We start from the raw sequence: 57,671 nt of genomic DNA on the forward strand, positions 1-57,671 counted from the left end.
GGGCTCGCGGTGGGGCGCGCCGGGGGCGGAGCCCTCCGCCGGACGGTCGACGCCGAGGAGCCTCAGCGCGGGACCGGTCATCGCGGTCGTCACCAGCGCCATGACCACCATCAGCCCGTACAGGTCCCGGTCGAGGACGCCCATGCTCAGGCCGACGCCCAGCGCGACCAACTCGGTCAGCCCCCGCGTGTTCATCAGCACCGCCAGCAGCGCGGACGTCCGCGTCGGCAGCCCCTGGAGCCGCGCGCCGACGAACGCGCCGCCGAACTTGGCGACCACGGCGGTCAGCAGGATCAGGCCGAAGTCGAGCACGTCCTTCATCGTCGTGTCCGCCAGGTTCACCTTCAGCCCGACGAGGACGAAGTAGGCGGGCAGGAGCAGGACCGTGCCGAACTGCACGCTGCCGAGCAGGGCGGAGCGCGCCTCGTCCGTCCTCCCGCGCGGCAGGACCAGGCCGAACAGGAACGCGCCGAAGATGAAGTGCAGGCCGAGCGCCTGCGTGGCCGCCGCCGACAGCAGCAGCCCGATGAGCACCACCGCGAGCGCCGAGGGCGAGCGCGCGGACAGGGCGTCCGCCAGGCCCGACCGGCCCAGCAGCGGCCCCACGACGAGGAACATCACCGCGACGTAGGGCACGAGCAGCGCGATCTGCCAGGCCGACGCGTCCCCGACCATCGCCTGGACGGCCGCGAGCAGCGTCCAGGCCACCACGTCGCAGACGGCGGCCGTGCTCAGCGCGACCGTGCCGAGGAGCGTCCCGCCGAGCCCGCGGTCGCCGATGATCCGCGCGAGGACCGGGAACGCGGTCACCGCCATCGCCACCGCCATGAACAGCACGAACCCGGTCTCGTGCCCGGCCGCGTGCCGGGGCGCGAGGTACAGGCCGAGCAGCGCGCCGAGGGCGAGCGGCGCCAGCGTCGAGCCGAGCGCCGCGCCCGCCGTGGCCCGGCCGACCTCCCGGACCGTCCGGCGGTCCAGCTCCAGCCCGACGACGAACATGAACACGACCAGGCCGAGGTTCGCGACGGCGTTGAGGAACGGGCGGACGGTTCCGGGGAAGAGCAGATCGGCGACCCGCCCGTGCAGCAGCGTCGGGCCGACGACGATGCCGATGGCGAGCTCTCCGATGACGTCGGGCTGGCCGAACCGGCGCGCCACCCGGCCGGCGACCCGCGCCAGCACGACGACGAAGGCCAGGGCCAGCAGAAACTTCAGGATCTGGGTGTCGGTCACGTTCCCGCCTCTCCCACCTGACGACGAAGACCGCGGCTCACCCCGTCCCGCGGGACCGGCACAGGCCGGCGGCGTCATTGTCAAACGGAACACGCGCCGCGTCCATCCTCTGTCTTGCCGCCCCACGGGAACCGCCGCGGCGCAGGGGTCCGCGACGCGGTCGGACGGGACGGGACTCGGCGCAATCCAGAAGGTGCCGGGGTGCGCGCGGGCTGCGACGGTGAATGCCAGTGCGGACGCGACTGAAGGAGATGATCGGGTGGGCGCCAAGATCGGCAAGCGCGCGGTACTGCTCGGTGGAAGCATCGCGGCCCTGTTCGCGGCGCGGGCACTGGCCGAGGGGTACGAGGAGGTCGTCCTGGTCGACCGGGACGAGCTGGTCGGCGTCCGGGAGGCGCGCCGGGGAGCGCCCCAGGGCCGCCACATCAACGGACTGCTGGCCGCCGGGTCCCGGACGATGGAGGAGCTGTTCCCCGAGATCACGGCGGAGATGGTCCGGGACGGCTGCCCGCTGACGGACCTCGCGGGCACGGTGCGCTGGTACTTCAACGGGATCCCCCTCGCGCAGACCCGCGCCGGGCTGACCAACGTGGCGGCCCGGCGTCCGCTGATGGAGTACCACGTCCGGGAACGGGTGCAGGCGTACGACAACGTCACCTTCATGGAGAAGTACGACGTCCTCGGCCTGGTGGCCAACGACGACAACTCCCGCATCGTCGGGGCCCGGATCCAGCCGCACGGCCGCGAGGGCGAGGAGATCGTCCTGGACGCCGACCTCGTCGTCGACGTCACCGGGCGCGGCTCGCGCGCGGCGGGCTGGCTGACCGAGCTCGGATACGGGCGGGTCGAGGAGGACGCGACGAAGATCGGCCTCGGTTACGCCAGCCGCCACTACGTCCTGAAGTCCGACCCGTTCGGCAAGGACCACTCGATCATCGCCGTGGCGTCGCCGGACCGTCCGCGCGGCTGCATCTTCACCAAGACCGACCACGGCACGGTCGAGCTGACCATCTACGGCATCCTCGGCGACCACCCGCCGACCGACCCCGAGGGCTTCACCGCCTTCGCCAAGACCCTCGCCGCGCCCGAGGTCTACGAGGCCATCGTGGACGCGGAGCCGATCGACGACCCCGTCCTCTACAAGTTCCCGACCACGCTGCGGCGACGGTACGAGAAGCTCGGCCGCTTCCCCGAGGGCTTCCTCATCATCGGCGACGCCGTCTGCACCCCCAACCCCGTCTTCGCGCAGGCCCAGACGCTGGCCGTGCTGGAGGCCAAGGCACTGCTGGCGCACGTCCGCGCCGGGAGGCTGCCGTCCTCGCTGGACTTCCAGCGCGAGGTCGGACGGATCATCGACCCGGCCTGGGAGATGACCCACGCCATCGACCTCAGCTTCCCCGGGGTCGAGGGGCACCGCGGGGCGAAGCTCAAGATGATGCAGGCGTACATGCAGCGGGTCATCATCGCCGCCACCGCGGACCCCGGCGTCACCGAGGCGTTCATGCGGTCGGCGGGACTCGTCGACATGCCTCAGGCGCTCATGAGGCCCGCCTTCATGATGCGCGTGCTCCGCACCTCGAGCCGCGTCCTGGCCGCGGCCAAGGGGTGATCCGGCGCGGCGGCCGCCCCGCGCCCGCCCCCGCCCGCCGGCCGGCCCCGGGCGAGCCCCCGGGCCCGGCCGGCGCATGTCCGGGCCCGGCCACGGACGCGAACGTTCGGGACCGGGTCGGACGCGCACATCTGGGACCGGGTCGGACGCACGCTTCCGGGGCGGGACCCGGTCGCGCACGTCCGGGAGCCGTCGGACGCGGGACGAGGACTCGGGTGTCGGGGTTCCGGGGGCGGGCATGCGTCGGCGCGGCGTCCGGCCGATGGCCCCCGATGGGCACCGACCGGGCGCCGCGCCCGCCTCAGGACGGCGACGGCCCGCCGCGGGATCAGACCGGCGGCTTGGCCGGGTAGAAGAAGCCCTTGCCCGCGACGGCGTCGAAACCGGGGATGGGCCTGCCCGGGTTGAACATCGACACCTGCGGGAACGGCGACCAGGTCAGGAAGACGTGGAGGTCCCAGAAGCGGGGGTGGGCCTCGCCGATCTGGCAGTGGCACTCCTCCGCCGTCGGCGCGGTCGAGCCGGCGGCCTCGCCCTTCCAGTCCTCGGCCGGCGGCACCGGGATGTTCTGCCACGTGTCGGCCGGGTGGACGCTGCGCTCGTGGACGAACCAGTCGGTCGGCTTGACGCACCGCAGGCCCGCGTCCGTGGGGTAGGACGGCGCCTTGCCCGGGGTGTACGGCCAGACGTAGCCCCAGCCCGCGAGCCGGTAGGGGAAGTTGGGCACGTAGGGCTGCGTGACGTTCGTGGCCTTCGGGTCGGGACGGTAGAACAGCAGCGTCGGCATGCCCGCTCCCTGCATGCCGACGTTGACGATCGTCATGCCGACGCCCTTCATGCTGTTGTACATGTGGGCCAGGGCGGCGAACTGCGTGCCCGTCGCGGAGTTCGGCTGCGCCAGGCGGTCGACGTCGGCCTGGTTCCGCAGCACGGTGAAGCCCTTCAACAGCTTCAACACCCGCCGCTGTTCCGCGGCGAGGGTCACGTACCGCTCCACTGGGGTGCAGGACGTCCCGGTGTGCGGGGTCCCGCCGGGGCGCGTTCCGGCGTCGGCGGCGGTGGCGGCGGTGGGGATCGCCAGCGCGGCGGCGCCGACGGCCGCCGCGACCATGTGGCGCCGCTTCAGGTGCTTGAGTGCCACGGAGCTTCCTTCCTGGGAGTGGTGGATCCGCACACGACGCGGGGATCCGCACACGACGTTAGGAAGCCGGGGTCGGCGGCACATCCGCCAACGTGCGATCTTCGTCCGCCCTGGTCGGCGGGCCGTGGGACCCGGGATCCGCAATCGGGAGGATGTGGCCGGAACGTCCTGGTGTGACCCTGCTGCTGTGGCCGGAACGGCCAGGCGAACCCTTCTTTCTTTCCGTGGAGGTGGTGGCCGATGAGCGGCGCTCTCGGTGAACGCGCGGTCGTCCTCGGGGGGAGCATGGCGGGCCTGCTGGCCGCCCGGGTGCTCTCGGAGTCCTACGAGCAGGTGGTGGTCGTCGACCGGGACGAGGTGCTCGGCGTGCGGGAGTCGCGGCGGGGAGCGCCGCACACCGTCCACGCGCACGGGCTGCACGCCCGGGGCCACCTCATCATGGAGGAGCTGTTCCCCGGCTTCACCGACGAGCTGACGGCCGCCGGCGTGCCGACGGGCGACCTGGGCGAGATGCGCTGGTACTTCAACGCGCGGCGGCTGCGCCCGGCGCACACCGGCCTGGTGTCGGTGACCGCGCCGCGTCCCGTCCTGGAGTTCCACGTGCGGGAACGGGTCGCGGCCCTGCCGAACGTGGTGTTCATGCAGCGGCACGACATCGAGGGCCTGGTGGCCGACACGGCGCGCGGCCGGGTGGCCGGGGTGCGCGTGCGGTCGCGCGACGAGGGCGCCGACGAGGAGCTCCTGGACGCCGACCTGGTGGTGGACGCCACCGGACGCGGCTCCCGCACCCCCGCGTGGCTCGCCGAGATGGGCTACGACCGTCCGCCGGAGGAGAAGGTGAAGGTCGGGCTGGCCTACACCACCCGGCACTACCGGACGAAGCCCGAGTGGTTCGACGGGGTGCAGTCCATCAACCCGGTGGCGTCGCCCGCGCACCCGCGCGGCGCGTTCTTCGGCCAGGTCGGCCCGGACACCTGCATCCTGTCGCTGACCGGCCTGCTCGGCGACTACCCGCCCACCGAGGACGAGGCCTTCCTGGAGTTCGCGCGGTCGCTGCCGGTGCCCGACGTGTACGAGGCGGTCCGCGACGCGGTGCCCCTGGACGACGCCGTCTCCTTCCGCTTCCCGGCGAGCGTGCGCCGCCGCTACGAGCGGCTGACCCGCCTGCCCGACCGGCTCTTGGTCATGGGCGACGCGGTGTGCAGCTTCAACCCGGTGTACGGCCAGGGGATGAGCGTCGCCTCGCTGGAGGCGATGACGCTGCGCGAGCACCTGCGCCGCGGGACGCCGTCCCCGGTGCCGTTCCAGGCCGACATCGCGAAGGTCATCGACGTGCCGTGGGAGATCTCGGCGGGCGGGGACCTCGACTTCCCCGGCGTCGAGGGGCGCCGCACCCTCAAGGTGAAGGTGGGCAACGCCTACATGGCGCGGCTCCAGTACGCGGCGTCGAAGGACCCGAAGGTCACCGAGGGGTTCATGCGGGTGGCGGGGCTCATCGACCCGCCGCAGGCGCTCATGAGGCCCGCGATGCTGGCCCGCGTGCTGCGCCACGCCGTCCGGCGTCCGGCCGCCGGGCCGTCCTGGCAGGGCGGCGGAGGGCCGTCCGGCACGACCGGCTGACGGGCCCGCCGGCCGGCCGGGACTCCGGGCAACGGAAAGGGGGCGGGCGCCGCGGCGCCCGCCCCCTTCTCGCATGCCCGGGACGTCAGGTGGCGGGCTGCTCCACGGTCTCGCTCACGTCGGCCTCGGCCGCGGCCTGGTTCGCGCCGAACGGCGCCTGGTTCCGCAGGCCGACGAACGCGATGACGCCGAGCACCACGTACAGGCCCATCGTGACCAGGGCGACCGTGTGCAGGCCGCTGGTGAACGCGTCCTTGGCGGACGCCAGCAGGTCGGTTCCCGCCTTTCCGGGCACGCCGGGCGCGCCGTAGACGGCCCCGGCGACGCCGTTCTTCGCCGCGTCCGCGACCGGGCCGGGCGTCCCGGCCGGGATCGTCAGGTCGTGGCGGTAGACGGTGGTGCCGACGACGCCGAGGACGGCGACGCCGAGCGCCGCGCCCAGCTCACCGGACGTCGAGGAGACCGACCCGGCCGACCCGGCCTTCTCCGGCGGGGCCGCCGACATGACCAGCAGGCTGTTCATCATGCCGACGGGGCTGCCGCCGATGTAGACCAGGATCAGGCCCGTCATCAGCGTCGCCATGCCGCCGTCCACGCCCACCTGCGTGATGACGACGAGGCCGATGATCGCGATCACCGAGCCGACGAGCAGGATGAGGGCGGGCTTGACCTTCTGGGCGAGGCCGAGCGACATGTTCCCGAACACGACCATGGCGATGGACGGGGCGATCAGCCACAGCGCCACGTGCGTCGGGCTGATCCCCCGGACGAGCTGCATGAACAGCGTGACGGTGAGGCCCATGCCGCCCATCACCATGGCGACCACCAGGCCGAGCGCGACGCCGGTGCTCAGCGAGCGGATCCGGAACAGGCCGAGGTCCAGGAGCGGGTTCTCGATCGTCCGCTGCCGCCGGATGAACAGGGCGCCGAGCGTCAGGCCCACCACGACGGCGAGGATCGGCACCACGGCCCAGCCGTTGCGGCCGAGCTCCTTGATGCCGTACACGGTCGGCATGACGGTGCCGAGCGACAGGACCACGCTGATCAGGTCGAGCGAGCCCGCGCGGGGGTTGCGCGACTCGGGGATGAGGAACGGCCCGGTGACCAGCAGCAGCGCCATGACGGGGATCGCGATGAGGAAGACCGATCCCCAGTAGAACGCGCCGAGGAGCAGGCCGCCGATGATCGGGCCGCCGATGAGGCCCAGCATGATCGACGAGCCCCAGGCCCCCATGGCGGCGGCCAGTTCCTTGGGGTTGCGGAACATGTCGGTGATGATCGCCAGCACCGACGGCATGATCGTCGCCCCGGCGAGGCCGATGACGGCGCGCGCGGCGATGAGCGTCGCGGTCGAGTCGGCGGTGGCCGCCAGCACGGACGCGACGATGAACAGCACCGCGCCCGCGAACAGGACGGTGCGGCGTCCGATCCGGTCGCCGAGGGTCCCCATCGTGATGAGGAAGCTCGCGATGACGAACCCGTAGATGTCGGTGATCCAGAGCTGCTGGATGCTGCTGGACCCCAGGTCCTTCGCGATGTGCGGGAGCGCCAGGATCGTCACGTTGATGTCGACGGTCGCCAGCATCGTGGGCAGGCAGAGCATCGCCAGCGCCAGCCATTGGCGCGCGCCCGCCCGGGGCGCGGATTCCACCTCTGCGGTCATGCTCGTCCTCTCGTCGTCGGGGCCGCGAAGGCGGCACTGCTCGTTGGTCGTACGGCTCGGTTATGTGACGACGGTGCGGGACGAAACTCATCGGGGATCGCGATCCGAACCTCGCGACCCGCGCGGCGCGCGGTACGGACCACACCGCGCCGCGCGGTACGAACCACACCGCGGTGCGCGGTACGGACCACACCGCGGTGCGGGCCCGTCGCGGCGCGCGGTGCGGCGGGTTCCCTCCGGCCGTCGCGTCAGGACCTCAGCTCGACGCGGGCGTGGTCGCCCACGACGATCTCGTGCGCGTCCCGGCCCCGGACGCCGGGTCCGATCACCGCCGACCGCCCGATGACCGAGCGGCGGAACGCGCCGGTGAACTCGATGGACGCGCCGTCCAGGACGATCGAGTCCGCCAGGGACGCCGACCGCAGCAGGCAGCCCGCGCCGACGGCGGTGCCGGGGCCGACCACGCTGTCCTCGACCCGCGTGCCCGCGCCGATGAAGGCCGGGCCGCGGATCCGGGAGCGCACCACGCTGGCGCCCTCCTCCACCACGACCGGGCCGTGCAGCTCGCTGGCCGCGTCGACCGCGCCCGCGACGCGCGGGACCAGGTCCTCCAGCAGGCGGCGGTTGCAGTCCAGGACGTGCTCGATCTCGCCGACGTCCCGCCAGAAGCCGCCGTACTCCTTCGCGCGGACGTCCGCGCCCGCGTCCACGAGCCACTGCACCGCGTCGGTGATCTCCAGCTCGCCGCGGGCGCTCGGCACGATCGCGGCGACGGCGTCGTGGATCGCCGGGGTGAAGAAGTACACCCCGACCACCGCGAGGTCGCCGGCCGGGTGCTCGGGCTTCTCCACCAGGCGCAGGACGGCGCCGTCCGCGTCCACCTCGGCGACCCCGTACGCGCGCGGGTCGGCCACCTTGCGCACCACGAGCTGCGCCGCCGGACGCGTCCGGCGGAACTCCCCGGCGATCTCGGCGACGCCCTCCCGCAGGACGTTGTCGCCGAGGTACATGACGAAGTCGTCCTCACCGAGGAAGGACCGGCCCAGGCGCAGCGCGTGGGCGAGGCCGAGCGGACGGTCCTGCCGCAGGTAGGTGAGGCGCACGCCGAGCCGGGACCCGTCGCCGAGGACGCGCTGGATCTGCGTCGCCCACGTCCCCACGACGACGGCGACGTCCGTCACGCCGAGGTTCGCGATGTCGGCGATCACGTGTTCCAGCACCGGACGCCCGGCGACGGGGATCAGCTGCTTGGGCATGGAGTGGCTGAGGGGCCTGAGGCGGGAGCCGGAGCCGCCCGCCAGGACCAGGGCCTTCACGAGGGGTGCCTTTCGGTAGAGGACAGGTGCCAGTCCCACAGCCGCGCGCCGAGGCGGCGGGCCGCGGTCATGCTCGCCCAGGCCGCGGCCTCGACGAGCGCCCGGTCGTCCGGGCGGATCTCGCGGAAGGCCGCGACGTCCGACGGGGCGACCTGGTAGGAGGCCATCGCGGTCGTCAGGGTGAGGACGGCGACGGGGGCCAGGTCCGCGCCGAGTCCGGCGGTGGCCTCCCGGACCCAGGCGCGCCCCATGGGGGGCGGGGTGCCGTCCCAGGCGTCCAGGGCGTCCTCGACGAGGTCGCGGACCGGGCGGGGCACGACGCGGCGGCCCGCCGCGTCGACCGCCGAGGCCGCCCGCGCGTACGCGTCGGCGACCGTCGGGCTGCCCGCCGCCCACGCCATGTCCGCGGGCAGGACGGCCTCGGGCAGCAGCCCCAGCGACCGTCCGGGCTCCACGTGGGCGTTCGGGCGCAGGAACCGGCCGATCCGGCCGGACAGCGGTCCGCGCAGGGCGGCGGGCACCTCGCTCGGCAGCACCGAGTCCTCGAGGAAGACGTTCACCATCCGGTTGAGGTACTGGAAGGTGACCGCGACCCCGGCCAGCTCGGCGGCCTCCTCGGCCGTGTACCGCGCGGGTCGTTCCTGGAGCGCCCACGCGGCGGACGGGAGCCGGGCCGGGCCGTCCGCCCGGCCGTTCCCGTCCGGCGCGGGCGCGGGGGCGTCCCGTCCCGGGGACAGGGCGCGCAGGGTCGACGTGTGCACCTCCACGCAGTACGGGCAGGAGTTGGACGCCGAGATCGCGGCGGCCACCGCCTCCCGGTCGGCCCGGCGGGTCGTCCCGGCGAGCAGGGTCTCGCGCAGGGTCGTCCACGAGGCGGCGAGCACCCGCGGCGCCGGGGAGTGCAGCGCGACGGGCGGGGCCAGCATGCCGAAGTCCCCTTCGAGCTGGTCGTAGACCTCCGCGACCAGCCCCTGCGCCGATCCGGCGGGGACCGGCCGCACGTGCCGGACCTGCCGCACCGACCTGCGAAGCAGCCTCCTCATCGGCTATCCCGCGGCGAGGTCGCGGGCGAGCCGGACCGTGCCGCGCCGCGCGCTGGTCTCGCCCTCGGGCGACGGCGCGCCGTAGCGGACGTCGATCCCCCGCTCCCGCGCCGCGCCGACGATGCCGGGGACGGCCCGCTCGGCGAGCGCCGCGATGGTCATGGCCGGGTTGACGGTCAGGGCGCACGGCACCGCCGAGCCGTCGGTGACGAAGATGCCCGGGTGGTCGCGGAGCTCGTGCCGGTCGTCCAGGGCCGACGTCGACGGGTCGTCGCCGATCCGGCACGACGCGAGCGGGTGGACGGTGTAGGCGCCGACGACGTCGTTGGTCCAGGCCGCGACCTCGGCGAGGCCGTCGCGCTCCACGATGTCCCGGACCTCGGCGTCCGCCATGGCCCAGGCGCGCAGCGTGTTGGCGGTGGGGTGGTAGCTGAGGGCGCCGCGTCCGAGCATCTGCTGGGAGATCCGGGTCGCGTTGCCCGTCGGGGGCGGCGGGCCGAAGACGCCCTCGTTGTCGTCCTCGATCATCTGGAAGATCGTCAGCCAGGACGACCACTTGGCGAGCAGGTCCTTCTTCTCCGCGCCGAACCAGGTCGGGTCGGCGCCGCCCGGGACCTGCGCGAGGATCGTCCCCAGGCCGGGCGGGAAGTACAGCTGCTCCAGCGAGAAGCGGGAGTACTCGGGCAGGGACCCGTCCAGGCGGTCCCAGTTGGCCACGCACGGGCCCTTGCCGATCTGGTTCGAACCGTAGGGAAGCCCGTCCTGGCGGCCGAGGCCCAGCACCTCCCGGACGCGGTCCTCGTCGATGACGGCGGTGTTGAGCCGCTCCCCGTTGCCGGAGAAGTACCGTCCGACGGCGTGCGGCATCCTGCCCAGGTGCGGCTCGCTGCGCTGGAGGATCACCGGGGTGGCCCCGGCGCCCGCGGCGAGGATCACCATCTTCGCGGCGATCGTCCCGCTGCCGGTCTGGATCCGGTAGTCCTCGTCGTCGACGAGGTTGTAGTGCACCACGTAGCCGCCGTCGTCGGTGCGCGTGAGGTGCTGCACCTCGTGCAGCGGCCGGATCTCGGCGCCGTGGGCGAGCGCGGCGGGCAGGTAGTTCAGCAGCAGCGACCGCTTCGCGTCGAACCGGCAGCCGGCCATCATCCAGTTGCAGTTGGTGCACTTGTCGTTGTCGATGGCGACGGGGACGGGGTTCGCGGTGCGGCCCGAGTGCGAGCACATGGCGCCCCACAGGCCGCCCGCGTAGGTCACGTCGTTCCAGTCCTGCGTGTGGACGGGCAGCGCCTCGGCGACCCGGTCGTACCAGGGGTCGAGGGTGTCGCGATTGATCGCCCCCGGCCACATGCGGCGTCCGATGCTGCCGTGCCGCTCGAAGATGAAGCGGGGCGCGCGGGGCATCGCCGCGAAGTAGACGACGCTCCCGCCGCCGACGCAGTTGCCGCCGAGCAGGCTCATGCCGTCGCCGACGACGAAGTCGAAGGCCCGCGTGTAGGACGAGCCGAGCTTGAAGTCGTGCTCGAAGTCGTCGGTGCCGAGCCACGGCCCGCGCTCCAGCACCACGACCTTCGCGCCCCCGGCGGCGAGGTGGTAGGCGGTGATGGCACCGCCGAAGCCGCTGCCGATGACCAGGACGTCGATCTGTTCCATGGCGCTCATGCCGGGCTCCCCGAGGGCGTCGTGGCGGGATGCAGGCGGGCCAGCGGCCTGCCGTAGGAGTAGCGGGGGAACCGCCACAGGCCGTCGGGGTCGGGCGTCGCGAACCCCATGGCCAGCAGCCCCGGGTGGCCGTCGGCCATCGCCTCCGCGGTGCTGGTGTGGGCGGCCGAGTCGTAGGCCATGTTGCTGAACAGCGTCAGCAGGACCCAGAACTCCTTCTCCGGGTGACCGGGCGCGACCAGCCGCCGCACCAGCGCCGTCCGCTGCGCGAAGGAGAGCCCGACGAACGGCGGGACGGACGGGTCGAGCGCCAGCCCCTCCTCGGCGGCGTACGCCTCCGCGTGCTCGCCGAGCCGAGAGACCAGGTCGCCGAGCATCGGGGTGATGCCGGTCGCCGACCAGTCCAGCAGCTCCAGGGCTCCCGCGGCGACGGCCCCGGGGCCCTCGGCGGCCCCCGCGATCGCATGGTCGTCGGGGAACCTCTTCTCGCCGGGGACGATGGTGTCCGCGAACGCCTCGAGCGTCATCGTCGCCTCTGGTGACCGGTCTGCCGTGACCTCTGCCATGCGCATCGCCTCCCTCGTGGGCCGGCGGACCGGGCCGTCCCGCGCGCCGGTGCCGCACGGAACCCATCGTCCGGGGACGCCTCCCCGGGCCACATCCTCGGAATTGCCGTGCGGGGGCGGGCCCCGGCCGCGCGCCCCGGCGACACCGGTGGGTTCCGGTGAGTTCCGGTCGCCGGACGGGTCACATGGCTGTAAGAGGGACCGGACGGAGGGAGCGTGCCGGATGAGAAAACCCTTGAAGCTCGACGCGGCCCGCCCCGCGGATGTGATCATTTCTGGACGATGACAGGGTGAGTCGGTCCGCCCTGGAACGACGCGACGGAACGGCGGGGATCTCGTGCAGGCGTTCGTGCTGGTCCCGGGGACCTGGATGGGTCCCTGGATCTGGAAGAGGGTCGCCGACGGGCTGCGTGCCCGCGGCCACTCGGTCCATCTCGTCACGCTGTCAGGACTGGGCCGGGACGGAGACGACGTCTCCGGCATCGGCCTGGACACCCACATCGAGGACGTGCACGCGGTCCTGCGCGACCTCGCCCCCGAGCGGGTCGTCCTGGTGAGCCACGGCACCTCCGGGATCGTCGCGGGGGCGGTCGCCGACCGCGAGCCGTGCCGCGTGGACCGCTCGGTCTACGTGGAGGCGTCACTCCCGCACGACGGGAGGTCGGCGATCGACGCGTTCGGCGAGCCGCTGCGCGGCGCCGAGCTCCGGCTGATCGAGGAGAACGGCGGGCGCTGGCCGGTCCCGGACGTCGACGTGGTGGCCGACGAGCAGGGCCTCACCGACGAGCAGGCGACGTGGCTGGCCGGACGCCTCCGGGACCATCCGGGACGGCCGCTCACCGAGCCCGTCCGCCTGACCCGCCCGCTCGCGGAGCAGCGCGCCACCTATGTCGTGTGCGCGCTGGAGCACTTCCACGGACGGCTCGCCCCCGACGTGGAACGGATGCGGACCGTTCCCACGTGGCGGTTCCGCACGCTCGACACCGGCCTGTGGCCGATGGTGTCGGCCCCGGACGAGCTGGTGGCGCTGCTGGACGAGATCGCCGCCGAGGTCGCCGCGGAATCCGGTTCCGGCGCCGGTGTCGAGGGGCCCTCCGGGGGCGTCCGGCCGCGGGCGGCGTGGGACACGCCCGGGGATGAGGTGGGTCCGCAGCTCGGAAAGGGCTAATCTCCCCGGGAGGAATCCCGACTTTCCGTGATCAGGGAGGTACGCGGTCCCATGGCCGGGGAAGCGTGTCCACGTCAACGTTCCGGTGGCCGTGTCTCCGCGGCGGGCTGACCCCGAACTGCGTCTCGCGCTGATCGACATCGGCGCGCGGCTGCTGGCCGAGGGCGGCCCGCGCGCCCTGTCCACCCGGCGCCTGGCCGCCGAGGCGGGGTGCTCGACGCAGGCCGTCTACACCCACTTCGGCGGTATGAGCGGGCTCGTCCGCGAGATGGTCCACGAGGGGTTCGACCGGCTCCAGACGCACTTCGCGCACGTCGCCGACTCCGACGACCCCGTCGCCGACATCGCCCTGCTCGGCATCGCCTACCGCCGCAACGGCGGCCGCAACCCGCACCTCTACGCGATCATGTTCGGCACGACGACCCACACCGGGTACCGCCTGAACGAGCCGGACCGCCAGTACGGCCGGTACACGCTCGGCCGGGTCTCCCGGACGGCCGCCCGCTGCATCGACTCCGGGCGCTTCACCGCCGCCGACCCCGAACTCGTCGCCCACCACATGTGGACGGCCGTCCACGGCATCGTCAGCCTCGAGCTCGGCGACTACCTGATCCCGCCGTACGACGCCGACACCTGTTTCGAGACGCAGCTCGTCAACCTCATGGTCGCCCAGGGCGACGGACGCGCCCGGGCGACGCGGTCGATCGCGGCCGCGCGCCTGCGCGCCGTCGGCCTGGAGGAGAGGGCGGGCGGTCTTGAGGAGAGGGCGGGCGGTCTGCCCGCCCCCTCCTGAACCCCGCGCGGCGGCCGCTCAGTCACCCGGGCGGTAGGTGAGGGAGACGACGCCGTTGGCGAACGTGTGGGAGTCCACGAGCCGCAGCGGGACGTGCGAGGCGAACAGCGGGATGCCCGCGCCGAGCGCGACCGGGTAGACCATCAGGCGGTACAGGTCGACGAGCCCCTGCTCGGCGACGTGGCGGGCGAACCGCGCGCCGCCGGGGACGAGGATGTCCCGGCCCGGCAGCGTCCTCAGCCGGTCGACCTCGGTGCGGACGTCGTGCCGGGCGATCCGCGAGTTGGCCCAGCCCACCTCCGTGAGCGTGGAGGAGAAGACGACCTTCTCGGCCCGGTTGAGCAGCGGGGCCTGCGCGTCGGGGGCGTCCGGCCAGTACCGCTCCTGCTCCAGGAAGTTGACCCGCCCGATCAGCTGGACGTCCGTCCGCGACACGTAGTCGATGATCCACCGCTCCACCTCCCCGTCCAGGTGGGGGAAGATCCAGTCGATCGCGCCGTCCTCGGTGGCGACGAAGCCGTCGACGGAGACGGCCATCGCCAGCACGACCCGCCTCATGATCCCTCCGGGAGGACGGTCGGCAGCCCGAACCGCGGGAACAGCGTCGGGTCGAACGCGGTGATCTCGACGATCGTGCCCTCCGCGACCCACAGCACGTCCAGGACCTGCGCCTCGAACGCCGGATGGCCCGGCGGCCGGACGTAGTGCGCGACGGCGGGCTGGAGGTTGGCGCGGGTCGGCACGCTGCGCCACTCGCCGGCGTAGATGGGCGAGGCCGGGTCGAGGTAGGCGCTGACGCCGGTGAAGAAGTCGTGGCGGCCGGCGTAGAAGAGCGGGAGCGGAGGCATCGACACGCGGATGTCCTCGGCCATCAGGTCGGCCATGGCCTCCGCCATCGTGCTGAGGTCGCCGCGCTCCATGACGTCGATGTACCGCTTGACCAGGCGGCGTTCGGCGACGGTCGGGTCCTCCCCGGCCTGCCATTCGGCGCGGCGCGAGGGCAGCCGCTGCTTCAGCGTGGCGCGGGCGCGCTGGAGCGCGCTGTTCACCGAGATGACGCTGGTGCCGAGGATGTCGGAGGCGTCCTTGGCGGGGTACCCGAGGACGTCGCGCAGGAGCAGCACCGAGCGCTGCTTGGGCGGCAGGTACTGGATGGCGGCGATGAACGCCAGCTCGATGGTCTCCTTGGCGACGACGACGGCGTCCGGCTCGGCGGAGACCTCCGTCAGGGGTTCGATCAGGTGGCCGGGGATGGGCTGGAGCCAGGGGATCTCGTCGGGCAGGTTGCGCCGGTCCGTCTCGCCGATCCGGCGCGGGACCGGACGGCGCGGGTTGGCGGAGAGGAAGTCCAGGCAGGCGTTGGTGGCGATGCGGTACAGCCAGGCGCGGAAGGTCGAGCGTCCCTGGAAGGTGTCGCGCTTCTTCCAGGCGCGCAGGAACGTCTCCTGCACCAGGTCCTCGGAGTCTTCGATCGAGCCGAGCATCCGGTAGCAGTGCACCTGGAGCTCGCGGCGGTGCTTCTCAGCCAGGTCCGTGAACGCGGCCTCGTCGACGACGAGGGACTGATCTTCACTCATAGCGACGATTGTCATCGAAAAGCTGAGCACTTGGCGAGATGTCGCCATCTCACGACATGCTGAATTCTGGCCCTGGGCGGTTCCTCCGCGCCCCGACCGCCGAGCGAGAGAAGGGCTCCGACGATGCCCGAACCCAGGCCCGATCCACGCCCCGGCCCGCCCCGCGACGCGTCCCGTGCCTCGTCCCCCGCCCCGTCCCCCGCCGGCGCGTCCCGCGACGCGTCCCCGGAGACACGGCCCTACACGGGAGCGGAGTACACCGAGAGCCTGCGCGACGACCGCGAGGTCTACCTGGACGGCGAGCGCATCAAGGACGTCACCGTCCACCCCGCCTTCCGGAACCCGGTCGCCATGACGGCGCGGCTCTACGACTCGCTGCACAACGAGGCGAGCCGCCCGGTGCTGACCGTCCCGACCGAGGACGGCGCGGGCTACACCCACCGGTTCTTCACCACCCCGCACAGCGCCGAGGACCTGGTCGCCGACCAGGCCGCCATCGCCCACTGGGCGCGGATGAGCTACGGGTGGATGGGCCGCGGCCCCGACTACAAGGGGTCGTTCCTCGGCACCCTCGGCGCCAACGCCGACTTCTACGGGGAGTACGCCGGCAACGCCCGCGCCTGGTACCGGCGGGCGCAGGAGCGCGTCCTGTACTGGAACCACGCGATCGTGCACCCGCCCGTCGACCGGAGCAGGCCGCCGGACGAGGTCGCCGACGTCTACGTCCACGTCGAGCGCGAGACCGACGCGGGCCTGGTGGTCAGCGGCGCCAAGGTCGTCGCCACCGGCTCGGCGCTGACCCACCACACCTTCGTCGCGCACTACGGGGTCCCGGTCAAGCGCAAGGAGTTCGCGCTGATCGCGACCATCCCCACCGGCGCGCCCGGGGTGAAGCTGATCTGCCGTCCCTCCTACACCGCGACGGCCGCCGTGGCGGGCAGCCCCTTCGACTACCCGCTGTCGGCCCGCATGGACGAGAACGACTCCATCCTCGTCCTCGACAAGGTCCTCATCCCCTGGGAGAACGTGTTCGTCTACGGCGACCTCGCCAAGGCGCAGACCTTCACCGGCCAGTCGGGGTTCGTCGAGCGGTTCACCTTCCACGGGTGCACGCGCCTGGCGGTCAAGCTGGAGTTCATCGCCGGGCTGCTGGCCAAGGCGCTGGAGCTCACGGGCACCGCCGACTTCCGCGGCGTCCAGACCCGGCTCGGCGAGGTCCTGGCCTGGCGGAACCTGTTCTGGGGCCTGTCGGACGCCGCCGCCCGCAACCCCGTCCCGTGGCGGAACGGGGCCGTCCTGCCCAACCCCGAGTACGGGATGGCCTACCGCTGGTTCATGCAGATCGGCTACCCGCGCATCCGCGAGATCGTCCTCCAGGACGTCGCCAGCGGGCTCATCTTCGTCAACTCCAGCGCGGCGGACTTCTCCAGCCCCGCGATCCGCCCGTACCTGGACCGGTACCTGCGCGGCTCGGGCGGCGCGGACTCCGTCGAGCGGGTCAAGGTGATGAAGCTGCTCTGGGACGCCGTCGGCACGGAGTTCGGCGGACGCCACGAGCTGTACGAGCGCAACTACGCGGGCAACCACGAGAACACCCGCGTGGAGCTGCTCGCGGCGCAGACGCTCGGCGGGCAGCTCTCGTCCTACAAGGACCTCGTCGACCAGTGCCTCGCCGAGTACGACCTGGACGGCTGGACCGTCCCCGACCTGGAGAACTTCTCCGCCCCGCGCGGCCGCTGACCGCCCGTCCCCCCACCGGACGCCTGGAGGCCCCTCGCCCAGAGGGCCTCCAGGCGTCCTTCGCGTCCGCGGGCGAAGCGGGTGGCGCTTCGCCCGCGGACGAGGCGGCGGGAGCACGGCGAGGCCGCACGCCGGGTGACGTGCGGCCTCAGCGTTTCCTTCCGGTCAGGACTCGCGGGGGACGGGCGGGGCCCAGTGCATCCCGTCGGCGGACGGCACCAGGCCGCCCTCGCGCACCGGGACGTACTCGTCGGCGTTCTCGCCGAGCGCCGCCTGGACCTGGATGCGGACGCCCTCGCGCGACACCGAGCGGGCCAGCGAGGTCCGCAGCAGGTCGCGGTCCTCGCCCGACTCGTCCACCGGGCGGTGCACGAAGTCGGCCAGCTCCTGGAACGCGGCGGTCCGGTCACTGGAGACCAGCGCGCCCTCACCGGACGAGCCGCCGCCCACCAGCTCCACGAAGGACTCCAGGTCCGAGCCCAGCCCGGCGGTGACCTTCTTGGCGCGCCAGAAGTACGACTGCTCGTCCTGGTGCATGTCGTAGAACGCGACGAGGAAGTCGTGGAACCTGGCGTACTCCTGCCGGTACCGCGCCTCGAACTCCTCGAAGCAGCGCTGCTCGGGCAGGTCCCCGCGCAGCGTCGTGTTGATCGACCGGGCGGCGAGCAGCCCGGAGTAGGTGGCCAGGTGCACGCCGGAGGAGAAGACCGGGTCGATGAAGCACGCCGCGTCCCCGGCGAGGACGAGGCCCGGCTTGAAGAACGCGTCCTGGATGTAGGAGTAGTCCTTGCGGACCCGGACCTTCCCGTACGGGCCCTCGGTGACCCGCTCGGCGTCCGCCAGGAACTCCGCGATCATCGGGCATTCCTGGACGAGGCTCAGCAGCGCCTCCGCGCGGTCGCCGCGCACCCGGTCCAGGGCCTCCGGCATCAGCACCACGCCGACGCTGGTGAGCTCGTCGGTGAGCGGGATGTACCAGAACCACCCCGAGGAGAACGCGACGGCCAGGATGTTGCCGCGGTTGGGCGCGGGCAGCCGCTTGCCGCCGCGGAAGTACCCGAAGAGCGCCACGTTGCGGAAGAACTCCGAGTACTGGCGGCTGCCGCCGGTCCGGGTGTGGATGCGGCTGCCGTTGCCCGAGGCGTCCACGACGATGCGGGCGGACGTCTCGTGCCGCACCCCCTTGGCGTCCTGCCAGACCACGCCGGTGACCCGGCCGCCGGCGTCCTCGACGACGTCGGAGACGGGCGACTCCTCGCGGACGTCCACGCCGTTGGCGCGGGCGTTGTCGAGCAGGATCTTGTCGAACCGCATCCGCTCCACCTGGTAGGCGGTGGACGACGGCCCGGCGAACTGCGGCGAGGAGGAGAAGGCGAACGTCCACGGCTCCGGATTGCTGCCCCAGCGGAAGGTGCCACCGCGTTTGACCATGAACGCCGCCTTCTCCAGCTCCTCGGTCACCCCCAGCAGGCGGCAGACTCCGTGGACGGTCGCCGGCAGCAGCGACTCGCCGATCTGGTAGCGGGGGAAGCTCTCGCGCTCCAGCAGGAGCACGCGGTGGCCCTGCTTGGCGACGAGGGTCGAGACGGTCGACCCGCAGGGGCCGCCGCCGACGACCACGACGTCGTAATCGTTCTCGCTGGTCTCGCTCATGTTCCGAAGCCCCCTCAGCTCAGGACGGTGCCAGCGCCCGCGACCGCGGTCAGGAAGTCGCCGCGGGCGACCATCCCGGCGACCTCCTCGATCTCGTCGGCCATGTAGCGGTCGTGGTCGAGCGGCGGGACGGCGCCCCGGATCAGCTCGTAGGCGGCGCGGCTCGCGCTGCCGAGTCCGTCGCGGCGTCCGGCGACGTCGACGGCCTGCGCGGCGGCGAGGAGCTCCACGGCCAGGATGGTCTCGTTGTTGCGCAGGACGCGGCGGGCGTTGCGCGCGGCGATCAGGCCCATGCTGACGATGTCCTGGTTGTCGCCGTTGGACGGGATGCTCTGCGTGCTGGCCGGGCCGATCGTCCGGTTCTCGGCCACCAGCGCCGTCGCCGGGTACTGCGCGCCCGCGAACCCGCTGTTCAGGCCGGGGTCGCCGGTGACGAGGAACTCGGGCAGGCCGTAGCTGAGGTGCCGGTTGAGCATCCGGTTGGTGCGGCGCTCGGACAGCACGCCCAGCTGGGTGAGGGCGATCGTCACGAAGTCCATCGCGAACGCGACGGGCTGGCCGTGGAAGTTGGCCCCGTGGAAGATCTCCATGCCCTCGAAGAAGAGCGGGTTGTCGTTCGCCGAGTTCAGCTCGGTCTCGACCTTGGTGCGGGCGTGGTAGAGGGTGTCCCGGACGGCGCCGAGCACCTGCGGGATGGCCCGCATCGAGTACGCCTTCTGCATGTAGACGTCGGTGCGCTGGACGCTCGTCCCCGCCTCCTTGACGGCCTGGACCTGGCCGCGCAGCTCGGAGTGCGCGACGGTCAGCCCGCTGTCGGCCATCAGCCGGCGCAGGTTCGCGGCGGTGTCGATCTGCCCCGGGTGCGGGCGGGCGATGTCGTGCCCCTCCGGCATGAACGGGCCGGTGGAGCCGCGCAGCGCCTCCACGACCAGCGCGGTCGCGATCTCGGCCTGCCGGACCTGCTCCAGCGCCCGTCCGACGACGAGCGCGCCGAGCCCCGTCATGCCGGACGTGCCGTTGATGAGCGCCAGGCCCTCCTTGAAGCGCAGCTCCAGCGGCTCGATGCCGTGCTCGCGCAGGACGGTCCCGGTCGGGACCTTGCCGCCGCCCTCACGGAGCACGTAGCCCTCGCCGATGACGGTCGTGGCGATGTGGGACAGCGGCGCGAGGTCGCCGCTGGCGCCCAGGGAGCCCTGCTCGGGGATGGCCGGGACGATGCCCAGGTTCAGGTAGAGCGCGAGGCGCTCGACGATGTCCGGCCGCACGGCCGAGTGCCCCTTGGCGAGGGCGTTGAGCCGGGCGGACACGATCGCCCGCGCCTCGTCCTCGGCGAACAGGGGCCCCACGCCCGCGCTGTGGCTGCGGACCAGGTTGGTCTGGAGTTCGACCTCGTTGGACGGGTCGACCAGCATGTAGATCATCTCGCCGTAGCCGGTGGTGACCCCGTAGACCGGGGTTCCGGCGTTGACCATGGCCTCGAACTGGGCCCGGCTCTTGGCGACGCGCTCCAGGGCGGCCGGCGCCACCTCGCACCGCGCCCGGTCCTCGGCGACACGCCGCACGTCCGGGATGCTCAGGTTGTCGCCGTCGAAGGCGACGGTCGCTGTGGTGTCCAACCGGCTCAACCTCTCACTCGTTTCGTTGGGCTGCCGCGGGCGGGATCCGGCTCGAGGAGAGCCGCCATCCCGGCCAGCGAGGAATGCGTCAGGCAGTCCCGCAGGGAGACCGCCACGCCGAAGCGGTCACGGATCCGCTCGGCGAGCACGGGGAGGAGCAGCGAGTGGCCGCCCATGGCGAGGAAGCCGTCCTCGGCGGTGGCCGGGGCGGCGCCCAGCAGGTCCCGCCAGAGGCCGGCCAGCTCGCGCTCGGCGGCCGTCCGCGGCGCGCGGCCCCGGCGGGCGCGTGCCCGGGCCGGGTCCGGCAGGCGGAGGCGGTCCACCTTCCCCGCGATGTTCCGCGGCAGGGCCGCCCCCAGGGTGTGGAAGGCGATCAGCCGCATCGACGCCCCGAACCTCCGGTGGAGGTGCGCGCGCCACGTGTCGGGGTCGGCCGCGGCGGGGTCCACCGGGACGACGTGGGCCAGCAGGTGGGTGACCAGGCCGTGGGCGCCGGTCACGGGGACGACCGCGCACTCGCGCACCGACGGGTGCGCGGCGAGCTCGGTCTCGACGTCGGCGAGCTCGACCCGGTTGCCGCCGACCTTGACCTGGTGGTCGCGGCGTCCGCGGAACTCCAGCACGCCGTCCCAGCGCCACCGGCCGAGGTCGCCGGTCCGGTAGCAGCGGGTCCCGGCGTCCGTGCCGGGCGGGGGGCGGAAGGCGCTCGCGTCGTCGCCGCCGACGTACCCGGCGGCGGCGTACGGGCCGAGGATCACGATCTCGCCGGTGACCCCGGCGGGGCAGGGACGGTCCCGCCCGTCGAGGACGAGGATCCGGCGGCCCGGGATGGGACGGCCGATCGGGACGGTCGCCGGGACGGGCCCGGCGACCTCGTACCAGGTGGCCGCGATGGTCTCGGTGGGGCCGTAGACGTTGAGGATCCGCGCGTGCGGGGCCGCCTCGCGCAGGCCGTTCACCAGCGCGCCGGACAGCGCCTCGCCCATGAGGACGACGCGGTCCAGCGTCCGGGGCCATCCGCCCTCGCGGTCACGCGCCGCGCGCAGCAGCTCGGCGGCGAAGCTCGGGACGGTCTGGAGGAAGGTGACGCCCTCGTCCGCGAGCCAGCCGAGCAGCGCCTCCGGGTTCAGCCTGATCCGGTCGGGGACCACGCACAGGGTGCCGCCCGCGGCGAGGGTCGCGAAGACCTCGCACAGGCTCGGGTCGTGCTCCGGGGTCACCCACAGGGCGACCCGCGAGCCGCGGCCGATGCCCCACGCGCGGGCCATCCACGTGGCGAACTGGGCGAGGGCGCCGTGGGTGTGCGCGATGCCCTTGGGCTTGCCGGTCGATCCCGACGTGTACGCGACGTAGGCGGTCCGGTCCAGGTCGAGAACGGGGGGCGGCGCGATGGGCTCGGCCCCGTCACCGTGTCCGGGGTGGACGAGGGTGCCGCCGAGGTGGTCCTGGAACCAGCGTTCCAGGGGGTCGTCGGGGGTCTCGGTGACCAGGCACGCGGGCTTGAGTTCGGCGAGCACCGTGCGGCCCCGCTCCCCCGCGTCCCCGGATCCGAACCAGAGCACGTGGCCGCCCGCGAGGTGGGCGGCGATGGACGCGGTGAGCTGCGCGGGCCCGTGCGGCATCCGGATGGCGACGGGGGCCCCGTCGGCGGGGGCTCCGCCGGCGCCGGCGGCCCGGAGGCGGGCGGCGAGCGCCGTGGCGTCCGCCAGCAGGTCGCGGTAGGTGAGGCGTCCGCCCGGCCAGGTCATCGCGTCCGCGTCGGGGTGGCGGCCGAGCATCGCGTGCACCGGTTCCCGGGGGGCGTCCGGGTCGGCGGTGCCGCCCGAGCGGGCGACGATCTCGGTCCGGTCCCGGTCCTCGAAGGGCAGGTCGGCGACGAGGGCGCCGGGGCGTCCGGCCGCCGCGCGCAGGAAGGTCCGCAGGTGGCCGGGCAGGGCCGCCGGGGCGGGCGAGGACGGGTCGGCGCGGTGGCCGAGCCGTCCGCGCACCGACGCGTCCAGGTCGTCGAGGCTCAGGCACAGGTCGGCGGGTTCGGCGTCGGCCACCGGGTCGGGTTCGACCAGCGCGTCGCCGAGGACCAGCCGGGCCTCGGGCCCCGGGGGGACGAGTGTGGCGTCGCTCCACGGGATCCGGTCGCGGTCCGCGCCGGTGACGCGGACGACCTCGGTGAACGGGACGAGCCGGTGCTCGCGGGCCTCGGCGTACGACCGGGCGGCCGCGGCGACCATCGCGGCGAAGGTCGGCTCGTCCTCCGGACGGCCGCACACCACCACCGGGTTCGTCAGCGGGCCGACCGTGCGCTCGAACCCCGCAGGGCGGGCGTCCATCGGCACCATGACCGGGACGGCGCCGCCGCCGTTGTAGCGGAGCAGCAGGCTCTGGAAGGCCGCGAGGACGACGACCACGGGGGTCGTGCCGTGCTCGCGGGCGAGCGAGGCGACCATCGCGGCGGTCTCGGGCCCCCAGTCGAAGGGCACCGCGGACGGCGGCACGTCCGTTCCCGGGTCGCGGTCGAACGGCGGCGCGGGCGGCGGCACGGTGAGCTCACGGCTCCAGTACCGGCGCGCGCCGCGCCACCACGACGCGTCCCGCGCCTCCCGCTCCCACGCCACGTAGTCGGCGAACGGCCGCGCCGCGCGGCCCGGCGCGCCGGGGCGGGCGTAGGTCGCGGAGAGGTCCTCGGCCAGGAAGGCCAGGGAGTCCGCGTCGGCGACCGCGCGGTGGGCCGTCAGGGTGACCCGGTGCTCGCGCGGGCCGGTCCGCGTGACGGTCAGGGCGACGACCGGGCCGGTGGCCAGGTCGACCGGGCCGTCCGCGAGGACCGGGACGGCGTGCGGGATCGGAACCCCGTCCTCCGGGACGATGCCCGTCCGGAGCACCTGGTGCCGGACCAGGACGGCCCGCCACGCGTCGCGCAGGGCGGCGGCGTCGAGGCCGCCGGTCACCCGGTACCCGCGGCGCAGGACGAGCGCGGAAGCGCCCGATCCGAGCCGGTCGAGGAACCAGATCCCCTCCTGGGCGAGGGAGACGGCCGGTCGCCCCTGCGCCGGGAATTTCGCTGCGGCCATTCACACCTCCTTCGACAGCTCCGAATCCTCACACGGCCCGAAGCGGCGGTGCTTCTCGTGAATTGCGCGGCGATTTCCCAGGTGACCGGGGTAATGGACGACGCCGGAAACGCAATCGCCAGGATGCGCGGCCCTTTCCCCGGACCGCACGATGGACGCCACCGAACAGGCCCCGAAAACGGAGGACGCCGAATGAAGGCCGACTGGAGTCCGCAGGAGATCGAGGATCGGGTCAGGGAGATCTGGGCCGGCGTGCTGAACGCGGGGGAAGGCGAGGAGGGCGCCACGTTCTTCGAGCTGCACGGGCAGTCGATCTCCGCGGCCCGCATCATCGCCCGGATCGAGGACGAGTTCGGGGTCGCCGTGGACATCGGCGTCCTCTTCCGGGACTGCGACGTCGCCATGCTGGCCCGTGAGGTGATGGCCACCGCGCGTCCGGCCTGACCGGACGTTCCCCGGGCACGCGAAACGGGCGGTCCGGATCCCGGGTGACCGGTGCCTTACCGGTGCCGAGCGAGCGGTGAGGGATCCGGACCGCCCGTGTCCATGAGGTCCTCCCCGGGCCTCGGCCCGGGGAGGGACGGTCAGCGCCTGCGGGCGATCGTCAGACCGTCGGCGATGGGGAGCATCACCGTGTCGAGCCGGTCGTCGGCCGCGAGCGCCGCGTTGAAGTCGCGGACCTGGCGGGCGCTGGCGCGCATCAGGGGGTCGCCCGCGAGGTCGGGGTCCAGGACGTACCCGTCGAGCAGGACGTTGTCGGCGATGAGCAGTCCCCCCGGCCGCAGCAGCGGCACGGCCAGGGGCAGGTAGTTCGGGTAGTTCATCTTGTCGGCGTCGATGAACACGATGTCGGCGCCCGCGCGGGGGAAGGACGGGTCGGCGAGCAGCGCGGCCAGCGTCCGCCCCGCCGCCCCGAGGCGGAAGTCGACGCGGTCCGCGACGCCCGCCTTCTCCCAGTGCTCGCGCGCCAGGTCCAGGTGCGCGTCGGACACGTCGCAGGTGATGACCGTGCCGCCCGGGTCGAGTCCCCGGGCGAACGCCAGCGCCGACAAGCCGGTGAACGTTCCCACGTCCACGACCGTGCGGGCGCCGACGGTCCTGGCGAGCAGGGTGAGCAGGGCGGCCTGTTCGAGCGGGACCATCATGCCCGCCTCGGCGCCGAGCGCGGCCGTCCGCCCGGCCAGGCCGGTCAGCACCGGGTCGGCCGGGCTGCACGACCGCACGAGATAGGTCCCCATGGCCTCGCTCACCGGCACGTGCTTGACCGCGGGGGGTGGCGTGCTGCCGTTCACGGTGTCTCCCTCCTCGCCGCGCCCGGACCTCCCGGACGCGGCGTCCTGCCCGCCAGAGGCCGGCCGTGCGTCAGATGTACAGCGAGTCGGGCTGCTGGCCGGCGAGGATCCGGCCGTGGAGCTCGGCGTTGGTGTCGGGGTTCATCAGCGCGTGCAGGTTGATCGACTGGACGTCGGAGAGGATCCGGCCGAGCGGGACGTCGCGGTAGATCGACGAGCCGCCGCTCGCCCGCGCGTAGACCTCGACGGTCTCGCGGGCCCGGCGGCAGGCGGCGCCCAGCTCGGCGCGGGCGGACACGCGGTCGGCGACCGTCCACTCGGCGCCGGTGGCGGCCTTGCCGTCGACCAGCGAGGCCAGCCGCTCGACATGGAACTCCGCCTCGTCCGCGAGCTGCGCGGCGTGCGCGGCCTGGAGGTGGGTGACGGGGGCCTCGTCCTGCCGGTCGTACCCGGTGTAGGTGATCTTCCGGTCGGGCAGCCGGCCGTAGAAGGCGTCCCGGGCGGCGCGGGCGAGCCCGAGGGTGACGCCCACCGACGACGCGGACGCCACCGGCACCAGCGGCGCCCGGTACATCGGGCGCTCGGCGCTGTGCGCGGACGCGGGCTGCCCGTTGAGGACGGCGCCCAGCGGCATCACCCGGGCGGCCGGAACGAACAGGTCCGTGGCCGCCGTGCTGACGCTGCCGGTGCCCCGCAGCCCGTGCGTGTCCCAGTCGTCGATGACCGTCAGGTCCGACATCGGGACGAGCGCCATGACCGGCTGCGGCTCGGCGTTCGCGCTCAGCACCACCGCGATGATCTCCTGCCAGTGCGCGTGGTGCGCGCCGGTGATGAAGCCCCACTTGCCGTTGACGACGATGCCGCCGTCCACCTCGGTCGCCATGCCCGAGGGGCTGAGCGTCCCGCAGACGCGGACGTCGGGCGTCGCGAACACCTCGTCCTGCACCTCGTCGGGGAACATCCCGGCCATCCAGGTCGGGATCCAGTACACCTGGGCCGTCCAGCCGAGCGACCCGTCGGCGGCGCCGAGCTCCGCCGCGACCCGCACCAGCGTCCGCGTCCCGGCCTCGTAGCCGCCGTAGCGGACCGGGGTGCGGAGCTTGAAGACGCCCGCGTCGGCGAGCGCCTCGATCTGCCCGTCCGCGAGCCGCCGGTTCTCCTCGGACCACGCCACCTGGTCGCGGGCGGCCTTCGCCGCCCCCGCCGCGCGCTCCACGAGTTCCTCGTGCGTCGGAACGTCGGTCGTCACCATCGCGTCCACCTCCGGAAGCCGATCAGGACCGTCACCTGCCCGACGCTCCCACCGCGGGCCGCGGCCCGGCATCTTCCCGAATGCTCACGGGCACCACGCCGCACGTGCCGAGGGCCGCGCACGCTGGAAGAAGTTCCGGCCCGCGGGCGGGTGCGATCGTTTCGGGGAACCCACCGAGACCGGGAGTGAACGTGACGATCTCCTCGACCCCCTCGACCCGTCCGGCCGCGCTGCTCGAAGACCTGGACCGGCGTCATGTCCTCCACCCGCACGAACGCGGGCACCGAAGCCAGCGGCGCGTCATGGTGCGCGGCCAGGGCAGCACGGTGTGGGACGCGTCGGGCCGCGAGTTCCTGGACGCCCTCGGCGGCGGCATCTGGGTGGCCCAGGTCGGCCACGGCCGCCAGGAGCTGGCCGACGCCGCCGCCCGCCAGATCTCCGAGCTGGCCCACTTCACCAGCTTCTTCGAGTACGGCACCGACAAGAGCGCCCTGCTCGCCGAGCGCCTGACGACGCTCGCGCCCGCCGGGATGGACCGGGTGTTCTTCACCTGCTCCGGCTCGGAGGCCGTCGACACGGCGCTGAAGCTGGCCCGCCTCCACCACCACCACCGCGGCGAGCCCGACCGCAACTGGATCATCGCCCGGCACTACGGCTACCACGGCACGACGTACGGCAGCGGCACCGCGACCGGCATCCCCAACATGCAGGTCGCCGTCGGCCCGAACCTCCCGCACGTCGAGAAGGTCATGCCGCCCTACCCGTACCGCCCGGAGATGTACGGCGGCCAGGGCACCACCGAGTTCCTGCTGAACGAGCTGTCGGAGACCATCGAGCGGCTGGGCGCCGGGAACATCGCCGCGATGATCGGCGAGCCGGTGCTGGGCGGCGGCGGCGTCATCGCTCCCCCGGCCGACTACTGGCCGCGGGTGCGGGAGCTGCTGCGCTCGCACGGCATCCTGCTCATCGCCGACGAGGTCATCACCGGCTACGGCCGGATCGGCAGCTGGTTCGACTCCGCGCCGCGCGGCATGGACGCCGACATCATCACCACTGCCAAGGGCCTGACCAGCGGTTACGTCCCGATGGGCGCGGTGCTGATGCGGGAGGAGATCGCCGCGTCCGTGGCGGGCGGGGAGCGCGACTTCTTCCACGGCCACACCTACTCCGGCCACCCGGTCGCGGCCGCCGTGGCGCTGGCCAACCTCGACATCATCGAGAAGGAGAGCCTGCTGGCCCGGTCGCTGGCGATCTCCGAGTGGTTCCGCACGGGCCTCGCGGGCGCCGCGGAGCTGCCCTCGGTCGGCGACGTCCGGGTCGAGGGCGCGATGGCCGGGATCGAGCTGGTCGCGGACAAGGCGACGCGCGAGCCGGTCACCGACACGCTCGCCCTGGCCGTGGCCGACGAGCTCTACGAGACGCACGGCGTCATCACCCGTAACTACGGGCCCACGCTGGTGCTGTCCCCGCCGCTGGTGTTCGAGCGCGCCGAGGCGGAGCGGACGACCTCCGCGATCACCGAGGTCCTCGGCCGGCTGGACGTCGCGTCCGGCCGCATCGCCCCCCGCTGAGGCCCGGATCCCACGGATGGATTCCACGGAGGTGTCCATATGAAGGCAGCCGTCATTCCCGAGGTCAACGCCGCGTGGCGGATCCAGGAGGTGCCCACGCCGGAGCCGGGTCCCGGCGAGGTGCTGGTCCGGGTCCACGCCTCGGGCATCTGTCACAACGACGTGCTCACCACGCGGGGCATCATCCCGTTCCCGCCGTTCTCCCCCGCCGTCCTCGGCCACGAGGCCGTCGGCGAGGTCGTGCGGGTCGGCGCGGGGGTGACCGCGCGGCAGGCGGGCGACCGCGTCGGCGTGCCCTGGATCCAGGGCACCTGCGGACGCTGCGACTACTGCGCGCGGAACCTGCCGCTGTCCGGGGAGGCGGCATTCGAGTGCCGGATGCCCCGGATGACCGGCATCACCGTCCCCGGAGGCCAGGCCGAGTACATGGTGGCGTCGGCCGCCGGGACCGTGCTCCTGCCGTCCGGGCTGGACTACGAGCTGGCCGCGCCCGTCCTCTGCGCGGGCAACACCGCCTGGGGCGCGCTCCGCAACGCCGCGCCCCAGCCGTACGAGCGGGTCGCGGTGCTCGGCATCGGCGGCCTCGGCCACATGGCGCTCCAGTTCGCGTCCGCCGCGGGCCACGAGACCATCGCCGTCACCCGGTCGCCCGACAAGCACGCCGCCGCCCGGGAGCTCGGCGCGGACACGGTCGTCGCGGACGGCGAGGCCCTCCAGGCGGCGGGCGGCGCCGACGTGATCCTGGTGACCGCGCCGTCCCACGCCGCCGCGTCCGACGCGATGCGCGGGCTGCGGACCGGCGGGCGGCTCGTCCTCGCCGGCATCGACGGGATGGAGCCGTTCACCATCGCGCCCGACATGGCCAAGCCGTTCTTCGCGCGCGGTCAGCGGGTGCTCGGCGCCACCCACGAGGGCCCGGACGCGCTCCACGAGGCCCTCGCGGTCGTGGCGTCCGGCAAGGTCACCCCGCGCGTCGAGGTGTACGGGCACACCCGGGTCGCCGACGCCTTCGACCGGGTGGCGAAGGGCGAGGCGCGCTTCCGCGCGGTCGTGACCTACTGACGGCGGGAGGACCGGATGATGTACGGAAAGTGCAGGGTGTGCGGCGGCGCGGTCAGGGAGTTCATCGACCTCGGACGGCAGCCGTCGGCGAACGCGTTCCTCCTCCCGGACGAGGTGGACGGGGAGTTCCTGTTCCGGCTCGCCGCGGGCTCCTGCGAGAAGTGCTCGATGGTGCAGCTGCTGGAGGAGGTGCCGCAGACCGTCCGCTACCACGAGGGCTACCGGTACCGGGCGTCCGGCTCGGCGGGGCACCGGCGGCACTTCGAGGAGAACGCCCGCCGGTTCCTGCGGGACGAGCTCACCGGGAGGGACGCGTTCATCGTCGAGATCGGCTGCAACGACGGCGTCATGCTCGCGACCGTCGCGGACGCGGGCGTCCGGCACCTGGGGGTCGAGCCGTCCGCGAACGTGGCGGAGGAGGCCCGGGCCAAGGGCGTCGAGGTCCGGGAGGACTTCTTCGACGAGACGACCGCGGCGGAGATCCGCGACGAGCACGGGCCCGCGCGGGTCGTGTTCGGCGCGAACACGATCTGCCACATCGCCCACATCGACTCGGTGCTGCGCGGCGTGGACGCGCTGCTCGGGCCGGGCGGGATCTTCGTGTTCGAGGAGCCCTACCTCGGCACGGTCCTGGAGCAGGGCGCGTTCGACCAGATCTACGACGAGCACGTCTTCTACTTCAGCGTGACGTCGGTGCGGGAGATGGCCGCCCGGTTCGGCTTCGACCTGGTCGACGCCGAGCGCATCCCGCTGCACGGCGGGGAGATCCGCTACACGCTGGCGCGGACCGGGGAGCGCCCGGTCGCCGCGTCCGTGGGGCGCATGGTCGCCGAGGAGCGGACCCGCGGGCTGTCCTCGCCGGACGCCCTGGCGCGTTTCGGGGACAACGTCCGGCGCGTCCGGGACGACCTGGTGACCCTGCTCCAGGGCCTGCGGGACGACGGCAGGCGGGTCGTCGGGTACGGCGCGCCCGGCAAGGCCACCACCGTCACCAACCTCTGCGGGATCGGCACCGACCTGGTGCCCTTCGTGTGCGACTCCACGCCGGACAAGCAGGGGCGGCTGGTGCCCGGGTCGCACCTGCCGGTCCGTCCGCCCGAGGAGTTCGCGCGGCCGTACCCGGACTACGCGCTGCTGTTCGCGTGGAACCACGCCGAGGAGATCATGGCGAAGGAGGAGGAGTTCCGGCGCGCGGGCGGGCGCTGGATCCGCTACGTCCCGACGGTCACCGTCACCTGACGCGAGAAGACCCGCGGCGGGCGCCCACCGGTTCTCCGGGGCGCCCGCCGCGAGTCTTCGTCCTGTGCCGCGTCCTGTGCCGCGTCCTGTGCCGCGGCTTGTGCCGCGTCCTGTGCCGCCGCGCGATCAGCCGAGCACGTGGCGGACCTTCCGGATCGCGGCCACGAGCGCGTCGATCTCCTCGCCCGTCGTGTACAGGTGGAACGAGGCGCGGATCATCGACGGCACGCCGTACCGCGTGCAGACGGGCGTCGCGCAGTGCCGTCCCACCCGGACCTGCACGCCCTCGGCGTCGAGCACCTTGCCCGCGTCGTCGTGGCCGATCCCGTCGAGCGCGAAGGAGACCAGCCCGCCCCGCCGGCGCGCGTCCGGCGGGCCGAACAGGCGCAGGCCCGGGACGGACGCCAGCCCGTCGAGCGCCCGCTCCGTCAGGTCCCGGCCGTGCTCGCGGACGGCGTCCATCCCGGCCGCGTCCAGGTAGTCCACCGCGGCGCCGAGCCCCACGGCCTGGACGATCGGCGGGGTCCCGGCCTCGAAGCGGGCGGGCGGCGGCGCGTACGTCGCCCCGGTCATCGACACCGCGTCGATCATCGAGCCGCCGCCGAGGAAGGGCGGCATGGCCCGCAGCAGCTCGCGGCGGCCCCACAGCGCCCCGATGCCCGTCGGCCCGCACATCTTGTGCCCGGTGAACGCCATGAGGTCCACGCCGAGGGCGGCGACGTCGACCGGCATGTGCGGGACGGACTGCGAGGCGTCCAGCAGCACCAGCGCGCCCACCTCGCGGGCGCGGCGGACGATCGGCTCGACCGGGTTGACCGTGCCGAGGATGTTCGACACGTGGACGAACGTCACCAGCCTGGTGCGCTCGTTGAGGAGCCGGTCCAGGTCCGACAGGTCGAGCAGGCCGTCCCCGGTGAGCGGGATCCACCGCAACCGGGCGCCCGTGCGCTCGCAGAGCAGCAGCCACGGGATGAGGTTGGAGTGGTGCTCCATCTCCGTGACGAGCACCTCGTCGCCCGGCCCGAGCCGCAGGCGCGGGTCGTCGAACCCGCCCGTGCCGCCGGGCCCGAACGCGTGCGCGACCAGGTTGATCGCCTCGGTGGAGTTCTTGGCGAACACGATCTCGCCGGACGCGGCGCCGACGAAGTCGGCCACCCGGGCGCGGGCCGCCTCGTAGGCCGCGGTCGCCTCGAGCGCGAGCGTGTTCACCGACCGGCCCACGTTGGAGGTGTGGCGCCGGTGGTGCCGTCCCATCGCCGCCACGACCTGGTCGGGCGTCTGGGAGGTGTTCGCCGAGTCGAGGTAGACCAGCCGGCGTCCGTTGACCCGGCGCCGCAGGTTCGGGAAGTCGGCCCGCAGCCGCTCCACGTCGAGGCCGCGCCCGGCGGCCGGTGCTGCTTGTGCCACGAGTTCCTCACAGGGGATGAAGGAGGGCGGGCGGAAAGGGGTGGAGACGGGAGGACCGGCCGCCGGTGTCGATGGCCGGTCCTCCGGGGGACGGCGGGCGTGGGCCCGGTGCTCCCGTGGCGGGTGCGCCCTGGCGGGTGCTCCCGTGGTGGGTGCTCCCGTGGCGGGTGCTCCCGCTCAGTCCCCGAGGGGGGTGTTCTGGTAGGCGGTGATGAGCCACTGCCCGTTCTGCTCGACCAGCAGCCAGGTCGCCCGGATCGCCTCCTCCGGCGACGGCTCCTTCGCGCCCGCGGCGACCACGCCGCCCTGCGTGATGAGCACGACGGCGGTGTCGGACAGCGGCTTGATCATCTGCGGCGTGCCGGTGACGGTCGTCCCCTTGTAGTGGCCCGCGTACAGCTCGGCCATGTGGGCCCGGATCTCCTCGTGGCCCTTGAGGAAGACGCCGCCGGGGAGGATGAGGGTGCCGTCCTCGGTGAAGACCTTCGCGAAACTGTCGGCGTCGTTCTTGGCCCACGCCGCCACGATGCGGTTGGGCACCTGCTGAACCTTCATGAGGTCGATCGACATGATCCGCCTTCCCGTGCGGTATTTCCGAGGCGGCTCCGGAATGGTTCCCCGCCCGCTCTCAGTATTGGCCGGTGCCCCCTTTCCCCCTTCTCTGGAATTGCGCTCGACCACGCGCGGGCGCGGGGCATTCGGGAGGATGTGGGGGCGCGTTCCGCGGACCTACCCTGCGGCTGAACCGCCGCCTCGTCCGGCGGCGGGACACGACGGAAAGGGCGGGAACGTGCTCAGGCGCACACCTGTGACCGGAATCCTGGGCGTCCCGGGCGCCCACCTCTACTACGAGGTCAGGGGCAGCGGCCCGGCCCTGCTCGTGATCGCCACGGGCAACGGGGACGCGGCCCCCTTCGGCTTCATGGCCGACCTGCTCGCCGACCGCTACACGGTCATCACCTACGACCGGCGCGGCTTCTCCCGGAGCCCGCAGCACGAGGAGGTGCCGGACGAGCGGCGGGTCGAGGTCGACGTCCAGGACGCCGAGGCGCTGCTCGACCACCTCGCCGACGGGCCCGCCCACGTGCTGGGCACCTGCTCGGGGGGCGTCACCGCGCTCGCGCTCCTCGCCGCGTCGCCGGACCGGGTCCGGACGCTCGTCTCGCACGAGCCGCCGCTGACCGTCCTGCTCCCCGACGCGGACGAGTGGACGGCCTTCTACGACGAGCTGTACGACGTCTACCGCACGCAGGGCGTGGACCCGGCGAAGGAGCTCTTCAAGAACACGATGGGCCTCGGCGACACGCGGCCGCCGAAGGGCGCCGAGCTGCCGCCCGACCGGCTCGCCGAGATGCTGGACCGGCTCCGGGTGAACCAGGTGTTCTGGTTCGAGCACGAGCTGCGCACCTTCACCAACCACGACCTGGACGTGGACGCGCTCGCGGCCGCCGCCGACCGGCTCGTCCTCGGCGGGGGGACGGCGTCCCGGGAGGACGTGAACTACCGGCCCAACGCGGCCCTCGCCGAGCGGCTCGGCCTGGAGGTCGTCGACTTCCCCGGCGGGCACCTCGGCTACGTGACCCACCCGCACGAGTTCGCCGAGGTGCTCGCCGGCGTGCTGCGCCGCCCGGACGCCTGACCCGGCCCTCCCGGCCCTTCCGGCTCTCCCGGCCGTCCCGGACGTCCCGGAACGCACCCGGGAAAGGGGCCGCGGCACCCCCTCCGCACAATCGGAGTAGCCCGAGGCATAACACCTGTCTAGTTTTATCAACGATTGCCGCATGACCGCGGACATGCCGACAGGTGGCGCGATACGGCGCAGGCCCGGCATGGCGGAACGACAGTTTCCTCCGGTCGAATTCTTCCGGCCGTCAGATACGGGTCCCACCCAGCTCAGAGGGAAGCGGAGATCATGTCCTCCTCCATCAGTTGGCAGAGAAGAGCGATCCCGGGAGTCGCGGCGCTCGCGCTGATCCTGGTGATGTTCTTCGTCGCCAGAATCCCGGCGGCCTCGGGCACGCAGCTCGCCGACCGCTACCGGTTCACCGAGATGCCGATCGCCATGCCGCCCGGGTACCAGCCCACGCACACCGTGCGCCAGGTGAATCCGAAGTACTACCACCTGCGTTCGTGGATCTCCTCGGTCGGCGCGGGCATCGCGCTCAACGACCTGGCCGGGAAGGGCCGGGACGACGGGATGTGCATCGTCGACCCGAGGTCCGACCAGGTCGTGGTCACCTACGCGCCGACCGCCCCGGCGTCCGACCGGTTCACGCCGTTCACGCTGAACGCCGCGCCGCTGCCCATGGACGCGCAGATGGCGCCCATGGGCTGCGTCCCGGGCGACCTCAACGGGGACGGGCGCATGGACCTGCTCGTCTACTACTGGGGCCGCACGCCCGTGGCGTTCATGGCCAAGGCCAACGCGACGACGCTGTCCGCGTCCGCCTACCAGCCGGTCGAGGTCGTCCCCCAGGCGGCCACCGACGGTGGCTACCACGGGCCGCGCTGGAACACCAACGCGGTGAACGTCGCGGACCTGCGCGGGACCGGGCACCCGGACATCCTGCTGGCCAACTACTTCCCGGACTCCGACGTCCTGGACCCGCACGGGCAGCCGAACGTCGTCATGAACTCGTCGATGTCCGACGCCCGGAACGCCGGCGGGACGCACGCGCTGCGATGGGTCGGAGCGTCCTCGGGGGCGCAGCCGACCGTCCGCTACACCGAGGACGCGAACGCCGTGCCGTTCCACTCCGGGAGCGGCTGGACGCTGGCCATGTCCAGCGCCGACCTCACCGGCGACGGCAAGCCGGAGGCGTACGTCGCCAACGACTTCGGCAAGGACCACCTGTTCTACAACCGGTCCACGCCCGACCGGATCCGCTTCACCGAGGCGACCGGTGAACGGTCGTCCACCACGCCCAAGTCCTTCGTCCTCGGCCACGACTCGTTCAAGGGCATGGGCGTGGACTTCAGCGACCTCCAGAACCACGGGAAGTTCGACATCCTCGTCAGCAACATCACGGTCGCGTGGGGCCTGGAGGAGAGCAACTTCGCCTTCATGAACACCTCGTCCGGCAACGCCGACATGGCGAAGAAGCTGGCCGACGGGACGGCGCCGTTCGACCAGAAGGCCCAGCAGCTCGGCTTCGCCTGGCGCGGCTGGGGCTGGGACGTCAAGACCGGCGACTTCCTCAACAGCGGGCGGCTGGACGTCGTCCAGGCCGAGGGCTTCGTCAAGGGGAAGATCAACCGCTGGCCGTGGCTCCAGGAGATGGCCATGACCAACGACATGGTCTACACCAACCCCGCGATGTGGCCGAACATGCAGCCGGGCGACGACATCGACGGCAGCCAGCCGATCGCGTTCTACGGGAAGAAGTCCGACACCGGCAGCTACGTGAACCTCAGCAAGGAGCTCGGCCTCGACGAGCCGGTCCCCTCGCGCGGCATCGCCACCGCCGACACGCGCGGCAGCGGCGCCCTGGACTTCGCCATCGCCCGGCAGTGGGGCGCCCCGAACTTCTACGCCAACAACGCGCCGTCCCTGGGCAACCACCTCGGCCTGCGCCTCTACCGCCCCGCGACCGGCGGCGGCAAGCCGGGCACCGGGCTCACCGGGCCGGGCGTCCCGGCGTACGGCGCGACCGTGCAGATCCGCCTGCCGGACGGCCACACCCAGATCCAGCAGCTCGACGGCGGCGGCGGGCACAGCGGCAAGCGCAGCTTCGAGGTCCACTTCGGCCTCGGCACCTACAACGGCCCCGTCGCGGCGACCGTGCAGTGGTCGGACGAGCAGGGGCAGCTCCACCACCAGAACCTCCAGCTCACGCCGGGGGACCACAACGTCTTCCTGACCAGCACCGCATCGGAGGCCGCGGGCCAATGACCACAGTCGTCGAGCAAGTCAACGCGCCGGTCCCGGCGGATCCCGCGAAGCCGGCCAAGAAGGCCCCGGACGTCCGCTACCTGGCGCTGCGCAACTTCGCGATCTCCCTCACGGTCTTCAACATCCTCGGCTACACGGTGCTCGGGTTCGAGCAGCCCTGGCTGTGGCCCTTCTTCGCCCTGGCCACCGGGTACACGACCGAGATCGTCTTCGAGATGATCAGCGCCTGGGCGCACCGCACCACGCCGCGCTTCGCCGGCCGGGGACCGCGCGGGTTCATGGAGTTCCTGCTCCCCTCGCACATCACCGCGCTCGCCGTCAACATGCTGCTGTACGCCAACAACCAATGGTGGCCGATCATGTTCGGCGTCATCGTGGCCGTGTCGCAGAAGCACTTTCTCAAGGCGCCGGTGAACGGCCGCTGGCGGCACTTCATGAACCCGTCGAACTTCGGCATCACGGTGACGCTCCTGCTCTTCGGGACCTGGGTCAGCATCGCGCCTCCCTACCAGTTCACCGAATACGCCAACAGCTTCTTCCGGATCAGCATCCCGATGCTCATCCTCATGGCGGGAACCGTCATCAACGCGGTCCTCACCAAGCGGGTGATGCTCATCATGGGCTGGGTCGGCGGATTCGCGATCCAGGCGCTCATCCGTCACTGGATCTGGGACGTCGCCCTCTTCACCGCCTTCGGCGCGATGAGCGGAGTGGCGTTCGTCCTCTACACCAACTACATGGTCACCGACCCCGGGACCACGCCGTCCAAGGGCCGCGCCCAGTTCCTCTTCGGCAGCTCGATCGCCGTGGTCTACGCGGTGCTGATGGTCGGCAACGTGGTCTACACGCTGTTCTACGCGACCACCATCGTGTGCGGCCTCCGCGGCCTGGGCTGGTGGGTGGCGCACCTGAGGAACTCCCGCAAGGCCGCCGCCGAGACCGGCGCGCAAACCGCCCCCGCCGGGGCCTGAACAACCACCCACAAAGAGCGGCCCGACGCGGTCGTTCGCCAAGGAAAGGAAACGCCATGGGCTCTACCGAAGCGATCGAGCCGGTCAAGAGGAGCAGGAGGAAGCGCCGTGCGGCGCTGATGCTGCTCGCCCTGGGCATGCTCATGACGGCCTTCCGGGTTCTGCGGCAGCAGGCCCACTGATCCCAGGCCGGTGAAGGTGGCCGGAGGTCTCCGCGGGGACTTCCGGCCACCTTCGCATGTTCCTCTCCCCGCCATTGGACGGGCCGTGCCGCGCCATGACCGCCCGGCGAATATTCGGTGACAGGTCCGGTGACTTTCTCCGCGTTGGACCGTCACAACTACTGAGGCCTCGCGGAGGGCGTGGCCCGCGTGTTGAAGGAGGAACCCCCTGATGTCCGAGCAGACCCGAACCCCCGCCGGCAGGAAGTTCGCCACCAAGGTGGGCCTGGTCGGAGCTCTCACCCTCGGCCTGACCGCCGCGATCGGCAGTGTGGCCGCCGGCGCGTCCACCCCCTCGGTCACGGCCGCCACGGCGACCGTGACGCCGTCCACGGGCCTCGCGGACGGCCAGACCGTCGCGGTGGCCGCCACGGGCCTGACCCCCAACTCCACCCAGAACCTCGGGGAGTGCACGCTCACCCCGGCCAACGAGGCGGCGTGCGTCTCCCTGGGCAGCACCACGTCCGCGGCCGACGGCACCGCGAGCGCGTCGGCGGTCGTGCACAAGACCTTCACCGCCTATGTGGGCGGCACGCTCTACGGCAACGTGGACTGTGGCGCCGTGCAGTGCTTCATCGGCATCTCCGACACCGGCACCAGCGGCGGCACCGGCGCCGGCGCGTTGATCTCCTTCAGCTGACTCCTGACCACTAAGACCGACTGACCGTCGCGGCCGGGCCGTCCAACGGCCCGGCCGCGCGCATGTCCGGCGGGCGGATCACAAGGAACGGAGCACGGGGAGCGAGGCAGGGGGCCGGGGCGGGGGCGAAAGGCGGGGGGCGGATCGCGGGGAGCGGGGTGGGACCTCGGGGACGGGGACGGAGGCTTCGGGGGCGGGAACGGGCGCTTCGGGGGCGGGAGCGGCGGCGACAGGAGCGGGGACGGGGCACGGAGGGTCAGCCGTCCAGGGCCTCGACGCGCACGTCGTACAGCGCCATCAGGACCGGGGGGTCCAGGACGCGCATCGGACGCAGGCGGAGGTCGGCCCGGCGCAGCCCGGTGCCCGACCGGATGGTGATCGGGCCGTTGGCGCCGACGATGAGCGGCTCCTCGCCCGGGTCCGTCATCCGCTCCAGGCCCGGCGGCATCGCGTGGGCGAGGACGTGCCAGGTCCCCGGCGGGACCCGGTCCAGCTCGTACGGCCCGGGGGTCCGCAGCACGGTGCAGCTGACCGGCGATCCCTGGGGGATCCAGTCCGGGAACAGGCCGACGAAGACCGGGCCGACGGAGCCGGAGTCGGGTGGCCGCACGTGGCCCGCGACCGTCGCGCTCGGCACGTCCGGCCCCCTCCGGCGGCGGTCGCGGGGGATCTCGCTGGTGAACCCGTCCAGCCTGCGGTACTCGGTCGGGGACAGGCCGACGGCCTCCTTGAAGCGGGTGCTGAACGTGCCGACGCTCGAGTAGCCGACCAGGTAGGTGATCTCGGTGATGCTGAGCGAGGTGGTCAGCAGCAGGCGCTTGGCCTCCTGGAGCCGCATGGCGGACAGGAATCTTCCCGGCGACAGCCCGGTGATGCGCTGGAAGACCCTGGAGAAATGGAACTTGCTGAACATGGCGGCCCGCGCCATGTCGTCGACGGTCAGGCGTTCACCGAGCTTCTCCCGCATGGTCTCGATGACGCGGACGACGGCCTCTTCCAGCGCGGCGTCAACAGGATCGTCACCCATCTGGACCCAGCGCGGATCCATCACGTTTTCCAGCGCGTCTTCCACACCTCTCCCCTTCGCCGATCAAGCGAACCCGAACTGTCCGCACGACGAACACCCGGAACCCGGGATGGTCAATGCGACTGATACGCGGACGGTTCACATGCATCCGGAACCGAACTCTCCGGGCGCCGGGCCGCGCCTTCCACGCGGCCCGGCGCCCCGGGCCTACGAGGGCGGGGGGCCGGACGCCCCGTCCGACACGGCCCGGCGGACACGGGCGAAACCCCTGCCCAGGGACGTGTTCGACCGCGGCGCACCGGCATTCGAACGCCGCCGGACGCCGCCTCGCGCGAGCACGCCGATGACGGGGGAGAAAGGTGATCGGCAATCAATGGCACGGAACACCGGTAATCTCCACCTCACTATTCGTAACATCACATCGTAATATTACAGTGTGATATATAGAGCTTATTCACGAACAGGGCACGGCTGTGGCGGACACTCTCTCAGGCCATTTTTCGATCACAAGATACATCGATGTCTCTGCCCTTCCGCAAGCACAACTGATCGCCATTCTCCGGGAAACAAAAAGCTTCTGGCCCGAGGGTGACAGTCCGCTGGCCCGGCCTTGACAGAGCGGGACACGTATGTCGCGTCACGTCCCGCGGCCCCCGCCGCCGGCGTGGCGGGCGGCCCTCAGGGCGCCCCTCGGGGCGGCCCTGCGGACGGCACCGCGGACGGCACCGCGGGCGGGCCGCATTCTGGAGGATGTCGCTGGTGGCGGGCCCGGCCGAGGATTTCCGGGGAAGCCCTCCCGCCACCGATCGAGGGGTAGCGACCATGACCCTGTCACCCGCCGAACGGGCGAGCCTGCCGACCTACCCGATCTCCCGGGAGTGTCCCTACCGGCCGTCCACCGGACACGACCCGCTGATGGCCTCCGGCCCGCTCACCCGGGTCCGGCTCTACAACGACCGGACCGCGTGGCTGGTGACCGGGGTCGCCGAGGCCCGGGCCCTCCTGTCGGACTACCGCCGCGTGTCCATCCGCAACCGCGGACCGGGCTACCCGCTGCTGAACAAGGAGATGGAGAAGGTCGTCGACAGCGGCTACGCCGACGTCCTGTTCGGCGTGGACCCGCCCGAGCACACCCGGCAGCGGCAGATGATCATGCCGCCGTTCACGCTGCGGCGGACCGCCCGGCTGCGGCCCGACATCCAGCAGATCGTGGACGAGAAGCTCGACGCGATGGAGGCGCACGGCAAGCCGGCCGACCTGGTCACGCTGTTCGCCCAGCCGGTGCCGTCGATGGTGATGAGCTTCCTGCTCGGCGTCCCCTACGAGGAGAACGAGCAGTTCGAGGTCCCGGCGCACAAGCTGTTCGTGCCGGAGCTCGCCGAGGAGGCCACCGCCGAGCTCGGCGAGTACCTCGACGGGCTGATCGGCCGCAAGGAGGCCGCTCCCGGCCAGGGCCGGACCGGGCTGCTCGACGACCTGATCACCGGCCACCTGCACAAGGGCGAGCTGACCCGGGACGAGCTGGTCCACATCGCGATGTCGATGCTCGTCGCCGGGACCGACACCACGACCAACGTCATCTCCCTCGGCACGCTCGCGCTGCTGGACAACCGCGAGCAGTGGGAGGCGCTGCGCGACGACATCGACCTGATCCCCGGCGCGGTCGAGGAGATCCTGCGCTACGTGTCGCTGGTCGAGGCGTTCGCGCGGGTCGCGATCGAGGACATCGAGGTCGGCGGCGTCACCATCCAGGCCGGGGACGGCATCCTCATCAGCTGCGCCGGCGTCAACTTCGACGAGGCGTGGGCGGCCGATCCGGACGCCTTCGACATCCGGCGCCCGGCGCGGCCGAGCTTCTCCTTCAGCCACGGCATCCACCGCTGCCCCGGCGACAACCTCGCCCGGCTGGAACTGGAGATCGCGTTCCGGACGCTGGTCCAGCGTTTCCCCGACCTCCGGCCCGCCGTGCCGATCTCCGAGATGGAGAGCAACAACAACGACGGCACGCTGCAGCGCCTCTACTCCTTCCCGGTGACCTGGTAGCTCGGAGGATCGGCATGTCCCACCAGCATGGAACGGTCGCCGCGCCGCCGGGCCGGTTCCCGCTCTCGCTCCAGCAGGAGTTCCTGCGGCTCATCGACTCCGGCGAGGACTCCGGGCCGTTCGGCCCCTGGTACACGATCGTGGGCGGCTGGCGTCTCACCGGCCCCCTCGACCTGCCGGCGCTCCAGGGCGCGCTGGACGACCTGGTCGTCCGGCACGAGTCGCTGCGCACCGCGCTCGTCCGCGAGGAGGACGGCGCCCACCAGGAGGTGGGCCGGCCCTCCTCGCCGGACCTGGCCGTCCACGATCTGGGGGCGCGTGAGGGTTCGCGCGACCTCCAGGCGGAGGAACTGGTCAACGAGGTCGAGGCCACGCCCTTCGGCATGGACCGTACGCCGCTGCTCGGCGGCGTCCTCGGCCGGTTCGACGAGCGCGACGCCGTGCTCGCGCTCGCCGCGCACCACACGGCCGTGGACGGCTGGTCGATGCAGCTGGTCGTCCGGGACCTCGCCGAGCTCTACGCGGCGCGGCGGCAGGGCCGTCCCGCGGTGCTCCCCCCGCCGGGGCAGTACCGCGAGTTCGTGGCCTGGCAGCGGGAGTACGAGCGCGGCCCGGCGGCGCAGAAGGCGCGGGACCACTGGCGGGACACCCTGCGCGGCGCCCGCGTCACGCCGATCCCCACCGACCTGTCGCGCGCCGACGGGCATCCCGCCACGACGGCCTGGCAGCGCTTCATGCTGCCCGAGAGCTTCCGCACCGCGACCCTCCGCGCCGCCCGGACGACGCGCGCCACGCCCTTCATGGTGCTGCTGGCCGCCTACGTCCTGATGCTGCGCGACCTCACCGGACGCGACGACATCGTCGCGCCGACCTTCACCCCGGGCCGGATGCAGTCCCGGATGCTCGACACCGTCGGGTCCTTCTACAACTTCATCCCGCTGCGGGTGGACCTGTCCGGGTGCCGTGCCTTCCGGGACGTCGTGGACGCCGTCCGCCGCACCTGCCTGGACGCCTACGCGCACGAGCTCCCGTTCAACGACATCCTCGCCGAGGCGCCGGACCTGATGGCCGACGCGAGCGAGGACCGGGCCGCCGACCTGGCCTTCCAGGTCGTCCAGTCGCCGCTGATCATGGCCGACCAGGCCGTCGGCGACCTGCGCTGGACCGCGATGCGGCGGCGGCTGCTGCCGCAGCCGGTCGGCTCCGCGCTCCCCGACGGCGCGCTCTGGAACCTCGAACTCAACGCCCCCGGCATCGTCGGGAGCGCCGGATTCCTCACCAGCCTCTTCAGCGACCAGACGATGACCGGCCTGGTCATCGGCTTCCAGCGGGTGCTGAGCCGGGTCCTCGCCGACCCGGACGTGCGTCTCGACCAGATCTGAGCAGCGAAGGGAGAACAGCATGTCCGAGCGGGAACCCGCGGGAGCGGCCCTCCGGGGGGTCGCCTACGACACCGGGACGAACTTCATGACGGGTCAGGGGGACCTGTCGCGCGTCGTGTGGAGCGAGCGCCACATGACGGAGGAGATCTCCCTCATCGCCGACCAGCTGAACTGCAACAGCGTGACCGTCTACGGCAGCGACCACGGCAGGCTGGAGGCGGCCTCGCGCGCCGCGGCCGAACGCGACCTGCGCGTGCGGTTGCAGCCGCGGCTGGCCGACCGTCCCCAGGCGGACGTCATCGACCACCTCGCCGAGGCCGCGCGGCTGGCCGAGACGCTGCGCGACGACGGGGCGGACGTCGAGCTCACCGTCGGCGCCGTCCACCTGATCTTCACTCCGGGCATCGCCCCCGGCGAGCCGTACCACCAGCGCATGGCGAACGCCTACGCCGACCTCGACCACTACCTGCTCGAGCCGGACGGGCGGATCGACTTCCACGAGGCCGCGCCGCGCCTGAACGACTTCCTCGGCCGGGCCGCGGCGACCGCCCGCGACCTGTTCCACGGGCCGCTGAGCTACTCGGCCGCGATGTTCGAGGAGGTCGACTGGACGCTCTTCGACAGCATCGGGCTGATGTACCAGTACCTCCCCGCGTACCTGCCGACGGCGGCGGAGCACGTCGCCGAGATCGCCCCGTACCACAAGTGGGGCAAGCCGGTCGACATCGCCGAGTTCGGCACCGCCACCTACCGGGGCGCCGAGGAGATGGCGTTCCGCTTCTACGACATCGTCGACCGCTACGTCGATCCCCCGGTCGTCCTCGACCGCTACACGCGGGACGAGAGCGCGCAGGCCGCCTACCACCTGAAGATGTTCGGCGTCTTCGAGCAGGCCGGGGTCCGGGGCGTGACGGTGTCGGAGCTCGTCCACCCGACCCACCCGCACTCCGAGGACCCGCGCCTGGACCTCGACACCGCCAGCATGTGCGTCGTCAAGACCGTCCGCGACGACTTCGCCGACCCCGCCTCGGACTACCGGCTGGAGCCGAAGGAGTCCTTCCACGCGATCGCGGACCACTACGCCCACGTCGGCTTCCAGGAAGCGCTGCGCTGACATCCGCCAGGAGGATCCCATGGCGGCTTCGCCCGTCACCCCCGAGAACACCGAAAGCACGGAGAACACCGAGCCCGCCGGCGACGCGCCGGACTATCCCCTCACCCGCGAGTGCCCCTACAGCGCGCCCGGCGGCACCGCGGGGCTGCACGCCGACGGCCCGCTCCAGCGCGTCCGCCTGTACGACGGGCGGACGACCTGGCTGGCCACCGGCCCCGCCGAGGTGCGGGCGCTGCTGTCGGACAAGCGCATGTCCAGCCGGTCGGACTTCCCCGACTACCCCGTCCTCGACGAGCGCCACCTGCACATGCGCGGCACCCGGGAGATGGCCAAGGAGGAGGACGGCGGCTTCGCGGGCGCCCTGTTCGGCGTCGACCCGCCCGAGCACACCCGGCAGCGGCAGCTGCTGATCCCCCACTTCACGGCCCGCCGGATCGCCGTGCACCGCCCGGAGATCCAGCGCATCGTGGACGAGCGGATCGACGCCATGCTCGCCCAGGGGCCGCCCGCCGACCTGATGCCCGCCTTCGCCGCGCCGATCCCGATGATGGTGGTCTGCGCCTTCCTCGGCGTCCCGTACGAGGACCGGGAGCACTTCGAGAAACCGGCCCGGGACCTGTTCGACCCCGGCCGTGCCGACGCGGCGATGGAGGAGCTGTCCGGCTACCTGGCGCGGCTGGTCGGCGAGCGCCGGTCCGAGCTGCGCGGCGGCCTGCTCGCCGACCTGATGGACGACCGGGTCGCGGGCGGCGCCATGGCGGTCGACGAGGCGATCCAGTTCGCCTTCGCGATCCTCGTCGCGGGCACCGTCACCTCCACGAGCGCCATCGCGCTCGGCACGCTGGCCCTGCTCGACACCCCCGGTCAGTACGCCGCGCTGCGCGACGACCCGGACCTGATCCCCGGCGCGGTCGACGAGATCCTCCGGCACGTGTCGCTGGTCGAGCAGCTCGCCCGCGTCGCCACCGAGGACGTCGAGGTCGCCGGCCAGGTCGTCCGGGCGGGGGACGGCCTGCTGGTCAGCTTCGCCGCGGCCAACCTGGACCCGAGCGTGACGTCCCACCCGGGCGAGTTCGACGTGACCCGCCCGCCGGACCACCACTTCGCCTTCGGGTACGGGCTGCACCGCTGCCTCGGCCACAACCTGGCCCGGCTGGAACTGGAGATCGTGTTCCGCTCGCTGACCGAGCGGTTCCCGGGGCTGCGTCCCGCCGTCCCGGTCGCGGAGATCCCCGCCTTCAACGACGCCACCGTGCAGAAGCTGCTGGCGTTCCCGGTCACCTGGTGAGGAGCGTCATGCAGGAACGACAACCGATCGCGGTGATCGGGCTCGGATACGTGGGCCTGTGCGTGGCCGCGGCGCTCGCCGAGTCGGGGTTCGACGTCGTCGGCGTGGACAAGGCCGCCGGCCTGGTCGACGACCTGGGCCGGGGGGTGGTCCGCTCCCGGGAGCCCGGCGTGGCGGACACCGCGCGCCGCGCCCTGTCCGAGGGGCGCCTGCGCGCCACGACCGACTACGCGGCCGTCGCGGACGCCGAGGTCGTCGTCATCACGGTCGGGACCCCGGTCACCCCCGACCTGAAGCTGGCGGACGCGCAGCTCCGCGGGGCCTGCACGGAACTGGCCCGGCACCTGCGCGCCGGGCAGCTCGTGATCTGCAAGAGCACCGTCCCGCCCGGGACGACCCGGGACCTGGTGCTGCCGCTGCTGGAGGGCGGCGGCCTGGAGGCGGGCCGGGACTTCCGGCTGGCCTTCTGCCCCGAGCGGCTGGCCGAGGGCACGGCGCTGGCCGACCTGCGGGCCCTGCCGATCGTGGTCGGCGGGCTCGACGAGCGCAGCACCGCCGAGGCCGCGGAGTTCTGGCAGAAGTCCCTGAACGTCCCGGCCATCCCGCAGGACACGCTGGAGGCCGCCGAGATCGTCAAGCTGGCCGACAACTGGTGGATCGACCTGAACATCGCGCTGGCCAACGAGCTGGCCAGGTTCTGCTCGCTGTTCGGGGTGGACGTCCTGGACGTCATCTCCGCGGCCAACTCCATCAAGAAGGGCAACGGCAACGTCAACATCCTGCTGCCCAGCGTCGGCGTCGGCGGGTCGTGCCTGACCAAGGACCCGTGGATGGTCTGGCAGACCGCCGCGCGGCACGGCCTGACCGTCCGCACCCCCGAGGTCGGACGGCTGTCCAACGACGAGATGCCCGCCTACACCGCGCGGCTCGTCCTCGACGACCTCGCCGAGCGGGGCCTCGACCCGAAGACCGCGACGGTCGCGGTGCTCGGCCTGGCGTTCAAGAACAACACCGGCGACCTGCGGGAGACCCCGGTGAAGGGCGTGGTCGACGAGCTGGCCGCGGCCGGGGTGCGGCTGCGGGCGTACGACCCGATGGTGGAGCCCGACCAGGCCGAGGAGCTGTTCGGGCTGCGGCCCGGCGACTCCCTGACCGAGACCGTCCGGGGCGCCGACTGCGTCGCCGTCCTCGCGCTCCACAAGGAGTTCGAGGACATCGACTTCGCCGCGCTGCCCGTCGCCGACTCCTGCCTGGTGCTGGACGGACGCGCCTACTACCCGAAGGAGAAGATCGCGATGCTGCGCGAACTCGGCTACCGCTACCGGGGGATCGGCCGATGAGCGGGACCCGCGTCGTCGTCACCGGCGGGTCCGGGTTCGTCGGGAGCCACCTGGTCGAGAGCCTGCTCGCCCGCGGCCACGAGGTGACCGTGTTCGACGGGGCCGCGCCGCCGCCGGACGGCGGAGGCGACCTGGTCGAGCACGTCCGCGGGGACGTCCGGGACCCGGACGCGCTGGCCAGGGCCGTCCGGCCCGGCGTGGACGTCGTCTACCACCTGGCCGCGATGGTCGGCGTCGACCAGTACCTCGCCAAGCCGCTGGAGGTCATCGACGTCAACTTCACCGGGACCCGCAACGTCCTGGAGCTGGCCGCGAAGGCCGGGTCCCGGGTCGTGGTCGCGAGCACCAGCGAGGTGTTCGGCAAGAACCCCGACGTCCCCTGGCGCGAGGACGGCGACCGGGTCCTCGGCCCGACCACCGCCGACCGCTGGACGTACTCGTCCAGCAAGGCGCTCACCGAGCACCTCACCTTCGCCTTCGCCAAGGCCCACGGGCTGGACGCGAGCGTGGTCCGGTACTTCAACGTCTACGGCCCGCGCCAGCGTCCCGCGTACCTCGTCAGCCGCAGCCTGCACCGGGCGCTCAACGGCCTGCCGCCGGTCGTGTACGACCAGGGCCGGCAGACCCGCTGCTTCACCTACGTCGCCGACGTCGTCGCGGGCACCGTCCTCGCGGGCACGCACCCGGACGCGATCGGCGACGTCTTCAACATCGGCAGCATGACCGAGACGACCATCGCCGAGGCCGTGCGGCTCATCGCGTCGCTCACCGGCTCGGCCGCGCCCGTGCCCGTGGACACGGCCACCGCGCTCGGCTCGGCCTACGAGGACCTGCCCCGGCGCGTCCCGGACAACACCAAGGCCCGCAAGGTCCTCGGCTGGGACTGCGGCACGACGCTGCCGGAGGGCCTGGCCAAGACCGTCGCATGGGCCCGCGCCAACCCGTGGTGGCTGGAGCAGTCCGACAGCGGCGCCGCCTGAGCGCCCGGAACGCGTTCGGAGACCGGAAGGAGAGTTCGGTGGGGGAAATGGTGCACGTCCCGGGAGGGACGTTCCAGCAGGGGTCGCCCCCGTGGCTGCTGGACCTGCTCGAGGCCAGTGACCAGCCGCTTCCCCGCATCTGGTTCGCCGACGAGACGCCCCAGCACACCCGCGTCCTGGAGCCCTACCGGATCGACCGGCACCCCGTCACGGTCGCCGAGTTCGCCGAGTTCGCCGAGCGCACCGGCCATGTCACCGACGCCGAGGAACGCGGGTTCGGGCTCGTCTACACCGAACGGGGCTGGCGGGAGCTCGACGGCGTGAGCTGGCGGGCGCCGGGCGGCCCGGGCACCTCGTCCAAGGGCATGGGCGACCACCCGGTCGTCCACGTCTCCTGGCTCGACTGCGTGAGCTACGCCGAGTGGGCGGGCAAGCGTCTGCCGACCGAGTCCGAGTGGGAGTTCGCGGCGCGCGGCGGCCCGGAGTTCCGGATCTGGCCGTGGGGCGACACCTGGGATGTCCGCAACGCCAACACCGCCGAGTTCCACGCGGGCGCGCTCAACGCCCTCGGCGGCTGGAAGGCGTGGTGGGAGGCGACCTGCGCCGAGGACGGCCCGATCCCCCGCACGACCCCGGTCGGCGCCTTCTCCAAGGGCGGCGACAGCCCCTTCGGCTGCGCCGACATGGGCGGAAACGTCTACGAGTGGACGTCGACGCTCTCCCACCTCTACGACGACGCCACCGAGTGCGACCCCAGCGTCCAGGCGGCCATGGGCCGCTACCGGGTCATCCGCGGGGGCTCCTGGATGAACTTCCGCCACCAGACCCGGTGCAGCGAGCGCATGCACGGCGACCCGACCGGCTGGTCGTCCTTCGCGCACGGCTTCCGCTGCGCGAAGGACGCCTGAACAGGGACGCCTGAAGAGGGACGCCTGAGCAAGGACGCCTGACCGCGCCCCGAGACGAACGAGGAGACCGATGATCAGGATTCTCATCCCCTCGGTGTGGAGCCCCGACGGCCGCACCGCCTTCGAGGGCGCCGAGGGACCCCTGCCCGACGTCGTCCGGCGCTTCGCCGACGACCACCCCTGGATCGCGGGACGGCTGTTCGGCCCGGACGGCGCGCCCCTGCTCCACGTCAACCTCGTCGTCGACGACGAGCTCGTCCCCCGGCGGAGCCGGGACGCCGCGGTCGTCGGCGCCGGGAGCACCGTCACCATCCTCGCGCCGATGGCGGGGGGCTGACCGTGCGCCGGATCGTCCTGGAACGGCAGGGTCCGCCGGACGTCATGCGCGTCGCGGACGCCGCCGAGCCCGAACCGGGCGACGGCGAGGTCCTGGTGCGGGTGACGGTCTCCGGGGTCAACGTCGTCGACCTGTTCCAGCGGTCGGGCGCCTACCGCGTCGCGCTCCCCTTCACGCCCGGCATGGAGGGCGCCGGCGTGGTGCTGCGCACGGGCCCGGGCGTCACGGGCGTGCGTCCCGGCGCCCGCGTCGGATGGGCGGTGCCCTCGGCGTCCTACGCCACGCACTGCGCCGTCCCCGCCGACCGCCTGATCCCCCTCCCCGACGACGTCACGGACGAGGACGCCGTCGCCGCGCTCGTCCAGGGGATGACCGCGCACATGCTCGCCGTCGACGTCGTCCCGCTGAAGGAGGGCGACACCTGCCTCGTGCACGCGGCGGGCGGCGGCGTCGGCGGGCTGCTCTGCCGGCTCGCCGTGCTGCGCGGCGCGCGGGTGATCGGCACGGCCTCCGGCCCCGCGAAGGCGAAGGCCGCCGAGGAGTCCGGCGCCGGGGACGTCGTCGACTACTCCGACGGCGTGTTCGCCGACCGCGTCCTCGCGCTCACCGGCGGACGCGGCGTGGACGTGGTCTACGACGCCGTCGGCCGCGACACCTTCGACCAGGGCCTGGCCTGCCTGCGCCCGCGCGGCACGTTCGTGTCGTACGGCCAGACCGGCGGGCCCGTCGGGGCCGTGGACCTCGGCGCGCTCCAGGGCTCGCTGTTCCTCACCAAACCGTCCCTCGGACGGTACGACCGCACCCCCGAGCTGGTGCGCCGCCGCGCCGCCGCCGTCCTCGGGCTGGTGCGCGAGGGGACGCTGCGCCCGCGCGTCCACGGCGTCCACGCGCTGGAGGACGCCCCCGCCGCGCACCGGGCCGTCGAGTCCCGGGAGGCGGCGGGCAAGGTGCTCCTGTCCCCCGCGTCCTGAGGTCCCGGGCGTCCCGTCCCTAGTCGCAGCCCTCGAACTGGGGGACGGCGACCACCGACAGGTCCAGACCGGAGCCGCCGAACCAGCGGCGCAGGGACCTGGCCATCGAGCCGTCCTGGTACATCCGGGTGATCGCCTTGTTGACGGCCTCGCAGCCGTCCGGGTCGCCGGGGCGCATGCCGATGCCGGTGCGCTGTTCCCCGAACCGCGCGCCGAGCAGCCGGAACGCCGTGCCCTGCTGGTTGCGGAGCCCGGCCAGGATGGTGTCGTTCGTGGTGATCGCGTCGATCCTGCCGTCCCGGAGCATCGCGGTGCACTGCGCGTACCCGTCGGTCCGCACCGGCACCGCCGGGACGCGCAGCCCCTTGATGACCAGGTCGGACGCGCCCGCGCCCTTGACCGCGCAGATCGGGCGCCCGGCGAGGTCGTGCACGTTCTGGATGCGCCGCTCGCCGGAGCGGACGAGGATGTCCTGGTAGGACGGCACGTACGGCCCGGCGAAGGCGATCCGCGCCTTCCAGTCCGCCCGCACCCAGTACGTGAGGATCATGTCGACGCTCCTGTCCTTCAGCAGGAGCCGCTCGCGGTCCGCGGCCGCCGCCGGGACGATCCTGACGCGTTTCCCGAGGGCCTTCGCGACGTAGGCGGCGACGTCCACGTCCAGGCCCTCGAACGTGCCGTCGCGCCGGCGTCCGCCGATCCCCGGCAGGTCCGGCCGCACCCCGGCGACCAGGGTCTCCTTCGCGAGCAGACCGGACTCGGCCCGCGCGTAGGGCAGGCAGCCGGTCACGGCCGTGCCCGCCGCCAGGCACGCCGCCACCGTCCATGCCGCCGCCGGCCACGCCGCCGCCGGCCGCGCCGCGCGTCCGGGCATGATCACTCTCCGCATGGCGCGCACGCTAGCAACGCCAAGGGACTCACAACGGAAGAACGGCCACAAAGGGACGTTCAGCGCCCGTCCAGGGCGACCAGGTCGATCCGGCCCGCGAGCAGCGCGAGGTGGATCCGGGCTGACCAGGAGTCCTCGTCGGCGTCCAGGCCGGGGCCGTCCCGCCAGTCGGCGGGCACGCGGACCGCGACCGGCGTCCCGGACTCGGCGCGGAGCGCGGACGCGTACCGCAGTGTCTCGTGCCAACACTCCCAGGGCGGCGCCCCGGCGCCGACGACGATCACGTCCGCGTCCGCGCCGACGCCGGCGTTCGGGACCGAAAGGATGTCGTCCTCGCTCCAGTCCGGGTCGTCCGGGCACTCCGGTTCGCGCAGGCGCAGGCCCGGGGCGGGCAGGGAGAGCAGGCGGTTCGGGAGGGCCGCCGGGCCCAGGCGGAACGGCGTGTCCACCGCGTGGCGGGCGGCGTCCGGACGGCCGTCGCCCGCCCGCCGGCGGAACGCCGCCTCCGCCTCGGCGAGCCGGTCCGGGCAGCGGCGGCGCAGCGCGGCGAGCGTCATGGCGGGCGTCCGCGTCAGGAAGTGCAGGCCGAACTCCTCGGCGGGCAGGTCCAGGCGGCGTCCGAAGCCCTCCCACCAGCGCATGCTCGGCGCGGCGAGGCGCTGCGTGCGCTCGACGGGTCCGCGCCGCGCCCGCTCGTAGGCGTCGAACGCCTCCGCCCGGTCCCGATGCCCGCTCAGCGCCGTGGCCAGCGCGATCGCGTCCTCCAGGGCGAGCTTGGTCCCGGACCCGACCGTGAAGTGCGCGGTGTGCGCGGCGTCGCCGAGCAGCACCGTGTTCCCGACCGACCAGCGCCGGTTGGTCACCACGGTGAAGCGGCTCCACCGGTTCCGGTCGCCGACCAGCTTCCGCCCGCCGAGGTGCTCGGCGAACACCTCGCTCAGCATGCCGAGCCGGTCGTCGCCGAGCGGCCCGGACGCGTTGCCGCCGAACCCGGCCGCGCGCCACGTCGCCTCGTCGGTCTCCACCACCACCGTCGCGCCCGCGTCGGCGTGCGGGTAGCAGTGCGCCGCCATCGGCCCGTACGGCGTCCGGACGAACGCGAAGGACGTGCGGGGCTCGAACGGCGCGTCCGTCCCCAGCCACACGAAGCGCGCGGCTCCGGTCAGGGTGGTGGTCCCGAACCCGGCGGCGCGGGCGGTCCGGTGGGCGGACGCGGCGCCGTCCGCGAGCGCGACGACGTCCGCGTCGGACAGCGTCTCCGGCGGAACCGCGCGGCGGTAGCGGATGCGGGCGCCGACGGCCTCGGCCTGCTCCCGCAGGATCGTCAGCAGCGTGTGCCGGGAGATGCTCGCCACCTCGAAGCCGTCGTAGCGCAGCGTCCTGCCGGGCAGCGCGATGTCGATCCCCGACAGGGGCAGGCTCGCCCCGACGATCCGCCGGTGCGTGTCCGGGTCGGCCCCGGCGATCCCGCCGAGCGTCCGCGCCGACAGGGTGACGCCGAAGCCGGACGCCTCCCCCGGCTCGCCGCGCTCGTACACCTCGACCTCGGCGCCCGGCAGCAGCAGGCCGACCATGCGCGCCGTGAGGAGGCCCGCCGGACCGGCCCCCACGACCGCCACCCGCCGCGGCCCCGCGCCGCTCCCCCGGCCCGATCTCCTGTCCGGTCCCGTTTCCGCTCCCGTGCCCGCTCCCGTGCCCACTTCCATGGCGACCCCCTTGCCGATTCCCGGCCCCGTCTCCTGCCCAATGATCCGTACCGGGAGCGGCGGCCGGAACCGCCGGAGCACCGCATTTCTCAAGGTGCCGGGCCCGGACGGCCGAACCGACCATGAGGTCGTCCCCTATCCGTTCGTTGCTCAGGCCGCTCCCGGGCCCCGCCCGGTGAACGTCCGGAAAGGCTGTCGGCTGATGGACTCACGCGAACCCGTCGCCATCATCGGGATGGCCTGTCGCTTCGCGGGAGGGGTGAGCTCGCCCGACGGGTTCTGGACGCTCCTCCGCGAGGGCGGCACCACCTCCGGAGACCTCCCCGAAGGACGGTGGGACTGGTACTCCGCCCAGGGACCGGACCACGCCGCCGCCGTCCGGGACACCCCCGGACGCGGGTCCTACCTCGACGACGTGGCGGGCTTCGACGCCGACTTCTTCGGCATCACGCCCCGTGAGGCCGCGCTGATGGACCCGCAGCAGCGGATCATCCTGGAACTCTCCTGGGAGGCCCTGGAACACGCGGGCGTCCCCCCGCACACCCTGGCCGGAACCGACGCCGGGGTGTTCATGGGGGTCGGCGCGGACGACTACGGCCGCCGGCTGCTCGAGGACCTGCCGCGGATCGAGGCGTGGTCGGGCATCGGCGGCGCGTACTGCGCCGTGTCCAACCGGGTCTCGCACGTGCTCGACCTGCGCGGGTCGAGCATGTCCGTCGACACCGCCTGCTCGTCGTCGCTGGTGGCCGTCCACCTGGCGGCGCAGGCGCTGCGGGCGGGCGAGTGCCCGGTGGCGCTCGCGGGCGGCGTCCTGGTCGTGGCGGCGCCCGGCCTGACGCGCGTCCTTTCCGCGGCGGGCGCGATCTCGCCGGACGGGCGCAGCAAGTCGTTCCAGGCCGACGCCGACGGGTACGGCCGGGGCGAGGGCGGCGGGGTCGTCGTCCTCAAGCTGCTGAGCGACGCGCGCCGCGACGGCGACCGGGTCCTCGCCGTCCTGCGCGGCAGCGCCGTCCACCAGGACGGCCGGACGAACGGCATCATGGCGCCCGACGCCGCCGCCCAGGCGCACCTGCTGCGCCGGACGTACGCGGGCGCGGGCATCGACCCGGCCTCGGTGTCCTTCGTGGAGGCCCACGGCACCGGGACGCGCGTCGGGGACCCGCTCGAGGCGGCGGCGCTCGCCGAGGTCTTCGGCGCGGACCGCCCCGCCGGGCGGCCGCTGCTCATCGGCTCGGCCAAGCCCAACGTCGGGCACCTGGAGGCGGGCGCGGGCATGGCGGGCCTGATCAAGGCCGTCCTGGCGCTCCGCCACCGCGAGATCCCGCCGAACCCCGGGTTCACCGAACCGAACCCGGCCATCCCCTGGGACACCGCCGGGCTGCGGGTCGTGGACGAGCCGACGCCCTGGCCGGACGGCGACGGCCCCCGGCGCGCGGGCGTCTCGGGCTACGGGTACGGCGGCACGATCGCGCACGTCATCCTCGAAGAGGCCGAGGAGGAGCCGGTCCACGACGCGGCCGACGCCGACGCCGACGCCGCGCCCGACGCCGGCGACCTACGGTTGTACCCGGTCTCGGCGGCGTCGGCCGAGACGCTGGCCCGCCGGGCCGCCGACCTCGCCGACCATGTCGAGAGCCCGTCGTCCGGGTCGCTCCGCGATCTCGGCCACACCCTCGCGCTCCGCCGGACGCACCTGTCCCACCGGGCCGCCGTGGTCGCGTCCGGCCGCGCGGAACTCGCCGCCGGGCTGCGCGCGCCCGCCGTCACCGGGACCGCCGGATCCGCCGGGCACGGCCTGGTGTGGGTGTTCTCCGGCCACGGCTCGCAGTGGGTGGGCATGGCCGCCCGCACGCTCGCGGACGACCCGGACTTCGCCGCCGTCCTGCGCGAGCTCGACCCCGTCTTCCGCGAGGAGATCGGCTTCGCCCCGACCGAGGTCATCGAGCGGGGCCTCCCGCTGCCCGTGGACGTCGCCCAGCCGATGATCTACGCGGTGCAGGTCGCGCTGGCCGCGTCCTGCCGGGCCGCCGGGATCCGGCCGGACGCCGTCGTCGGGCACTCGGTGGGCGAGATCGCCGCCGCCGTCACCGCCGGGGCCCTGACCGAAGAGCAGGGCGCGCGGCTGGTCTGCCGCCGCTCGCTGCTGCTGCGGCGGGTGGCCGGGCAGGGCGCCATGATCATGGTCGCGCTGCCGCCCGAGGAGGTCGAAGGGCTGCTCGGCGACCGGGCGGACCTGGCCGTCGCCGTCGCGGCCGCGCCCCGCTCCACGGTGGTGTCCGGTGTCCCGGCGGCGGTGGAGGACCTGGCCGGACGGCTGCGGGCCGACGGCGTGGCCGTCCGCGAGGTCGACTCCGACGTCGCCTTCCACAGCCCGTCCATGGATCCCCTGCTCGCCGACCTGGAGGCCGCGGCGTCCGACCTGACGCCGCGCGCGCCCGAGATCCCCCTGTACACGACCGCGCTGGACGACCCGCGCTCCACCGCGCCGCGCGACGGCGCCTACTGGGCCGCCAACCTGCGCGGGACGGTCCGGTTCGCGCACGCGATCGCCGCCGCCGCCGAGGACGGCCACCGGACGTTCCTGGAGGTCGCGCCGCATCCCGTGGTGGAGCACTCCATCAACGAGACGCTGGAGGGCGCCGACGGCCTGTGCACCGCCCACACCATGCGCCGCAGCCGTCCCGAACGGCGGACGCTGCTGGAGAGCATCGCCGTCCTGTACGCGCACGGCGCGCCGGTCGACTGGCGGGCGCTGTGGCCCGAGGGCCGTCCGGCGGACCTGCCCCCGGCGCCGTGGCGGCACCGCCCGTACTGGATCGAGGAGGACGGCGCGGCCGCCGTGGCGCGGGTGGCCGAACGGCACGACCCGGTGAGCCACACGCTGCTCGGCGGGCGCACCAGCGTGCACGGCTCGACCCCGGCCACGGTCTGGCTGACCTCGCTGGACCGCGAGACGCGCCCCTATCCCGGCGACCACCCGGTGCGCGAGGTCGAGATCGTCCCGGCCGCCGTGCTGCTGAACACCTTCCTCACCGCCGCCTCGTCCGCGGGCGGACGGCCGGACCTGACCGGCGTCCACCTGCACGTGCCCGTCACCCTCACCCGGCCCCGCGAGGTGCAGATCGTCCTCCAGGACGGCATGCTCCGGCTGTCGTCGCGGATCGTCGACAGCACCCCCGACGACCGGGCCTGGGTCACCCACACGACCGCGACCGCCGAGACCCGCTCCGAGCCGCTCGCCGCGTCCGCCGCCGCGCCGCCACCCGCCCCCGGGACGGAGCCACCCCCCGGGCACGGGACGGAGCTGCCGTCCGCGTACGTGGTCGACCGGCTCGCGACGCTGGGCGTCGCGGCGATGGGGTTCCACTGGGAGCTGCCGCGGATCCTGCGGGAGGACGGGCGGCTCGCCGTGACCGTCCAGGTCGGGACGGGCGAGGACGCGCCGTCCACGTGGGCGCCGCTGCTCGACGCGGCGCTGTCGGCCGCCTCGGTGGCGTTCTCCGGCGACCCCGTCCTGCGGATGCCGGCGCACGTCCACCGGGTCGCCCTGGACGGGGCCAGCCCGGCGCGCGCCCTGGTCCTGGTCCGGGTGACGGGCGAGGACACGGTCGACGTCGAGATCCGCGACACCGCCGGCACGGTCGTCGCCCGGCTGGACCGGCTGCGCTACGGCGTCCTGGAGGGCGACACCGCCGTCCTGACCAGCCCGCGCCGCCTGGTGCACGAGCTCGTCTGGCGTCCGCTGCCCGAGCCCCCGGCGCCGGGCCGGACCCGGGTCGTCCTCGTCGGCCCGGACACCGCCCTGCTCGGCCGGATCAGCGAGCGGCTGGGCGCGGCCGGGGTCCCCTTCCGGGTCGCGGCCGCCCCCGAGGACCTGCGGGACGCCGAGCTCGCGGGCGGCCACACGGTCGTCGTCGTCCCGCCGCTCGGGCCGTCCTCCGACACCGACGAGGCGGCGGTCGGCGCGGCCTGGCTGCTCGCCCGGACGGCCCGGCGGCTCGCGGACTCCGGCCTGGCGGCGCCCGCCCGGCTCTGGTGCGCGACCCAGGGCGTCCGGGAGAGCGACGAGGAACGGTCGCTCGGCCACAGCGCGCTGTGGGGACTCGGCCGGATCATCGGCGGCGAGCACCCCGAGTTCTGGGGCGGGGTCGTCGACATCGGCGGGTCGCCCCGCGACGTCCCGGCCCTGGTCGACATCGTCGCGTCGCCGCCGGGCGACGACGTGGTCGTGGTCCGCGACGGCGAACCGTCCGTCGCGCGGCTCCGGCTGCTGGAGGGCGACCCGGTGCGGCCGCCGCTGACCTGCCGCCCGGACGGCACGTACCTGATCACCGGCGGGCTCGGCACGCTCGGCCTGGAGGTCGCCCGGTGGCTGGCCGACCGGGGCGCGCGGCGGCTCGTCCTCGTCGGGCGCCGCTCGCTGCCGCCCCGCGACACCTGGCAGGACCTGACCGAGCCCGCCGAGGCCGCGCGGGTCGATGCGATCCTGGAGATGGAGCGGCTCGGCGTCACCGTCGCGACCGTCGCGCTCGACATCGCCGACGCCGAGGCCGCGCGGAAGCTGCTGTCGCCCGCCGCGCTCGGCCTGCCGCCGATCCGCGGGGTCGTGCACGCGGCGGGCGTGCTGGACGACCGCACGCTCCGGTCGCTGGACGAGGAGTCGCTGCGGACCGTCATGCGGCCGAAGGTGAAGGGCGCGCTCGTCCTGCACGAGCTGTTCCCGCCGGGGACGCTCGACCACTTCGTCCTCTTCTCCTCCTGCGGGCAGCTCCTCGGCCTTCCCGGCCAGGCCGCCTACGCCGCGGGCAACGCCTTCCTGGACGCGCTCGCCGCGCACCGGCGGGCCGCCGGGGACACCGCCACGACCAGCTTCGGCTGGACGTCCTGGCGCGGGCTCGGCATGTCCACCTCCTCGGCCGTCATCGACGCCGAGCTCGCCGCCCGCGGCACCTCCGACATCAGCGCCACCGAGGCGTTCAGCGCGTGGTGGCTCGCCGGACGGCACGCGCTGTCGTACGCGGCCGTGCTCCGGACCATCCCGCTCGGGCCGGGCGACCGCAGGCCGCCGCTGCTGAGCGAGCTCGACGACGCGCCGCCCGAACCGTCCGGCACGGCCGCCGACGCCTCGCCCTGGGAGGGGCTCGACCCGGACGCGCTGCACGACTTCCTCGTCGAGGAGGTGCGGCGGCAGGTCGCGGAGGAGACCCGGCTGTCGGTGGACGACGTGGACGCCGACCGTCCGGTGGCGGAGATGGGCGTCGACTCGGTCATGACCGTACGGATCCGGCGCGGGATCGAGCGCCGGTTCCGCGTCCCGCTCCCCGCGACCCTCTTCTGGGACCGGCCGACGGTCGAGGCCGTCGCGCGGCTGCTCGCCGAGCTGCTCGGCCCCGGGCCGGAGGGCACGCAGTGACCACAGAAGGAACACGGTGATGAGGCATCCGATCGTCCCCTGGCCCTCCGACGCCGCCGCGACCTACCGGGAGGCGGGATGCTGGCGCGGCCGCCCCCTCGGCGCCTTCCTGTGGGACGCCGCCGACCGCCACCCCACCCGGACGGCCCTGGTGGACGGCGGCACCCGCCTGACCCATCTCGACGTGGCCGAGCGCGCGGACCGGCTGGCGGAGGGGCTCGCCGGTCTCGGGCTGGAGCGCGGCGACGGCGTCCTCGTGCAACTGCCCAACTCGTGGGAGTTCGTCGTCGTCACGATGGCGTGCTTCCGGCTGGGCCTGGTCCCGGTCATGATGCTCCTGCCGCACCGCGAGTACGAGCTGACCTCGATCGCCGAGCACGTCGGGGCGCGGGCCCTGCTGGTCCCGTCCCGGTGGCGGGACTTCGACCACGAGGCGCTGGCGCACCGCGTCGCCGCCCGGGTGCCGTCGCGTCCGCGGGTCCTGACGACGGGCGAGCCGGCGCGTCCGGACAGCGTCGCGCTCCGTCCGCTGATGGAGGGACGGGACGAGAGCGCCGAGGGCAGGGGCGGCGTCGCCGAACGCCGTGCCCGGCTGGACGCGCGGGCCCCGTCGCCGTCCGGGCCCGCGCTGTTCCTGCTGTCCGGCGGGACGACGGGCCTGCCCAAGCTGATCAGCCGGACCCACGACGACTACGCGTACAACATCCGCCGCGTCTCCGCCGTCTGCGGCCTCGACGCCGAGACCGTGTACCTCGCCGTCCTGCCCGCCGGGCACAACTTCCCGCTGGCCAACCCGGGCATCCTCGGCACGCTGATGGCCGGCGGACGGGTGGTCCTGCTGCCCTCCCCTCGGCCCGCCGCCGTGTTCGCGGCGGTCGAGGCGGAGCGGGTCACGGTCACCGCGGCCACCCCGGCGATCGCCCTGCGCTGGACGGAGGAGGCGCCGGACTCCGGACGCGACCTGTCCAGCCTCCTCTTCGTCCAGGTGGGCGGCTCCATGCTCTCGCCCGAGGTCGCCGCCCGCATCGGGCCCGCGCTCGGCTGCCGCCTGCAGCAGATGTACGGCATGGCCGAGGGCCTCATCTGCTGCCTGCCGTACGACATGCTCGACGACGAGGCCGCCCGCGCCACGCAGGGCCCGCCCATCAGCCCGTACGACGAGCTCAAGGTGGTCGGACGGGACGGAACACCCGTTCCGCCGGGCGGTGTCGGCGAGCTGCTGACCCGGGGCCCGTACACGCCGCGCGGCTACTACGCGGCC

General features: G+C 73.4%; 44 protein-coding genes (1 of these 44 running past the window's edge). 25 read left to right on the forward strand and 19 right to left on the reverse strand.

Annotated features, from left to right (window positions below):
* Positions 1-1,233 (reverse strand): cation:proton antiporter domain-containing protein (locus tag EBO15_RS25315; RefSeq protein WP_199744796.1); only part of this gene is annotated, 1,233 nt, incomplete at its 3' end.
* A 259-nt stretch (positions 1,234-1,492) separates the two neighbouring features.
* Here EBO15_RS25315 and EBO15_RS25320 point away from each other — a divergent pair.
* On the forward strand, positions 1,493-2,842 hold the full coding sequence (locus EBO15_RS25320) for an FAD-binding monooxygenase (protein WP_122196943.1): 1,350 nt from the start codon (positions 1,493-1,495) through the stop codon (positions 2,840-2,842).
* 328 nt (positions 2,843-3,170) lie between these two features.
* Here the strand turns inward: EBO15_RS25320 and EBO15_RS25325 are convergent, their stop codons facing one another.
* Positions 3,171-3,983: a hypothetical protein gene (locus tag EBO15_RS25325; RefSeq protein ID WP_122196944.1), complete on the reverse strand. Its 813-nt coding sequence runs from the start codon at positions 3,981-3,983 to the stop codon at positions 3,171-3,173.
* Positions 3,984-4,223: 240 nt separating this feature from the next.
* Between EBO15_RS25325 and EBO15_RS25330 the strand changes: the two genes are divergently transcribed.
* Entirely contained in the window at positions 4,224-5,603 is a 1,380-nt protein-coding gene (locus EBO15_RS25330; protein ID WP_122196945.1) for an FAD-dependent oxidoreductase, read from the forward strand.
* 85 nt (positions 5,604-5,688) lie between these two features.
* On the opposite strand, the gene EBO15_RS25335 is transcribed toward EBO15_RS25330, so the two are convergent.
* From EBO15_RS25335 to EBO15_RS25355, 5 genes are all read right to left on the reverse strand, one after another.
* Positions 5,689-7,266 carry an MFS transporter gene (locus tag EBO15_RS25335; RefSeq protein ID WP_122196946.1) on the reverse strand — a complete coding sequence of 526 codons (1,578 nt, stop codon included), beginning with the start codon at positions 7,264-7,266 and terminating at the stop codon, positions 5,689-5,691.
* Positions 7,267-7,514: 248 nt separating this feature from the next.
* Positions 7,515-8,582 (reverse strand): glucose-1-phosphate thymidylyltransferase, encoded by a 1,068-nt coding sequence (locus tag EBO15_RS25340; RefSeq protein WP_122196947.1) that lies wholly within the window; start codon positions 8,580-8,582, stop codon positions 7,515-7,517.
* Positions 8,579-9,625, reverse strand: a complete 1,047-nt coding sequence (locus tag EBO15_RS25345) for a carboxymuconolactone decarboxylase family protein (RefSeq protein ID WP_122196948.1) — start codon at positions 9,623-9,625, stop codon at positions 8,579-8,581. The genes EBO15_RS25340 and EBO15_RS25345 overlap by 4 nt, the downstream gene beginning before the upstream one ends.
* A gap of 3 nt (positions 9,626-9,628) precedes the next feature.
* A complete protein-coding gene (locus tag EBO15_RS25350; RefSeq protein ID WP_122196949.1) occupies positions 9,629-11,284 on the reverse strand; it encodes an FAD-dependent oxidoreductase in 1,656 nt (551 codons plus the stop codon).
* A complete protein-coding gene (locus tag EBO15_RS25355) occupies positions 11,281-11,850 on the reverse strand; it encodes a DUF5987 family protein (protein ID WP_199744797.1) in 570 nt (189 codons plus the stop codon). The genes EBO15_RS25350 and EBO15_RS25355 overlap by 4 nt, the downstream gene beginning before the upstream one ends.
* 349 nt (positions 11,851-12,199) lie before the next feature.
* Here EBO15_RS25355 and EBO15_RS25360 point away from each other — a divergent pair, with 349 nt between their 5' ends.
* Together EBO15_RS25360 and EBO15_RS25365 are read left to right on the forward strand one after the other, a co-directional pair.
* Positions 12,200-13,018 (forward strand): alpha/beta fold hydrolase, encoded by an 819-nt coding sequence (locus tag EBO15_RS25360; protein ID WP_267898430.1) that lies wholly within the window; start codon positions 12,200-12,202, stop codon positions 13,016-13,018.
* A gap of 85 nt (positions 13,019-13,103) precedes the next feature.
* Positions 13,104-13,811, forward strand: a complete 708-nt coding sequence (locus EBO15_RS25365; protein WP_233616423.1) for a TetR/AcrR family transcriptional regulator — start codon at positions 13,104-13,106, stop codon at positions 13,809-13,811.
* Positions 13,812-13,829: 18 nt separating this feature from the next.
* Here EBO15_RS25365 and EBO15_RS25370 read toward each other — a convergent pair whose 3' ends face one another.
* Both EBO15_RS25370 and EBO15_RS25375 read right to left on the reverse strand, forming a co-directional pair.
* Positions 13,830-14,369, reverse strand: coding sequence for a dihydrofolate reductase family protein (locus tag EBO15_RS25370; protein WP_122196952.1), 540 nt, complete (start codon positions 14,367-14,369; stop codon positions 13,830-13,832).
* Positions 14,366-15,388, reverse strand: a complete 1,023-nt coding sequence (locus EBO15_RS25375) for a sigma-70 family RNA polymerase sigma factor (RefSeq protein WP_122196953.1) — start codon at positions 15,386-15,388, stop codon at positions 14,366-14,368. Before EBO15_RS25375 ends, EBO15_RS25370 begins: the two co-directional genes overlap by 4 nt.
* A gap of 123 nt (positions 15,389-15,511) precedes the next feature.
* Between EBO15_RS25375 and EBO15_RS25380 the strand changes: the two genes are divergently transcribed.
* Positions 15,512-17,128, forward strand: coding sequence for a 4-hydroxyphenylacetate 3-hydroxylase family protein (locus EBO15_RS25380; RefSeq protein ID WP_122196954.1), 1,617 nt, complete (start codon positions 15,512-15,514; stop codon positions 17,126-17,128).
* Between the two features lie 165 nt (positions 17,129-17,293).
* Here the strand turns inward: EBO15_RS25380 and EBO15_RS25385 are convergent, their stop codons facing one another.
* From EBO15_RS25385 to EBO15_RS25395, 3 genes are read right to left on the reverse strand one after another with little or no spacing between them, the layout of a single operon-like run.
* Positions 17,294-18,781, reverse strand: a complete 1,488-nt coding sequence (locus EBO15_RS25385) for a tryptophan 7-halogenase (protein ID WP_122196955.1) — start codon at positions 18,779-18,781, stop codon at positions 17,294-17,296.
* 14 nt (positions 18,782-18,795) lie between these two features.
* Positions 18,796-20,397 carry a tyrosine 2,3-aminomutase gene (cmdF, locus tag EBO15_RS25390; RefSeq protein WP_199744798.1) on the reverse strand — a complete coding sequence of 534 codons (1,602 nt, stop codon included), beginning with the start codon at positions 20,395-20,397 and terminating at the stop codon, positions 18,796-18,798.
* A 5-nt stretch (positions 20,398-20,402) separates the two neighbouring features.
* Positions 20,403-23,465, reverse strand: a complete 3,063-nt coding sequence (locus EBO15_RS25395; RefSeq protein WP_122196957.1) for a non-ribosomal peptide synthetase — start codon at positions 23,463-23,465, stop codon at positions 20,403-20,405.
* A gap of 192 nt (positions 23,466-23,657) precedes the next feature.
* Between EBO15_RS25395 and EBO15_RS44430 the strand changes: the two genes are divergently transcribed.
* Positions 23,658-23,909, forward strand: coding sequence for an acyl carrier protein (locus EBO15_RS44430; RefSeq protein ID WP_158628353.1), 252 nt, complete (start codon positions 23,658-23,660; stop codon positions 23,907-23,909).
* Between the two features lie 140 nt (positions 23,910-24,049).
* On the opposite strand, the gene EBO15_RS25405 is transcribed toward EBO15_RS44430, so the two are convergent.
* Together EBO15_RS25405 and EBO15_RS25410 are read right to left on the reverse strand one after the other, a co-directional pair.
* Positions 24,050-24,757, reverse strand: a complete 708-nt coding sequence (locus tag EBO15_RS25405; RefSeq protein ID WP_233616424.1) for an O-methyltransferase — start codon at positions 24,755-24,757, stop codon at positions 24,050-24,052.
* A gap of 70 nt (positions 24,758-24,827) precedes the next feature.
* Entirely contained in the window at positions 24,828-26,009 is a 1,182-nt protein-coding gene (locus EBO15_RS25410; protein WP_122196959.1) for an acyl-CoA dehydrogenase family protein, read from the reverse strand.
* 191 nt (positions 26,010-26,200) lie between these two features.
* Between EBO15_RS25410 and EBO15_RS25415 the strand changes: the two genes are divergently transcribed.
* Genes EBO15_RS25415 through EBO15_RS25425 form a run of 3 tightly spaced genes read left to right on the forward strand, consistent with a single transcriptional unit; the run spans position 26,201 to position 29,881 of the window.
* Entirely contained in the window at positions 26,201-27,580 is a 1,380-nt protein-coding gene (locus EBO15_RS25415) for an aminotransferase family protein (RefSeq protein ID WP_233616425.1), read from the forward strand.
* A gap of 39 nt (positions 27,581-27,619) precedes the next feature.
* A complete protein-coding gene (locus tag EBO15_RS25420; RefSeq protein ID WP_122196961.1) occupies positions 27,620-28,642 on the forward strand; it encodes an alcohol dehydrogenase catalytic domain-containing protein in 1,023 nt (340 codons plus the stop codon).
* A gap of 15 nt (positions 28,643-28,657) precedes the next feature.
* Entirely contained in the window at positions 28,658-29,881 is a 1,224-nt protein-coding gene (locus EBO15_RS25425) for a methyltransferase domain-containing protein (protein WP_378238199.1), read from the forward strand.
* A 126-nt stretch (positions 29,882-30,007) separates the two neighbouring features.
* On the opposite strand, the gene EBO15_RS25430 is transcribed toward EBO15_RS25425, so the two are convergent.
* Positions 30,008-31,288 (reverse strand): aminotransferase class V-fold PLP-dependent enzyme, encoded by a 1,281-nt coding sequence (locus EBO15_RS25430; protein ID WP_199744799.1) that lies wholly within the window; start codon positions 31,286-31,288, stop codon positions 30,008-30,010.
* 177 nt (positions 31,289-31,465) lie between these two features.
* On the reverse strand, positions 31,466-31,858 hold the full coding sequence (locus EBO15_RS25435; RefSeq protein ID WP_122196963.1) for an SgcJ/EcaC family oxidoreductase: 393 nt from the start codon (positions 31,856-31,858) through the stop codon (positions 31,466-31,468).
* Positions 31,859-32,096: 238 nt separating this feature from the next.
* Here EBO15_RS25435 and EBO15_RS25440 point away from each other — a divergent pair, with 238 nt between their 5' ends.
* The 5 genes from EBO15_RS25440 to EBO15_RS25455 all read left to right on the forward strand — a co-directional run bounded on the left by EBO15_RS25440 (position 32,097) and on the right by EBO15_RS25455 (position 37,012).
* Positions 32,097-32,927 carry an alpha/beta fold hydrolase gene (locus EBO15_RS25440; RefSeq protein WP_199744800.1) on the forward strand — a complete coding sequence of 277 codons (831 nt, stop codon included), beginning with the start codon at positions 32,097-32,099 and terminating at the stop codon, positions 32,925-32,927.
* A 273-nt stretch (positions 32,928-33,200) separates the two neighbouring features.
* The gene (locus EBO15_RS25445; protein ID WP_199744801.1) at positions 33,201-35,180 is read left to right on the forward strand and encodes a CRTAC1 family protein; all 1,980 of its coding nucleotides are present in this window, start codon (positions 33,201-33,203) and stop codon (positions 35,178-35,180) included.
* Positions 35,177-36,151: an enediyne biosynthesis protein gene (locus tag EBO15_RS25450; protein ID WP_122196965.1), complete on the forward strand. Its 975-nt coding sequence runs from the start codon at positions 35,177-35,179 to the stop codon at positions 36,149-36,151. Before EBO15_RS25445 ends, EBO15_RS25450 begins: the two co-directional genes overlap by 4 nt.
* 56 nt (positions 36,152-36,207) lie before the next feature.
* On the forward strand, positions 36,208-36,333 hold the full coding sequence (locus EBO15_RS46895; protein ID WP_267898429.1) for a hypothetical protein: 126 nt from the start codon (positions 36,208-36,210) through the stop codon (positions 36,331-36,333).
* A gap of 211 nt (positions 36,334-36,544) precedes the next feature.
* The gene (locus EBO15_RS25455; RefSeq protein WP_122196966.1) at positions 36,545-37,012 is read left to right on the forward strand and encodes an enediyne antibiotic chromoprotein; all 468 of its coding nucleotides are present in this window, start codon (positions 36,545-36,547) and stop codon (positions 37,010-37,012) included.
* Positions 37,013-37,268: 256 nt separating this feature from the next.
* Here EBO15_RS25455 and EBO15_RS25460 read toward each other — a convergent pair whose 3' ends face one another.
* The gene (locus EBO15_RS25460) at positions 37,269-38,060 is read right to left on the reverse strand and encodes a helix-turn-helix domain-containing protein (RefSeq protein WP_233616426.1); all 792 of its coding nucleotides are present in this window, start codon (positions 38,058-38,060) and stop codon (positions 37,269-37,271) included.
* An 801-nt stretch (positions 38,061-38,861) separates the two neighbouring features.
* Between EBO15_RS25460 and EBO15_RS25465 the strand changes: the two genes are divergently transcribed.
* The 9 genes from EBO15_RS25465 (at position 38,862) to EBO15_RS25505 (ending at position 48,402) form a co-directional block, all read left to right on the forward strand.
* A complete protein-coding gene (locus EBO15_RS25465; protein WP_122196967.1) occupies positions 38,862-40,082 on the forward strand; it encodes a cytochrome P450 in 1,221 nt (406 codons plus the stop codon).
* Between the two features lie 14 nt (positions 40,083-40,096).
* Positions 40,097-41,464 (forward strand): condensation domain-containing protein, encoded by a 1,368-nt coding sequence (locus EBO15_RS25470; RefSeq protein WP_122196968.1) that lies wholly within the window; start codon positions 40,097-40,099, stop codon positions 41,462-41,464.
* A gap of 19 nt (positions 41,465-41,483) precedes the next feature.
* Complete coding sequence (locus EBO15_RS25475) at positions 41,484-42,578, forward strand: abortive infection protein (protein ID WP_122196969.1); 1,095 nt, start codon at positions 41,484-41,486, stop codon at positions 42,576-42,578.
* Between the two features lie 19 nt (positions 42,579-42,597).
* A complete protein-coding gene (locus tag EBO15_RS25480; RefSeq protein WP_122196970.1) occupies positions 42,598-43,866 on the forward strand; it encodes a cytochrome P450 in 1,269 nt (422 codons plus the stop codon).
* 8 nt (positions 43,867-43,874) lie between these two features.
* Entirely contained in the window at positions 43,875-45,206 is a 1,332-nt protein-coding gene (locus tag EBO15_RS25485) for a nucleotide sugar dehydrogenase (protein WP_122196971.1), read from the forward strand.
* Positions 45,203-46,186: an NAD-dependent epimerase/dehydratase family protein gene (locus EBO15_RS25490; protein WP_122196972.1), complete on the forward strand. Its 984-nt coding sequence runs from the start codon at positions 45,203-45,205 to the stop codon at positions 46,184-46,186. The genes EBO15_RS25485 and EBO15_RS25490 overlap by 4 nt, the downstream gene beginning before the upstream one ends.
* A gap of 47 nt (positions 46,187-46,233) precedes the next feature.
* A complete protein-coding gene (locus tag EBO15_RS25495) occupies positions 46,234-47,094 on the forward strand; it encodes a formylglycine-generating enzyme family protein (RefSeq protein ID WP_233616428.1) in 861 nt (286 codons plus the stop codon).
* 70 nt (positions 47,095-47,164) lie between these two features.
* Positions 47,165-47,431 (forward strand): MoaD/ThiS family protein, encoded by a 267-nt coding sequence (locus EBO15_RS25500; protein WP_199744802.1) that lies wholly within the window; start codon positions 47,165-47,167, stop codon positions 47,429-47,431.
* A gap of 2 nt (positions 47,432-47,433) precedes the next feature.
* Positions 47,434-48,402, forward strand: coding sequence for a quinone oxidoreductase family protein (locus EBO15_RS25505; protein WP_122196974.1), 969 nt, complete (start codon positions 47,434-47,436; stop codon positions 48,400-48,402).
* Between the two features lie 19 nt (positions 48,403-48,421).
* Here the strand turns inward: EBO15_RS25505 and EBO15_RS25510 are convergent, their stop codons facing one another.
* Both EBO15_RS25510 and EBO15_RS25515 read right to left on the reverse strand, forming a co-directional pair.
* Positions 48,422-49,291, reverse strand: a complete 870-nt coding sequence (locus EBO15_RS25510; RefSeq protein WP_122196975.1) for a transporter substrate-binding domain-containing protein — start codon at positions 49,289-49,291, stop codon at positions 48,422-48,424.
* A 59-nt stretch (positions 49,292-49,350) separates the two neighbouring features.
* Positions 49,351-50,901: an FAD-dependent monooxygenase gene (locus EBO15_RS25515; protein ID WP_158628354.1), complete on the reverse strand. Its 1,551-nt coding sequence runs from the start codon at positions 50,899-50,901 to the stop codon at positions 49,351-49,353.
* 298 nt (positions 50,902-51,199) lie between these two features.
* Between EBO15_RS25515 and EBO15_RS25520 the strand changes: the two genes are divergently transcribed.
* On the forward strand, positions 51,200-56,410 hold the full coding sequence (locus tag EBO15_RS25520; RefSeq protein WP_122196977.1) for a type I polyketide synthase: 5,211 nt from the start codon (positions 51,200-51,202) through the stop codon (positions 56,408-56,410).
* 19 nt (positions 56,411-56,429) lie between these two features.
* Positions 56,430-57,671 carry the 5' portion of a (2,3-dihydroxybenzoyl)adenylate synthase gene (locus EBO15_RS25525; protein WP_122196978.1) on the forward strand. 426 nt of this gene lie beyond the right edge of the window, so the window shows 1,242 of its 1,668 coding nt (coding positions 1-1,242); it begins with the start codon at positions 56,430-56,432; its stop codon lies beyond the right edge, outside the window.

This window comes from Actinomadura harenae (genome assembly GCF_003696215.1).
GTDB classification, from domain to species: domain Bacteria; phylum Actinomycetota; class Actinomycetes; order Streptosporangiales; family Streptosporangiaceae; genus Spirillospora; species Spirillospora harenae.

What these genes read in the sequence shown, in the direction of transcription:
- EBO15_RS25470 (WP_122196968.1), top strand. Translation starts at nt 40,097, where the DNA reads ATGTCCCACCAGCATGGAACGGTCGCCGCGCCGCCGGGCCGGTTCCCG.
- EBO15_RS25425 (WP_378238199.1), top strand. Translation starts at nt 28,658, where the DNA reads ATGATGTACGGAAAGTGCAGGGTGTGCGGCGGCGCGGTCAGGGAGTTC.
- EBO15_RS25510 (WP_122196975.1), bottom strand. Translation starts at nt 49,291, where the DNA reads ATGCGGAGAGTGATCATGCCCGGACGCGCGGCGCGGCCGGCGGCGGCG.
- EBO15_RS25355 (WP_199744797.1), bottom strand. Translation starts at nt 11,850, where the DNA reads ATGGCAGAGGTCACGGCAGACCGGTCACCAGAGGCGACGATGACGCTC.
- EBO15_RS25420 (WP_122196961.1), top strand. Translation starts at nt 27,620, where the DNA reads ATGAAGGCAGCCGTCATTCCCGAGGTCAACGCCGCGTGGCGGATCCAG.
- EBO15_RS46895 (WP_267898429.1), top strand. Translation starts at nt 36,208, where the DNA reads ATGGGCTCTACCGAAGCGATCGAGCCGGTCAAGAGGAGCAGGAGGAAG.
- EBO15_RS25485 (WP_122196971.1), top strand. Translation starts at nt 43,875, where the DNA reads ATGCAGGAACGACAACCGATCGCGGTGATCGGGCTCGGATACGTGGGC.
- EBO15_RS25465 (WP_122196967.1), top strand. Translation starts at nt 38,862, where the DNA reads ATGACCCTGTCACCCGCCGAACGGGCGAGCCTGCCGACCTACCCGATC.
- EBO15_RS25445 (WP_199744801.1), top strand. Translation starts at nt 33,201, where the DNA reads ATGTCCTCCTCCATCAGTTGGCAGAGAAGAGCGATCCCGGGAGTCGCG.
- EBO15_RS25495 (WP_233616428.1), top strand. Translation starts at nt 46,234, where the DNA reads ATGGTGCACGTCCCGGGAGGGACGTTCCAGCAGGGGTCGCCCCCGTGG.
- EBO15_RS25395 (WP_122196957.1), bottom strand. Translation starts at nt 23,465, where the DNA reads ATGGCCGCAGCGAAATTCCCGGCGCAGGGGCGACCGGCCGTCTCCCTC.
- EBO15_RS25370 (WP_122196952.1), bottom strand. Translation starts at nt 14,369, where the DNA reads ATGAGGCGGGTCGTGCTGGCGATGGCCGTCTCCGTCGACGGCTTCGTC.
- EBO15_RS25375 (WP_122196953.1), bottom strand. Translation starts at nt 15,388, where the DNA reads ATGAGTGAAGATCAGTCCCTCGTCGTCGACGAGGCCGCGTTCACGGAC.
- EBO15_RS25385 (WP_122196955.1), bottom strand. Translation starts at nt 18,781, where the DNA reads ATGAGCGAGACCAGCGAGAACGATTACGACGTCGTGGTCGTCGGCGGC.
- EBO15_RS25455 (WP_122196966.1), top strand. Translation starts at nt 36,545, where the DNA reads ATGTCCGAGCAGACCCGAACCCCCGCCGGCAGGAAGTTCGCCACCAAG.
- EBO15_RS25480 (WP_122196970.1), top strand. Translation starts at nt 42,598, where the DNA reads ATGGCGGCTTCGCCCGTCACCCCCGAGAACACCGAAAGCACGGAGAAC.
- EBO15_RS25450 (WP_122196965.1), top strand. Translation starts at nt 35,177, where the DNA reads ATGACCACAGTCGTCGAGCAAGTCAACGCGCCGGTCCCGGCGGATCCC.
- EBO15_RS25380 (WP_122196954.1), top strand. Translation starts at nt 15,512, where the DNA reads ATGCCCGAACCCAGGCCCGATCCACGCCCCGGCCCGCCCCGCGACGCG.
- EBO15_RS25350 (WP_122196949.1), bottom strand. Translation starts at nt 11,284, where the DNA reads ATGAGCGCCATGGAACAGATCGACGTCCTGGTCATCGGCAGCGGCTTC.
- EBO15_RS44430 (WP_158628353.1), top strand. Translation starts at nt 23,658, where the DNA reads ATGAAGGCCGACTGGAGTCCGCAGGAGATCGAGGATCGGGTCAGGGAG.
- EBO15_RS25435 (WP_122196963.1), bottom strand. Translation starts at nt 31,858, where the DNA reads ATGTCGATCGACCTCATGAAGGTTCAGCAGGTGCCCAACCGCATCGTG.
- EBO15_RS25520 (WP_122196977.1), top strand. Translation starts at nt 51,200, where the DNA reads ATGGACTCACGCGAACCCGTCGCCATCATCGGGATGGCCTGTCGCTTC.
- EBO15_RS25490 (WP_122196972.1), top strand. Translation starts at nt 45,203, where the DNA reads ATGAGCGGGACCCGCGTCGTCGTCACCGGCGGGTCCGGGTTCGTCGGG.
- EBO15_RS25410 (WP_122196959.1), bottom strand. Translation starts at nt 26,009, where the DNA reads ATGGTGACGACCGACGTTCCGACGCACGAGGAACTCGTGGAGCGCGCG.
- EBO15_RS25335 (WP_122196946.1), bottom strand. Translation starts at nt 7,266, where the DNA reads ATGACCGCAGAGGTGGAATCCGCGCCCCGGGCGGGCGCGCGCCAATGG.
- EBO15_RS25460 (WP_233616426.1), bottom strand. Translation starts at nt 38,060, where the DNA reads ATGGATCCGCGCTGGGTCCAGATGGGTGACGATCCTGTTGACGCCGCG.
- EBO15_RS25330 (WP_122196945.1), top strand. Translation starts at nt 4,224, where the DNA reads ATGAGCGGCGCTCTCGGTGAACGCGCGGTCGTCCTCGGGGGGAGCATG.
- EBO15_RS25345 (WP_122196948.1), bottom strand. Translation starts at nt 9,625, where the DNA reads ATGAGGAGGCTGCTTCGCAGGTCGGTGCGGCAGGTCCGGCACGTGCGG.
- EBO15_RS25500 (WP_199744802.1), top strand. Translation starts at nt 47,165, where the DNA reads ATGATCAGGATTCTCATCCCCTCGGTGTGGAGCCCCGACGGCCGCACC.
- EBO15_RS25475 (WP_122196969.1), top strand. Translation starts at nt 41,484, where the DNA reads ATGTCCGAGCGGGAACCCGCGGGAGCGGCCCTCCGGGGGGTCGCCTAC.